The organism is Methylophaga thalassica, assembly GCF_030159795.1.
GTDB lineage: Bacteria > Pseudomonadota > Gammaproteobacteria > Nitrosococcales > Methylophagaceae > Methylophaga > Methylophaga thalassica.
The window spans coordinates 229,443-287,113 of record NZ_BSND01000003.1 but is presented as its reverse complement, the minus strand read 5'-3'; the positions used below and the strand labels follow the sequence as shown (position 1 = coordinate 287,113).

62 protein-coding genes, 2 tRNA genes and 1 other RNA gene (2 of these 65 cut by a window edge) are annotated in these 57,671 nt (G+C 43.1%); 28 read left to right on the top strand and 37 right to left on the bottom strand.

Annotation, left to right across the window (positions count from 1 at the left end):
• The 3 genes from infB to rimP form a co-directional block, all read right to left on the bottom strand.
• A protein-coding gene (gene infB, locus QQL60_RS01515) for a translation initiation factor IF-2 (RefSeq protein WP_273182292.1) crosses the window boundary here: on the bottom strand, positions 1–581 show its 5' end (the start). 2,227 nt of this gene lie to the left of the window's left edge; the window shows 581 of its 2,808 coding nt (coding positions 1–581); the start codon lies at positions 579–581; its stop codon lies beyond the left edge, outside the window.
• A 3-nt stretch (positions 582–584) separates the two neighbouring features.
• Positions 585–2,093 carry a transcription termination factor NusA gene (gene nusA, locus QQL60_RS01510; protein ID WP_007145770.1) on the bottom strand — a complete coding sequence of 503 codons (1,509 nt, stop codon included), beginning with the start codon at positions 2,091–2,093 and terminating at the stop codon, positions 585–587.
• A 75-nt stretch (positions 2,094–2,168) separates the two neighbouring features.
• A complete protein-coding gene (gene rimP, locus QQL60_RS01505; RefSeq protein ID WP_007145771.1) occupies positions 2,169–2,615 on the bottom strand; it encodes a ribosome maturation factor RimP in 447 nt (148 codons plus the stop codon).
• 366 nt (positions 2,616–2,981) lie between these two features.
• On the opposite strand from rimP, the gene QQL60_RS01500 reads away from it, so the two are divergent.
• Positions 2,982–3,368 (top strand): hypothetical protein, encoded by a 387-nt coding sequence (locus tag QQL60_RS01500; protein ID WP_284451765.1) that lies wholly within the window; start codon positions 2,982–2,984, stop codon positions 3,366–3,368.
• Between the two features lie 55 nt (positions 3,369–3,423).
• Here the strand turns inward: QQL60_RS01500 and QQL60_RS01495 are convergent.
• The 24 genes from QQL60_RS01495 to QQL60_RS01380 form a co-directional block, all read right to left on the bottom strand.
• Positions 3,424–3,500, bottom strand: a tRNA-Met gene (locus QQL60_RS01495).
• Positions 3,501–3,553: 53 nt separating this feature from the next.
• The gene (gene ntrC, locus QQL60_RS01490; RefSeq protein WP_007145773.1) at positions 3,554–4,963 is read right to left on the bottom strand and encodes a nitrogen regulation protein NR(I); all 1,410 of its coding nucleotides are present in this window, start codon (positions 4,961–4,963) and stop codon (positions 3,554–3,556) included.
• The gene (glnL, locus tag QQL60_RS01485) at positions 4,953–6,026 is read right to left on the bottom strand and encodes a nitrogen regulation protein NR(II) (RefSeq protein WP_139031856.1); all 1,074 of its coding nucleotides are present in this window, start codon (positions 6,024–6,026) and stop codon (positions 4,953–4,955) included. The genes ntrC and glnL overlap by 11 nt, the downstream gene beginning before the upstream one ends.
• 202 nt (positions 6,027–6,228) lie before the next feature.
• The gene (locus tag QQL60_RS01480; protein ID WP_284722186.1) at positions 6,229–6,741 is read right to left on the bottom strand and encodes a DUF4124 domain-containing protein; all 513 of its coding nucleotides are present in this window, start codon (positions 6,739–6,741) and stop codon (positions 6,229–6,231) included.
• 96 nt (positions 6,742–6,837) lie between these two features.
• On the bottom strand, positions 6,838–8,247 hold the full coding sequence (gene glnA, locus QQL60_RS01475; RefSeq protein WP_007145776.1) for a glutamate--ammonia ligase: 1,410 nt from the start codon (positions 8,245–8,247) through the stop codon (positions 6,838–6,840).
• 178 nt (positions 8,248–8,425) lie between these two features.
• Positions 8,426–8,653 (bottom strand): sulfurtransferase TusA family protein, encoded by a 228-nt coding sequence (locus QQL60_RS01470; protein ID WP_007145777.1) that lies wholly within the window; start codon positions 8,651–8,653, stop codon positions 8,426–8,428.
• Positions 8,650–9,702 carry a tRNA (5-methylaminomethyl-2-thiouridylate)-methyltransferase gene (locus tag QQL60_RS01465; RefSeq protein ID WP_040576499.1) on the bottom strand — a complete coding sequence of 351 codons (1,053 nt, stop codon included), beginning with the start codon at positions 9,700–9,702 and terminating at the stop codon, positions 8,650–8,652. The genes QQL60_RS01470 and QQL60_RS01465 overlap by 4 nt, the downstream gene beginning before the upstream one ends.
• 13 nt (positions 9,703–9,715) lie before the next feature.
• Positions 9,716–11,158, bottom strand: coding sequence for a metalloprotease TldD (tldD, locus tag QQL60_RS01460; protein ID WP_007145779.1), 1,443 nt, complete (start codon positions 11,156–11,158; stop codon positions 9,716–9,718).
• Positions 11,159–11,205: 47 nt separating this feature from the next.
• Complete coding sequence (locus QQL60_RS01455) at positions 11,206–15,018, bottom strand: YhdP family protein (protein ID WP_284722185.1); 3,813 nt, start codon at positions 15,016–15,018, stop codon at positions 11,206–11,208.
• Between the two features lie 7 nt (positions 15,019–15,025).
• Positions 15,026–16,498 (bottom strand): ribonuclease G, encoded by a 1,473-nt coding sequence (gene rng / locus QQL60_RS01450; protein ID WP_007145781.1) that lies wholly within the window; start codon positions 16,496–16,498, stop codon positions 15,026–15,028.
• On the bottom strand, positions 16,495–17,073 hold the full coding sequence (locus tag QQL60_RS01445) for a Maf family protein (protein ID WP_007145782.1): 579 nt from the start codon (positions 17,071–17,073) through the stop codon (positions 16,495–16,497). Before QQL60_RS01445 ends, rng begins: the two co-directional genes overlap by 4 nt.
• Positions 17,070–17,540: a 23S rRNA (pseudouridine(1915)-N(3))-methyltransferase RlmH gene (gene rlmH, locus QQL60_RS01440; protein ID WP_007145783.1), complete on the bottom strand. Its 471-nt coding sequence runs from the start codon at positions 17,538–17,540 to the stop codon at positions 17,070–17,072. Before rlmH ends, QQL60_RS01445 begins: the two co-directional genes overlap by 4 nt.
• Positions 17,537–17,893: a ribosome silencing factor gene (gene rsfS, locus QQL60_RS01435; protein ID WP_007145784.1), complete on the bottom strand. Its 357-nt coding sequence runs from the start codon at positions 17,891–17,893 to the stop codon at positions 17,537–17,539. Before rsfS ends, rlmH begins: the two co-directional genes overlap by 4 nt.
• Positions 17,894–17,968: 75 nt before the next feature.
• Positions 17,969–18,793, bottom strand: a complete 825-nt coding sequence (locus QQL60_RS01430; protein ID WP_007145785.1) for a YdcF family protein — start codon at positions 18,791–18,793, stop codon at positions 17,969–17,971.
• On the bottom strand, positions 18,786–19,460 hold the full coding sequence (gene nadD / locus QQL60_RS01425; protein ID WP_007145786.1) for a nicotinate-nucleotide adenylyltransferase: 675 nt from the start codon (positions 19,458–19,460) through the stop codon (positions 18,786–18,788). The genes QQL60_RS01430 and nadD overlap by 8 nt, the downstream gene beginning before the upstream one ends.
• Positions 19,441–20,697 carry a glutamate-5-semialdehyde dehydrogenase gene (locus QQL60_RS01420; RefSeq protein ID WP_007145787.1) on the bottom strand — a complete coding sequence of 419 codons (1,257 nt, stop codon included), beginning with the start codon at positions 20,695–20,697 and terminating at the stop codon, positions 19,441–19,443. The genes nadD and QQL60_RS01420 overlap by 20 nt, the downstream gene beginning before the upstream one ends.
• Positions 20,698–21,741, bottom strand: coding sequence for a DNA polymerase III subunit delta (gene holA / locus QQL60_RS01415; protein ID WP_007145788.1), 1,044 nt, complete (start codon positions 21,739–21,741; stop codon positions 20,698–20,700).
• 3 nt (positions 21,742–21,744) lie between these two features.
• Entirely contained in the window at positions 21,745–22,242 is a 498-nt protein-coding gene (locus QQL60_RS01410; protein WP_007145789.1) for an LPS-assembly lipoprotein LptE, read from the bottom strand.
• Between the two features lie 16 nt (positions 22,243–22,258).
• The gene (gene leuS, locus QQL60_RS01405; RefSeq protein ID WP_284722184.1) at positions 22,259–24,715 is read right to left on the bottom strand and encodes a leucine--tRNA ligase; all 2,457 of its coding nucleotides are present in this window, start codon (positions 24,713–24,715) and stop codon (positions 22,259–22,261) included.
• Between the two features lie 149 nt (positions 24,716–24,864).
• On the bottom strand, positions 24,865–25,119 hold the full coding sequence (locus QQL60_RS01400; RefSeq protein WP_007145791.1) for a YfhL family 4Fe-4S dicluster ferredoxin: 255 nt from the start codon (positions 25,117–25,119) through the stop codon (positions 24,865–24,867).
• Between the two features lie 39 nt (positions 25,120–25,158).
• Positions 25,159–25,647, bottom strand: coding sequence for a pantetheine-phosphate adenylyltransferase (gene coaD, locus QQL60_RS01395; RefSeq protein WP_007145792.1), 489 nt, complete (start codon positions 25,645–25,647; stop codon positions 25,159–25,161).
• Positions 25,644–26,240 (bottom strand): 16S rRNA (guanine(966)-N(2))-methyltransferase RsmD, encoded by a 597-nt coding sequence (gene rsmD / locus QQL60_RS01390; RefSeq protein WP_284722183.1) that lies wholly within the window; start codon positions 26,238–26,240, stop codon positions 25,644–25,646. The genes coaD and rsmD overlap by 4 nt, the downstream gene beginning before the upstream one ends.
• The gene (locus tag QQL60_RS01385; RefSeq protein ID WP_284722182.1) at positions 26,224–27,528 is read right to left on the bottom strand and encodes a M16 family metallopeptidase; all 1,305 of its coding nucleotides are present in this window, start codon (positions 27,526–27,528) and stop codon (positions 26,224–26,226) included. Before QQL60_RS01385 ends, rsmD begins: the two co-directional genes overlap by 17 nt.
• Positions 27,518–28,885 carry a M16 family metallopeptidase gene (locus QQL60_RS01380; protein WP_284722181.1) on the bottom strand — a complete coding sequence of 456 codons (1,368 nt, stop codon included), beginning with the start codon at positions 28,883–28,885 and terminating at the stop codon, positions 27,518–27,520. Before QQL60_RS01380 ends, QQL60_RS01385 begins: the two co-directional genes overlap by 11 nt.
• Positions 28,886–28,950: 65 nt before the next feature.
• Here QQL60_RS01380 and ftsY point away from each other — a divergent pair, with 65 nt between their 5' ends.
• From ftsY to rpoH, 4 genes are all read left to right on the top strand, one after another.
• Positions 28,951–30,021: a signal recognition particle-docking protein FtsY gene (gene ftsY / locus QQL60_RS01375; RefSeq protein ID WP_007145796.1), complete on the top strand. Its 1,071-nt coding sequence runs from the start codon at positions 28,951–28,953 to the stop codon at positions 30,019–30,021.
• Positions 30,018–30,668: a cell division ATP-binding protein FtsE gene (ftsE, locus tag QQL60_RS01370; RefSeq protein ID WP_007145797.1), complete on the top strand. Its 651-nt coding sequence runs from the start codon at positions 30,018–30,020 to the stop codon at positions 30,666–30,668. Before ftsY ends, ftsE begins: the two co-directional genes overlap by 4 nt.
• Before the next feature lies 1 nt (position 30,669).
• Positions 30,670–31,596, top strand: a complete 927-nt coding sequence (gene ftsX, locus QQL60_RS01365) for a permease-like cell division protein FtsX (RefSeq protein WP_284722180.1) — start codon at positions 30,670–30,672, stop codon at positions 31,594–31,596.
• A 100-nt stretch (positions 31,597–31,696) separates the two neighbouring features.
• Positions 31,697–32,557 carry an RNA polymerase sigma factor RpoH gene (gene rpoH / locus QQL60_RS01360; RefSeq protein ID WP_007145799.1) on the top strand — a complete coding sequence of 287 codons (861 nt, stop codon included), beginning with the start codon at positions 31,697–31,699 and terminating at the stop codon, positions 32,555–32,557.
• 52 nt (positions 32,558–32,609) lie between these two features.
• On the opposite strand, the gene fdxA is transcribed toward rpoH, so the two are convergent.
• On the bottom strand, positions 32,610–32,933 hold the full coding sequence (fdxA, locus tag QQL60_RS01355) for a ferredoxin FdxA (protein ID WP_007145800.1): 324 nt from the start codon (positions 32,931–32,933) through the stop codon (positions 32,610–32,612).
• Between the two features lie 165 nt (positions 32,934–33,098).
• Between fdxA and QQL60_RS01350 the strand changes: the two genes are divergently transcribed.
• From QQL60_RS01350 to QQL60_RS01310, 9 genes are all read left to right on the top strand, one after another.
• Positions 33,099–33,392 (top strand): LapA family protein, encoded by a 294-nt coding sequence (locus QQL60_RS01350; protein ID WP_007145801.1) that lies wholly within the window; start codon positions 33,099–33,101, stop codon positions 33,390–33,392.
• 4 nt (positions 33,393–33,396) lie between these two features.
• On the top strand, positions 33,397–34,578 hold the full coding sequence (lapB, locus tag QQL60_RS01345) for a lipopolysaccharide assembly protein LapB (RefSeq protein ID WP_284722179.1): 1,182 nt from the start codon (positions 33,397–33,399) through the stop codon (positions 34,576–34,578).
• Positions 34,575–34,925 (top strand): arsenate reductase (glutaredoxin), encoded by a 351-nt coding sequence (arsC, locus tag QQL60_RS01340; protein ID WP_284722178.1) that lies wholly within the window; start codon positions 34,575–34,577, stop codon positions 34,923–34,925. Before lapB ends, arsC begins: the two co-directional genes overlap by 4 nt.
• Positions 34,926–34,931: 6 nt before the next feature.
• Positions 34,932–35,528 carry an NAD(P)H:quinone oxidoreductase gene (gene wrbA, locus QQL60_RS01335; RefSeq protein ID WP_284722177.1) on the top strand — a complete coding sequence of 199 codons (597 nt, stop codon included), beginning with the start codon at positions 34,932–34,934 and terminating at the stop codon, positions 35,526–35,528.
• Positions 35,518–35,889 (top strand): DUF2069 domain-containing protein, encoded by a 372-nt coding sequence (locus QQL60_RS01330; RefSeq protein WP_007145805.1) that lies wholly within the window; start codon positions 35,518–35,520, stop codon positions 35,887–35,889. The genes wrbA and QQL60_RS01330 overlap by 11 nt, the downstream gene beginning before the upstream one ends.
• A gap of 44 nt (positions 35,890–35,933) precedes the next feature.
• Positions 35,934–36,161, top strand: coding sequence for a hypothetical protein (locus QQL60_RS01325; RefSeq protein ID WP_007145806.1), 228 nt, complete (start codon positions 35,934–35,936; stop codon positions 36,159–36,161).
• A gap of 141 nt (positions 36,162–36,302) precedes the next feature.
• The gene (locus tag QQL60_RS01320) at positions 36,303–37,055 is read left to right on the top strand and encodes a biotin--[acetyl-CoA-carboxylase] ligase (protein ID WP_050797530.1); all 753 of its coding nucleotides are present in this window, start codon (positions 36,303–36,305) and stop codon (positions 37,053–37,055) included.
• The gene (locus QQL60_RS01315; protein WP_284722176.1) at positions 37,052–38,071 is read left to right on the top strand and encodes a type III pantothenate kinase; all 1,020 of its coding nucleotides are present in this window, start codon (positions 37,052–37,054) and stop codon (positions 38,069–38,071) included. Before QQL60_RS01320 ends, QQL60_RS01315 begins: the two co-directional genes overlap by 4 nt.
• A gap of 21 nt (positions 38,072–38,092) precedes the next feature.
• Positions 38,093–38,183 (top strand) — tRNA-Ser (locus QQL60_RS01310).
• Between the two features lie 23 nt (positions 38,184–38,206).
• On the opposite strand, the gene QQL60_RS01305 is transcribed toward QQL60_RS01310, so the two are convergent.
• Complete coding sequence (locus QQL60_RS01305; RefSeq protein ID WP_284722175.1) at positions 38,207–41,545, bottom strand: EAL domain-containing protein; 3,339 nt, start codon at positions 41,543–41,545, stop codon at positions 38,207–38,209.
• A gap of 277 nt (positions 41,546–41,822) precedes the next feature.
• Here QQL60_RS01305 and ffs point away from each other — a divergent pair.
• The 8 genes from ffs to infA all read left to right on the top strand — a co-directional run bounded on the left by ffs (position 41,823) and on the right by infA (position 47,652).
• Positions 41,823–41,919: signal recognition particle sRNA small type (gene ffs, locus QQL60_RS01300), an RNA gene on the top strand.
• 45 nt (positions 41,920–41,964) lie between these two features.
• Positions 41,965–43,797, top strand: coding sequence for a DNA polymerase III subunit gamma/tau (dnaX, locus tag QQL60_RS01295; protein WP_284722174.1), 1,833 nt, complete (start codon positions 41,965–41,967; stop codon positions 43,795–43,797).
• Between the two features lie 16 nt (positions 43,798–43,813).
• Positions 43,814–44,122 (top strand): YbaB/EbfC family nucleoid-associated protein, encoded by a 309-nt coding sequence (locus QQL60_RS01290; RefSeq protein ID WP_007145811.1) that lies wholly within the window; start codon positions 43,814–43,816, stop codon positions 44,120–44,122.
• A 9-nt stretch (positions 44,123–44,131) separates the two neighbouring features.
• On the top strand, positions 44,132–44,731 hold the full coding sequence (gene recR / locus QQL60_RS01285; RefSeq protein ID WP_007145812.1) for a recombination mediator RecR: 600 nt from the start codon (positions 44,132–44,134) through the stop codon (positions 44,729–44,731).
• A 32-nt stretch (positions 44,732–44,763) separates the two neighbouring features.
• Positions 44,764–45,954 carry an EAL and HDOD domain-containing protein gene (locus tag QQL60_RS01280; protein WP_007145813.1) on the top strand — a complete coding sequence of 397 codons (1,191 nt, stop codon included), beginning with the start codon at positions 44,764–44,766 and terminating at the stop codon, positions 45,952–45,954.
• A 3-nt stretch (positions 45,955–45,957) separates the two neighbouring features.
• The gene (aat, locus tag QQL60_RS01275) at positions 45,958–46,680 is read left to right on the top strand and encodes a leucyl/phenylalanyl-tRNA--protein transferase (protein ID WP_284451784.1); all 723 of its coding nucleotides are present in this window, start codon (positions 45,958–45,960) and stop codon (positions 46,678–46,680) included.
• Positions 46,677–47,378, top strand: a complete 702-nt coding sequence (locus tag QQL60_RS01270; RefSeq protein ID WP_007145815.1) for an arginyltransferase — start codon at positions 46,677–46,679, stop codon at positions 47,376–47,378. The genes aat and QQL60_RS01270 overlap by 4 nt, the downstream gene beginning before the upstream one ends.
• 55 nt (positions 47,379–47,433) lie before the next feature.
• Positions 47,434–47,652, top strand: a complete 219-nt coding sequence (gene infA / locus QQL60_RS01265) for a translation initiation factor IF-1 (RefSeq protein WP_007145816.1) — start codon at positions 47,434–47,436, stop codon at positions 47,650–47,652.
• 84 nt (positions 47,653–47,736) lie between these two features.
• Here the strand turns inward: infA and QQL60_RS01260 are convergent, their stop codons facing one another.
• Positions 47,737–48,240, bottom strand: a complete 504-nt coding sequence (locus QQL60_RS01260; protein ID WP_284722173.1) for a disulfide bond formation protein B — start codon at positions 48,238–48,240, stop codon at positions 47,737–47,739.
• A gap of 71 nt (positions 48,241–48,311) precedes the next feature.
• Between QQL60_RS01260 and QQL60_RS01255 the strand changes: the two genes are divergently transcribed.
• Complete coding sequence (locus QQL60_RS01255; protein WP_284722172.1) at positions 48,312–48,827, top strand: zinc ribbon-containing protein; 516 nt, start codon at positions 48,312–48,314, stop codon at positions 48,825–48,827.
• Here the strand turns inward: QQL60_RS01255 and QQL60_RS01250 are convergent.
• From QQL60_RS01250 to QQL60_RS01235, 4 genes are read right to left on the bottom strand one after another with little or no spacing between them, the layout of a single operon-like run.
• Positions 48,824–49,996 (bottom strand): cupin domain-containing protein, encoded by a 1,173-nt coding sequence (locus QQL60_RS01250; RefSeq protein WP_284722171.1) that lies wholly within the window; start codon positions 49,994–49,996, stop codon positions 48,824–48,826. The genes QQL60_RS01255 and QQL60_RS01250 overlap by 4 nt on opposite strands.
• A complete protein-coding gene (locus tag QQL60_RS01245; RefSeq protein WP_284722170.1) occupies positions 49,993–50,595 on the bottom strand; it encodes a histidine phosphatase family protein in 603 nt (200 codons plus the stop codon). The genes QQL60_RS01250 and QQL60_RS01245 overlap by 4 nt, the downstream gene beginning before the upstream one ends.
• Before the next feature lies 1 nt (position 50,596).
• Complete coding sequence (locus tag QQL60_RS01240) at positions 50,597–51,037, bottom strand: NfeD family protein (protein WP_007145821.1); 441 nt, start codon at positions 51,035–51,037, stop codon at positions 50,597–50,599.
• Between the two features lie 2 nt (positions 51,038–51,039).
• Positions 51,040–51,963 (bottom strand): SPFH domain-containing protein, encoded by a 924-nt coding sequence (locus tag QQL60_RS01235; protein WP_007145822.1) that lies wholly within the window; start codon positions 51,961–51,963, stop codon positions 51,040–51,042.
• Positions 51,964–52,105: 142 nt separating this feature from the next.
• Between QQL60_RS01235 and QQL60_RS01230 the strand changes: the two genes are divergently transcribed.
• Positions 52,106–52,741: a CsiV family protein gene (locus QQL60_RS01230; protein ID WP_284722169.1), complete on the top strand. Its 636-nt coding sequence runs from the start codon at positions 52,106–52,108 to the stop codon at positions 52,739–52,741.
• Here the strand turns inward: QQL60_RS01230 and QQL60_RS01225 are convergent.
• Complete coding sequence (locus tag QQL60_RS01225; protein WP_284722168.1) at positions 52,738–53,484, bottom strand: S-methyl-5'-thioinosine phosphorylase; 747 nt, start codon at positions 53,482–53,484, stop codon at positions 52,738–52,740. The two genes, QQL60_RS01230 and QQL60_RS01225, sit on opposite strands and share 4 nt — an antisense overlap.
• On the bottom strand, positions 53,485–54,024 hold the full coding sequence (locus QQL60_RS01220) for a hypoxanthine-guanine phosphoribosyltransferase (RefSeq protein ID WP_284722167.1): 540 nt from the start codon (positions 54,022–54,024) through the stop codon (positions 53,485–53,487).
• A 59-nt stretch (positions 54,025–54,083) separates the two neighbouring features.
• On the opposite strand from QQL60_RS01220, the gene QQL60_RS01215 reads away from it, so the two are divergent.
• The 4 genes from QQL60_RS01215 to mepK are packed head-to-tail and all read left to right on the top strand — an operon-like array spanning position 54,084 to position 57,308.
• A complete protein-coding gene (locus QQL60_RS01215; protein ID WP_284722166.1) occupies positions 54,084–54,998 on the top strand; it encodes an ABC transporter substrate-binding protein in 915 nt (304 codons plus the stop codon).
• Positions 54,991–55,764 carry an ABC transporter ATP-binding protein gene (locus tag QQL60_RS01210; RefSeq protein WP_284722165.1) on the top strand — a complete coding sequence of 258 codons (774 nt, stop codon included), beginning with the start codon at positions 54,991–54,993 and terminating at the stop codon, positions 55,762–55,764. The genes QQL60_RS01215 and QQL60_RS01210 overlap by 8 nt, the downstream gene beginning before the upstream one ends.
• Entirely contained in the window at positions 55,761–56,720 is a 960-nt protein-coding gene (locus QQL60_RS01205) for a FecCD family ABC transporter permease (protein ID WP_007145828.1), read from the top strand. Before QQL60_RS01210 ends, QQL60_RS01205 begins: the two co-directional genes overlap by 4 nt.
• Positions 56,721–56,765: 45 nt before the next feature.
• On the top strand, positions 56,766–57,308 hold the full coding sequence (mepK, locus tag QQL60_RS01200) for a peptidoglycan L,D-endopeptidase MepK (protein WP_284722164.1): 543 nt from the start codon (positions 56,766–56,768) through the stop codon (positions 57,306–57,308).
• On the opposite strand, the gene QQL60_RS01195 is transcribed toward mepK, so the two are convergent.
• A protein-coding gene (locus tag QQL60_RS01195) for a hypothetical protein (protein ID WP_284451793.1) crosses the window boundary here: on the bottom strand, positions 57,305–57,671 show its 3' portion. The gene runs 41 nt beyond the window's last position; the window shows 367 of its 408 coding nt (coding positions 42–408); its start codon lies beyond the right edge, outside the window; it ends in the stop codon at positions 57,305–57,307. The two genes, mepK and QQL60_RS01195, sit on opposite strands and share 4 nt — an antisense overlap.

The window sequence follows — 57,671 nt, the reverse complement described above, 5'->3', positions numbered from 1 at the left end:
TTAGATTTAGCTTCTTCTTCCAGGGCTTTTCTCTCTTCTTCTGCTGCTAGCTTAGCTTCTTCTGAAGCTCTATTTTCTGCTTCAATAGCAGCAGCCACTGCAGCGGCTTCTTCCTCTGACTCTCGTAAACGCCGCGCTTCGTCTTCTTGCTGACGACGCTTAGCTTCTTCTAAGCGAAGAGCCTCAAGCCTCGCTACCTCTGCAGCTTGTTGTTCAGCCACACTCAATTGAGGTGTTTGTTCAGCGTTATTGGCTGTATCTTCAACTTCATCACGTTTTACGTAGGTTCGCTTTTTGCGAACTTCTACACTGACACTTTTACCGCCACGAGCAGCACCACCTAATTTAATTTCACTGACAGACTTACGTTTCAGTGTAATTTTCTTCGGTGTGGTAGTTTCACCATCGCCAGATTTACCATGACGCTGTTGCAAGAATTGTAATAACGTCTGTTTTTGATCTTCGGTGATGAAATCATCAGGCTTTGAGACGTTAATCCCTGCTTCGTTCAGCTGTTCGACCAAGCGTTCAGCTGTAATTCCGACTGTGCCAGCTAGGTCCTTAACCCTCATGTCACTCATTGGTTACTCCCCTGCATCTGTTTGTTCGTCAGCAAACCACGATTCTCTGGCTTTCATGATAAGTGCAGCAGCTTGCTTTTCATCCATATCACCTATTTCAACTAGCTCATCAACAGCAAGCTCAGCTAAATCATCAAGATCAGTGATACCTTTACTTCCTAAGGTTAACGCGAGATCTCGTGTCATACCTTCCATATCAATCAACTCTTGTGTGGGTTCGGCCGATTCAAGTTGTTCTTCACTAGCAATCGCTCGAGTTAATAGAACATCTCTAGCTCTTGAACGCAGTTCAGCGACGATATCTGCATCAAACTCTTCAATATCTAGCATTTCATGTTCAGGCACATAAGCCACTTCTTCAAGCGAAGAGAAACCTTCCTGAGCCAGGATTAACGCGACATCTTCATCGACATCCAAATCCGCCATAAATGTTTTGATCAGAGCACCGATTTCTGATTCTGCTTTTTTATCAGCATCAGATGCTGACATCACATTGAGTTCCCAACCGGTTAACTGACTAGCTAAACGTACATTTTGACCACCACGGCCAATTGCTTGTGATAATTGTGCATCTTCAACTGCAATATCCATGCTATGTGCATCTTCATCTACAACGATAGATAACACTTCTGCAGGAGCCATTGCATTAATCGCAAAACGAGCAACATCTTGGTCCCAGAGAATAATATCAACACGTTCGCCAGCCAACTCATTGGTCACAGCCTGTACACGTGAGCCACGCATACCAACACAGGCACCAACCGGGTCAATGCGAGACTCTTTCGCTAATACAGCTATTTTAGCTCTCAAACCGGCATCACGAGCAGCACCTTTGATTTCAATCATGCCATCGCTGATTTCAGGGACTTCCAAACGGAAAAGTTCAATTAACAACTCAGGTGCAACACGACTTACAATAAGTTGAGGGCCACGACCTTCTGGTCTGATTTCTTTTAAATAACCACGAATTCGGTCACCGGTCCGGAAACTTTCACGTGGAATCATTTCTTCACGAGGTAAGAATGCTTCAGCATTGCCACCTAGATCCAAGGTGACATTACCGCGTTCTACACGCTTAACTGTGCCGTGGATCATCTGACCGACTTTTTCACGATACTGATCGACCACTTGTGCACGCTCAGCTTCACGTACTTTTTGAACAATAACTTGTTTTGCAGTTTGCGCCGCAATACGACCAAACTCTACAGACTCCATCGGCTCACGAATGTAATCGCCAACAACTGCATCTGCTTTTTTCTCTTGAGCATCTTCTATGGTAATTTCTGTTTCTGGTGATTGGTAGTCTTCATCTTCTACAATCAGCCATTGACGGAAAGTTTCGTAATTACCTGTGACACGATCAATTTGCACATGTGCATCCAATGCCATGTCATAGCGTTTACGCGTAGCCATTGCTAACGCCGCTTCAATTGCCTGAAAAATGACTTCCTTACCCACGCCTTTTTCATTAGACATGGCATCGACAACCAATAAAATTTCTTTGTTATTCATCACGCCCCCAGTGGATTACGTAGCAGACCAATCCAGCTCAGTATTCAATTATTAACCGCTAATAATACGCTTTTTTTAGGCAACAAGTCTTGCTTTTGCTAACTTTGCCAAAGGTAAGGCATACACCTCACCATCCACTTCTATTAAGATGTCACCATCACTAAAGCCTTCTAAAATACCTTTAAAATTGCGTCGGCCATTGACCGGTAATTTCATGGATATTTTCGCTTCAGCACCTTTAAATCTTTCAAAGTCCCGAGCCTTAAATAAAGGTCGATCAAATCCTGGTGAGGATATTTCCAGCAAATAGGCGCTACGGATAGGTTCTTCAACATCAAGAATACCGCTCACTTGATGGCTAACCCTTTCACAGTCCTCTATACCAATCCCCTGTTCAGCATCGATGTAGATACGCAAGATCGGATCAGGGCCGCCTTGAATATATTCAACGCCTACCAATTCGTATCCGAGCGTCTCTATCGACGACTCAACAAGTTGTTCAATCTGATCAGTAATGGCCATAAAGTATGTATTAAGCCTCTCGGCCTAAATCAATTCTCCAGAAAAACAAAAACCCCATACAGGGGCCCGGAATTCAAAATATTGTCATGCGGCTGATGTTCACCGCTCTGCCATAAGTATCTGCGCCGGAATACACATGTCCCCAGTACTGATAACTCTCCAGAAAGCACAGAATATTAACAGATACCTACCCAGCACAGCAACTTAAACTGCTTTCTCTCACTTTTAGCTCAATATCTTGTCATTTTTAGATCATGAAAAAAAGGATTCAATCAATATGAAATATACCTTTTATTTTCAATCACAAAACTATCCATAACCGAGTGAGTCAACTTCCAATTGAAAAAAACAGCAGGAAAACGCTTTATGAAATCATTAACATCAATTTTCATTTTATTTTTCTCATCTATCAATGTCGCCGGTCAAGTCGCTCTAGCCGATGACAACGCTGCTGCTGATTTTATTGTCTTTAAAACGCTTGAAGACAAAGATACCAGTAGTGATTGTACACAACGAGGAGGACTGCGAATTTATGTTGAAAACACCCACCCCGAAAAAACGATTGACCTGAGTTTAGACCGCTACTTCTCCACTGTCCGACAAGCTGGTCGGTCAATGTTTGCTTTGGAAAATGGCCACAGCCAAGCACTCGGCTGCAACATCGTTATGGATAGCGAACAACATTGGGAATTGATTAGTGCTGAATTCATCAGCAAAGAAGATGCTCTGCAACGCTATGGGACGTTGTATTAATGACCCAATAAAAAAGCTCAAAACAATAAATTGTTTTGAGCTTCTATATTCAGTTTGGTAGCGGGGGCTGGATTTGAACCAACGACCTTCGGGTTATGAGCCCGACGAGCTACCAGGCTGCTCCACCCCGCACCTGATTAAGCAATGCATTATACATACCACTTCATAGGCACGCAAGTCTTATTCTAATTTTCTTTTAATTTACGCGTTAAGGTATTTCTACCCCAACCTAATAATTTGGCTGCTTCCTGGCGTTTTCCAGCCGTCTTTTCCAGAGCCACTTCCATCAAAAGTTGCTCTATCAAAGGAACGACATCAGCTAAAGCCCCTTCCTGCCCAGTCAAGGCTTTATTAGCAGCCCATTGTCTGAATAATTGCTGCCAGTCTCCACCTTGTCTGCCACTATGAGCATCTATGGTTTCTGTAGAAAGCTCTACTGGCAGGTCGTCCATCTGAACAACTTGCCCGGGCGACATCACCGTTAACCAGCGGCAAGTATTTTCTAATTGGCGTACATTACCAGGCCAGGGTAATTGGGATAAATACATTTCGACATCCGAGGCTACAGACTTGGTCGACATATTTAATTCTTTTGCTGCTTTATTTAAAAAGTACGCAACCAGGGCAGGAATATCTTCTCGTCTTTCACGAAGTGAAGGAATATGAATACGAATCACATTGAGGCGATGAAATAAGTCCTCACGAAAATCGCCACGTTCAACCAATTTTTCTAAATTCTGGTGTGTTGCCGCAATGATACGTACATCGACTTTGACGGCACTATGCCCACCCACTCGGAAAAATTCACCATCCGATAACACACGTAACAGGCGCGTTTGTAACTCAATGGGCATGTCACCAATTTCATCTAAAAACAACGTACCGCCATTAGCCTGTTCAAAGCGCCCTTTTCGCTGTACATGTGCACCAGTAAAAGCTCCTTTTTCATGACCAAATAATTCTGACTCCAATAATTCTTTGGGAATAGCGGCCATATTTAAAGCGATGAAAGGGCCATGTTTGCGTGGACTATGGCGATGTAAAGCCTGTGCAACTAACTCTTTACCTGTGCCTGACTCGCCATTCACCATGACCGTTATATTCGAGCGGGCAAGACGACCTATGGCTCTGAAGACTTCTTGCATAGCCGGTGCTTCACCGACTATCTCTGTACTGATATTTACATCTTCAACAGGCTTATTATTCTGTTCACGGCTATGACTTATTGCTCTTTGAACCAGTTCAACCGCTTCATCAACATCAAATGGTTTTGGCAGATACTCAAAAGCACCACCTTCATAGACAGAAACAGCACTATCGAGATCGGAATATGCCGTCATGATAATGACCGGTAGTTCAGGATAACGTTCTTTGATCTCGGATAATAATTCCAAGCCATCAATACCAGGCATTCTGATATCACTGATCAAGACATCTGGTCTTTGTTCACGTCCCTGTTTTAGCTCATTTAATGCAATATCACCGGTTTCAAAAGCACGAACAGTAATGTCAACAACTTCCAGGGCCTTTTGTAAGACCCATCGAATTGATCGGTCATCATCTACAATCCAAGCTATCGCTCTACTAGCGTTCACGTGCAAACTCCAAAGGAAATGTTACTGAAAAAATAGTTTGTCCAGGTTTACTGCAACAGCAAACTGTTCCTCCATTGCGTTGGACTAAGTTTTGAACTAGATACAGGCCAAGTCCTGTTCCATCAGCCCTACCCGTGACCAGTGGATAAAACAAACTATCTTGTAATGATTCGGGAATACCTGGGCCGTTATCTTCAATCTCAACTAAAACGCCCAATTTGTAATACTGTTTTTCTATGGTGATATTTCGCTGAATTCTGGTGCGGAGAATAATCAAACCTACACCATGCATGGCTTGAACAGCATTTCTTACAATATTAAGAAAAATCTGAATAAGCTGGTCAAAGTCAGCATACAGTTCAGGAATACTGGGATCATAATCAATTTTAAATCGAAGACGCTCGTCTACTTCAATATCAACTAATTGACGAACATGTTGCAAAATCTCATGAATATTTGTGTGGCGTTTTTCAGGTTGCTGATTTGGTCCCAGCATTCTATTCATCAAGTTCTGTAAGCGGTCTGCCTCGGTAATAATAATTCGTGTGTATTCTTTTAAATCTTCAGAGTCCAGTTGCCTTTCAAGTAATTGTGCGGCACCACGTAATCCCCCCAACGGGTTTTTTATTTCATGAGCCAAGCCCCGAACGACTTGCTGTTGAGTGTGGAGATTTTCATCCCGCGTTATTCTCTGTTGATAATCAAGAAGTGCAAGCTCAAGGATGACGTAAGAATCATCCACATCCAACATTTTCATAGAGCAATCCACCAAGACTTCGCCACTTGCAGGCAAAAACAAATGTACTTCACGTTCAATCAGTGCTTGTCCGCTAGAGACGACACGCTCAAGCGATTTAAATAATTTTCTCTCACCAGGTAACAAGGTTTGTAGTGGAATGTTTTCAGCCTGACGCTGACTGATCTCAAATAAAATTTCTGTGGCTGTATTGATGTAACAAACGCGTAAAGCGGAGTCCAGAATCAGTATAGAAGTAGATAAACTTTCTAATACATCATTGCTGGCGAAAGCATTGTGGCTCATAGTGGTAACACTCATATTCATGCTCAGTTGGTAGCAAAAAACGCTCCACATTTGAGCACTGTCAAAGGGGTTATAGTTAAGCTATTGATTGCTATAACAACACCATTAAATTCTTCTCAGATTTACTCAGTGGTGTAATGAAAAATAATACAGACTAGCACTACCTATGCACCATAACTGTGCATTGGATACTCGTGCTTATTCTCATTAATCGGCGCGTTAGCTAATTTAGCTTAGATGCTCGGTGTAAATGAAATACGATGTTATCAGAGGCTAATTCTTTATCATCGGCACTGATAATTTTTGCCGTGATTTCGTGTGAACCTCGACTAAGGTTAGTAAATTGATAAGAGGTTGATGCCTGGGGCTCACCGACAGCCTGCCCGTCAAGATACACCTGAATCGCATCCCCTCTGTCGGGATTCAGTGCTGGCTCTATACTCAATGTGACTTTCACATCACCATTATTTACCCAAATACTTTCATTTGCTGCTGGAGCGGTAATTGAAATCTGATAATCAGGTACTGGCGAGGAATCTGTTTCTGACTCTGTTTGGCTTGTTTGTTGAACTTCTGGTGGAGAATACGTCGCTGAAGGTGGCAATTCAATCAGTTCAGCACCGGGCCTTTCTTCATCAGAAAATACAACTGTACCGTCTGGTTCTACCCAGCGGTATATAGCTGCCAGAACCTGACTGCTGAATAATAACAAGAAAATCAGATATATAACTCTCATTGGCTAAGCATATTCCACCATGTCTCTAACCGCAACTCACAGCCATAAAAAAAGCGCCCCGAAAGGCGCTTTTTGTTAGCTTCATCACATAAGTGATTACACGCTGTAGTACAAGTCATACTCAACTGGGTGTGTTTCCATACGGATACGAGTGACTTCTTCCATTTTCAATGCAATGTATGCATCGATCATGTCATCAGTAAATACACCACCTTCAGTCAAGAAAGCGCGATCTTCATTCAAACAATCAAGTGCTTGATCTAATGAATGACATACTGTTGGAATTTCTGCTGCTTCTTCAGCTGGTAAGTCATACAGATCCTTATCCATTGCATCACCAGGATGGATTTTGTTTTTAATACCATCTAAACCAGCCATTAACATCGCTGAGAATGCTAAGTATGGATTCGCGGTTGGATCAGGGAAACGTACTTCAATACGGCGACCTTTTGGATTACTAACAAAAGGAATACGGATTGAAGCTGAACGGTTACGTGCTGAGTAAGCCAACATAACAGGCGCTTCAAAACCAGGCACAAGACGCTTGTAGCTGTTTGTTGAAGAGTTAGTAAACGCATTCAGAGCACGCGCATGTTTGATGATACCACCGATGTAGTAAAGCGCAGTTTCAGATAAACCACCGTATTTATTACCAGTGAATTGGTTTTCGCCATCTTTAGAGAAAGATTGGTGAACGTGCATACCACTACCATTATCACCTACGATAGGTTTAGGCATGAATGTCGCTGTTTTGCCATAAGCATGAGCAACATTATGAACAACGTATTTCAGGATTTGTACTTCGTCAGCTTTTTTAACCAGTGTGTTGAATTTAACACCGATTTCGCACTGACCTGCAGTTGCTACTTCATGGTGATGAACTTCAACAGGTAAGCCCATTTCTTCCATGGTTAAGCACATTGCAGCACGGATATCGTTGAGTGAGTCAACAGGAGGAACAGGGAAATATCCTCCTTTCACTTTTGGACGGTGACCTTTGTTACCATCAGCGAATACTTTTTCTGTATTCCATGCTGATTCATCAGAGTCGACTTTAAAGAATGAACCAGACATATCGCTTCCCCAGCGAACATCATCTAAGATGAAAAATTCTGGTTCAGGACCGAAGAAAGCAGTATCACCAAGGCCAGTAGATTGCAGGTAAGCTTCAGCACGCTTAGCAACACTACGTGGGTCACGTTCGTAACCTTGCATAGTTGCAGGTTCGACGATATCGCAACGAATAATTAGTGTGTTGTCGTCCATAAATGGATCCATCACAGCTGTTTCAGGATCTGGCATTAAAATCATGTCTGATTCATTAATACCCTTCCATCCTGCAACAGAAGAGCCATCGAACATTGCGCCTTCTGTGAAGGTATCTTCATCAATTGTGTGTGCAGGGTAAGAAACATGCTGTTCTTTACCACGCGTATCGGTGAAACGGAAGTCAACAAATTTGACATCCTCATCTTTGATCATTTGAAGCACATTTTCGACTGACATTTAACTTCTCCAATTTTTATAAACTGCACTTTCTGTAGTGCAAACTAAACACGCGACACAATACAGCAGAAATCACGCCAACTTTTACTACATAAAAAAATCAACTATTTAGGTGCATTTGCACCAACACTAAGCACCAATAAAGTGCATAAAAACCCATAAACGCACTATATTAGTGCTACGCACCAACTCGAACCGTAATGACAAGTTCATCATCATTTTGTTGCGTGGCTATTACTTCATGGCCATTGATGCGAGCCCATGCAGGAATATCATGTAAAGCACCAGGATCCGTGCATATTACATCCAGCTCATCGCCCTTAGTCATCTGCTTAATTTGATTTTGAGCTTTTATTACTGGTAAAGGGCATAACATCTTTCGAGCATCTAAAGTTTGCTTACTCACACATACCACTCCTGTAAAACTTGCTCCGCAGAAAGTGGGGGAGTTTTTACCTGCAAACTACCTTGTTTTGGTAATGCAATATCCAACTCAACCTCATCCGCCATTCTACCCTGCCCAAAGCGAGCAACAATAGCTGCGGCGAGTTCATATTGTTCCTCATCAAGCTCACCGTCAACCAGCGCCATCGGACCACTGTGACTTAAAGCGTGAATACTAATAAATTCTTTTCGATAGCCTTCTAAAAACTTACTTTCACCGGCATCACGCGCGATGATCAGCTTAAATTCTGCTTTTGGACGAATATGTCTGCCCACTTTCAGCAGCATGATATCGTCCATCTCATACTCTCTGCTATTGCGCGCTTGCCATAAATCGACAAGCTTGTCAGAGTAACTTTTGTCGGTGAGAAAACAACAACCACCCGCTGGAGTCGCAAAATCAGTTAAGCCAAACTGTTTGGCCAAAGCAATTTGTGGTTTACGGTTACGACCATGAAAATCGTACAATTTACTACGATCTACCCAGCCTTCACGCTCTGGTAATGTTTCAGGAAGATTTTTAGCACACAACGGTCTGAGTAATAAATCCTCAGCACCAGACTCTTCAGAGATAATCGGCATGGTCGCTTTACGTTGCGACATTGGGCGTTGGCCAATCACTTCGCCAGTAATAATAAAGTCAAAACCATCGTGATGATTTTCTTTTATCCACTCAACTGCTTTGCTGACCATGAAAATCTTACAATCCAGGCAGGGGTTCATATTCGCCCCGTAACCATGTTTAGGATTCAGTAATACTTCTTTGTATTCTTCAATAACATCAACGATATGTAATTTAATGCCTAGTTGCTCCGCCACCCAGAGTGCATTATTTCGTTTTTGTTTATTCTTATCTTGATTACGAATGGCATGAGTATGCCCTTCAACACAAAAACCGGTATAGAAATTAATCCCTTCTACTTCAATACCTTGTTCTTGCATGACTCGGACGGCCAGCATTGAATCCAGACCGCCTGAAATCAAGGCGACTGCTTTATGTTTTTTTTCCATCATTATTTTAAATCTAAGCTGTTCCACCAACAGTTAGTGCATCAATTTTCAGAGTAGGCTGTCCCACCCCTACAGGTACACTCTGTCCTTCTTTACCACAGTTACCCACACCGGTATCAAGCTCTAAATCGTCAGCAACCATTGATATGCGTTGCATGACTTCTGGTCCGTTACCAATGAGTGTTGCCCCTTTTACAGGTGTGGTGACTTTACCGTTTTCAATGAGATAGGCTTCACTTGTCGAGAAAACAAATTTGCCAGAGGTAATATCGACTTGGCCACCGCCAAAATTAACGGCGTAAATGCCTTTCTCGACAGAAGCAATAATCTCTTCTGCTTTATGCTCACCAGGCAGCATGTAGGTATTCGTCATGCGAGGCATCGGCAAGTGCGCGTATGACTCTCTGCGTCCATTACCCGTACTCGTGCTGCCCATAAGCCGTGAATTATGCTTATCCTGCATGTAACCTGTTAGTTTGCCCTTTTCGATCAAGGTAGTGAATTGGGTTTCCACTCCTTCATCATCCACATTCAATGAACCTCTTCGTGACGGCATGGTGCCATCATCGACAACCGTACATAAAGGTGAGGCCACCTGCTCCCCCATTTTCCCTGAGAACGTGGATGTACCTCGTCGATTAAAGTCACCTTCTAAACCATGACCAACGGCTTCGTGTAATAAAACTCCTGGCCAACCATTACCGAGTACGACGGGCATTGTCCCCGCTGGAGCAGCAACGGCTTCTAAGTTAACTAAAGCCAATCTGACCGCTTCTTTTGCATAATTAACAGCCAGACTATTTTGTTGGAAGTAACGATAATCCATTCGACGTCCACCACCAGCACTGCCACGCTCACGGCGTCCATTTTGCTCAACAATCACACTGACATTCATACGAACAAGAGGTCTGATATCCGTGGCATATGTGCCATCACTTGCGGCGATCAACACTGTATCAATACCACCTGCCAGACTCACACTCACTTGTTTAACACGAGGATCAGCGGCTCTTGCTGCAGCATCTGCTTCTCGTAATAAGTTGAGCTTTTCAGTCACGGTCAACGCGAGGATAGGATCATCCGGGGTATACAGTACGGGAGATTGCTGTTTTGTCCAGACGGCGACAGATTGTTGAGAACCTTGTCTGGAAATTGCCTGAGCCGCCTTAGCTGCCTTTTGTAAAGCAGGCAAAACCAGGTCATCTGAATAAGCAAAACCCGTCTTCTCACCACTACAGGCTCGGACGCCAACACCTTGTTCAAGATGATAACCACCGTCTTTAATAATGCCGTCTTCTAACACCCAGTTTTCTTGTCTGGACTGTTGAAAATACAGATCGGCGTAATCGACACCAGCGGTCATTGTCGTTGCTAATGCATTTTCCAAATCAGTGTCTGTTAAACCAACAGGAACTAAGAGTTGCTGTTGAACTTTTTCGGGAATCGAGGCGCTCATCAATAAAGAATCATCGTTTGTTTAGGATGGGCACATGATATCAGATTCTACTGCTGAGCTGGATTCATAACATTGAGTTTAGGGTCACTCCAAGGTCCAGTCAGCTTGTAACTATAGCTGATTAGGTTAATTACATCCCTATCCAATACACTGCCTGCGATTTTATCAAACAGCAAGATGGCGGTACCTACGCCAAGCCCCACTGGACCACCGGCGACAGCCCCAGCGATAGGCAAGGTCGACGACACTTTAGGTGTGACTTTAACGACTTGATTATAGGTCTGATTAACCATATCAATAGGGCCTTTCATTTCAATCACAGCCGAATCCCCTTGCATGGTCAGATCATTGGTTGAAGCGATACCATTGTCAAACTGAAAATGGCCTTTGATACTGCTGAAATCAAAGCCGCCACCGAACAGGTCACTAAAATCCAGAGATAATCGCCGTGGGATAGCGGCAATGCTAAGTAATCCAAAAATTCTGCCCGCAGCACCAGGTTCGACTTCTAGCAAACTTCCCCGACCTACAGACAAATCCAATTTGCCATTTAGACTCTGACGAGAAAATGACAAGGGATCATGGCTCCAACTCAGGTCAGCATTCACTTTGACCTGCTTCGCTGCAATCACTTTCTGATAATTAAAATGGTCGAGTAATGCTTTTAAGTCATCACTTTCAATACCCAGCACAAAATGACTTTGATCACCAGACTCCGTTTTTTGCCATTCTCCAGTCGCAGATGCCTTCATCGCCGCTGATGATAATGATGCAGTTTTTATTATCCATTGATTTGGTGTTGTCTGTGCTTCCAGGTCTAACTGCCCCAAATCAAGATTGTTAATGGTCAATGAGTTAATTGCCAACTTAATAGGCGGCCATAAATCAGCCGGCTGCTTATTCTTCTCTTGCTCGTTCTCATCCTCGTCATTTACGTTTAGCTTAAGATACTCAAGACTCACATCAAGTGGTGCCGAATTATTGATATCCTCCGGCACACTCACAACGCCTTTTACTTGAGGTGAGCTTAAATCTAGTAACCATTTAGAATCGGTTTGTTTACCTTTAATAAGTAAATTATCAAGCGACTGATCTTGCAGTTGAAGTTTAGCCAGCCGGATGTCAAGACTATCAATTTTATCGAGCAATGATGGTCCAGTTGTTTCAGGTAAGCTGTCTTGCCAGTCTAACCATGGCTGAATATCCAGATTGTTAATTACTCCGGCGACTTGTAAACCGCTAAGCGATTCGTTAGCGGCCTGACCGCCCAGCATAATTTGCCCAGAAATTTCACTATTTTTATCAGCATAAATGGCAGCCTTTAACCAGTCTGCATAATGGATGTTATACATCAGGCCATCACTTTTCTCATGCATCACAGCCTGAAGCCGGACAGGCTCTGAGACCGTTTTTCCCAATGGCTTGGGTGCATCAATCTGAATACCTTGTAAATCACTGGTGACTGTGACATTGAGTTCAAAATTACCCGGTTTCGGTTCACTGATGGCAATTCCTGTTGAATAATCACTTTCTCCACGGACAAATGCAGGCACGGCACCTGGCCATGTGTTATTGAGTGCTGCAACAGCTACTCTGCCATTGATATCAACATAGGTTTTTGCTTGTTCAGTTTTCGCATTAATGACTATGGGCTCATTAAAGGCTGTCGCCGTGATTTTTTCTGCTGATACACCGTCATTACTGAACAGAAGACGACCATTAATATTACCTATTTCCAGCCCTGCTATGGCTTTGGTCGTTAAAGCACTTTGATTAAAACTGACATAACCTTTGGCCTGGGTATTATCAGGGTCCACTAATGGCACGGTTAAATCTAATTGAATATTGCTTTGTCCCTTGGCCTGGAGCCAGTCATCAACACTGCCAAAGCGTGACTTTAATGGACTCTTTTTCAAAAAAGCTAAGGCATTACTGGTCGAACCATTTAGTATGCCACTGACTTTCAGAATCGGATTGCTCCTAACGAGATTACTGATAGTGGTGGTAACTTTATTAAAGTTAAAACCCGCTATCTGTCCGGACTCACTATGAATGAGCAAATTATTACCCTGACCTTCCACTGTGCCATTAACATGCATTAAATCAGGCCAACCAGGGCCATAATGCAACTGAACATCTTCGACGTTCAGTTGCATATCAAACTTACCTTGATCAGGTTCAGTATCAAAAGGAAAGGCTGTCGGGTCACCTTTCATCACAATCGTGCCAGAACGAATGATACCCTGCTGAAAAGCATCAGCTGACCACTTTTCAAAGTCGTCGGGCAAAATTCTTTTAGGCACATACTGTCGCCATTTATTTGCGGCAATATCCTGCAATGTCAAGGTTAAGTCGGTATCGGTAACACCCTTTATCTGTTCAACTTCGCCACTAAGCAGAATATTTAAATCATCGTTCCAGATTTGTAATGCATCTGTATTCACCGCCCACTCATTATCTTGTTTATGCCAACGTATTTTGCCTTTGATCGAATCAAACAAAACAGAATCTGGCAGCCAGGTATCAGCGTAAATGGCGCTTGCTCGGCTATCCAGCTCAAGTGTGCCTTTATTTTTATCCTTATCAATGGAAAAACTTAGGTCATTAGCACCTGGGTAGTCCTGCCAAGGTAAGAAAGAAACACCACTGGCTTTCATGGCAAGCTTATCCAATCCTGACTGCTCAGAATAAGCAAAAGAGACATTTTGCAAATCACCTGCGGGTTTTGTATTCACCAAAACAGCCGGCATATCATTCATCAATAACGCTAGGGAAGTAATGTCACTCAAACGAATAAATGAAGCCTTTCCTGACAATTCACCATTTGTTTCTTGTTTTATATCAAAAAAAGTCGTGGGCCATTCTTCACCCGCCATTTTAATTTGAACTTGTTTACCCTGTAATTGCCACTGCTTATCAGCATAATCAAGTTGAAAATGCCCCATCAGCTGTTCAAGGCTCACCTCTGTGAACTCATCATCAGGTTTGGACGAAGACAAGGTAGCATCAGTCAGCTCCAACTCAAGTCCCGCCAGCAAAGCTTGTTGGCTTGCTTTCTGTACGTTTAATGTGGCGGTTAATAGTCCGTCATCTAATTTAGCCCCTCTGTATGCGCGTTTTTTCAGTAATTTGCCCAGAGAAACCTCATCAAGACGTAACAGCCCCTGCCAGGAAGTAATATTTAGTGCATCATTAATTTGGGCGGTTGCTGATAACTCAAGACTATTCCCCAAAGTCTCAGGGAGTGCTAACGTGGCTTCAGAAATGAATTGTTGGTTATTAAATCGTAGTGATGCCTGTTCGATAATGTACTGACCAGACAGTGCAGGTTCATTATCATCTTTGTATTGGACCTGCACATTCGCTAAACGTGAATGCTTGAGTCTGGTTAACCAGTTAAAAACCGTTTGGATATTATCGTCAGAAAGCGGTTGCTGTGATTGATGCTGATAGCCTTTTACCCGGAATTGACCATCCGTTGTATGTTCTACCTTTAGTTGGGCATTACGAATACTGGCATCCGCTATCATCAACTCGCCACTGCGAACAGATGAAAAGACGTCTACCGCCAGATAAACTTGGCCAGCCTGGAAAATGGGCGTATCCCCTTGTTTCGTCAATACCTTTAGCTGACGAATTTCAAGTTTGGGGATGAGGTCCAGCCAATACAGGCCAGCTTCTTCGATTTCTACAGGGTAACCACTTTGCTGAGACGCCCAGCTGGCAATTTCATCTTTTCGCTCGGCAACCTGATCTGACAGCCAGATAGCGGTTATCAGTAATAAAAGCCCCAACGTGATCGAAATCGCGGTGAGATAAAATAATTGCCGTCCGGCAATATGCAGGCTGCGCTTTAGCATCAAATACCTACATTAAAACCACGTTGAACTGCTCACGGCCATATTGCGGTTCACACTGGAATAATATGGGCTTACCGATATGGTGTTCTAAGTCAGCTACTTTCGTAGAGTCCTCATCATTCAGACGGTCAATCACGTCTTGTGAAGCCAGAATAAGAAACTGTTTGGTCTCATACTGTTTAGACTCACGTACAATCTCACGGAATATTTCATAACATACCGTTTCAACATTTTTGGTGTAGCCTTTACCTTCACAGCAAGGACAGGCTTCGCACAGAATGTGACCTAAACTTTCACGAGTTCTTTTTCGTGTCATCTCCACCAGACCAAGCTCTGATACCGCACTGATGTTATGACGTGCCCGATCTAACTGCATGGCTTTTTCTAAGGCACGTAAGACTTGCTCACGGTGGCCAATTTCATCCATATCAATAAAGTCGATAATGATGATTCCGCCCAGATTGCGTACCCGTAACTGGCGGGCAATGGCATGCGCAGCTTCGAGATTTGTTTTGAAAATGGTTTCTTCCAGATTTTTATGCCCAACAAAACCGCCGGTATTTACATCCACCGTTGTCATGGCTTCCGTTTGATCAAAAATAAGATAGCCGCCAGATTTCAACGGTACCTTACGCTGCAATGCTTTCTGGATTTCATCTTCCACGCTGAACAAATCAAATAGCGGTAAATCGCCTTTGTAATGCTCAAGCCGAGCGGCACACTCAGGCATAAACCCCTCAGCAAAATGCACGGCTTTATGAAATGTTTCTTCAGAATCAATACGAATTCGGTCAATATCTGCAGAAAATAAATCACGTAATGCGCGCATTGCAAGCGATAGATCTTCATGTAGAGGCTCGCCGCACTTGACGAGTTGTTTGCGTTCTTGCAGTTTCGCCCATAATCGGTAAAGAAATTTGAGATCAGCCTTTAATTCAGCTTCTGATACACCTTCTGCTGCAGTCCGCAGAATATATCCACCGGCACCTTCTTCTAGCAGATCAATCAAACAGGTTTTTAGTCGTTCACGTTCCTGCTCTGTTTCAATTTTTAATGAAACGCCAATGCCTTCCGTTTCCGGCATATACACTAAATAACGTGATGAAACCGAGAGTTGCGTGGTAAGACGCGCCCCTTTTGTGCCCATTGGGTCTTTAATGACCTGAACCAGGATCTCCTGACCTTCACGTAACAAACTACTGATAGTCGGCTCAACACTGGGGGCTTCTTTCAGATCACCGGTCTGGCCTTTAGGTATTGAAATGTCTGATACATGTAAAAACGCCGCTCTTGAAAGGCCAATTTCAACAAAAGCCGCTTGCATGCCAGGTAAAACGCGACACACCTTTCCTTTGTAAATATTCCCTACTAAACCACGATATTCATTACGCTCAATAAATACTTCTTGAAGTAGTCCATTCTCAACTACAGCTGCACGGGTTTCACTCGGCGTCACGTTGATCAATATTTCACTACTCATTGGTCATCCATTGTTAATAAAAGTTGTCCCGTTTCCCTGATGGGTAATCCCATAATGCCAGAATAACTGCCTTCTATATGCTCGATAAACAAAGCAGCCAGGCCTTGTACCGCATAACCACCGGCTTTATCGACACCTTCTTTAGTGTTGACGTACCAGAGAATATCCTTTTCTTTCATCTCAGTGAAGCGAACATCATTTACAGAAACTAAGCTTGATATCGAATTTTCTTTTGCTAATGCAATCGCCGTCATTACCTGATGCGTTTTACCCGATAACATTTTTAACATGCTTATCGCCTGCTCATCATTCTCGGGTTTACCCAAAATAGTGTTATCAACGACAACGGCAGTATCAGCAGCCAGCACAGGCTTTTTATCAGCGGCTAATAACAAACCTCGTCCCGTTTGTGCCTTTAACTTAGCAATACGACTCACATAATCAAGCGGGAGTTCGTTGTCAAAGACAGATTCATCGACATCTGGATTGATGACAGAAAAGTCCACGCCCATCTGTAATAACAGCTCACGTCGTCGTGGTGAACGTGAAGCAAGATAAATTGACGGAAAATTCATGATCGATGATAGGGATGATTCTGCAGGATAGTCCAGGCTCGATAGAGTTGTTCAGCTAATACAATACGCACCAGTGGATGAGGCAAAGTCATTGCAGATAAAGACCATTTCTGATTAGCGCGCTGTAAACAACTCTGATCCAGTCCATCTGGCCCACCAATCATTAAAGCAACATCACGTCCATCTGTCAGCCATTGCTGCATTTGTGATGATAAGACTTCGGTACTCCAACTTTGACCGGTCACTTCCAATGCCACCACGTGCTGATTATCTGGAATCGCAGCCAGAATTCGCTGGCCTTCTTCTTTCTTCCACTGTTCTGGCTGCGCATTTTTCGTTCGGCGTGCAGGCGTGATTTCTGTCAGTTGTAACCCACATTCCCGAGGCATTCGTTTGCTGTATTCTTCATAGCCCTCAGTCACCCAGCCTGGCATTTTATTGCCAACAGCGACGAGATTTATTTTCATTCCCGCTCAGCCGATGCCTGTTCACTCTGTGCTGGTACAGTCCATAGTTTTTCGAGGTTGTAGGTCAGACGCGTTTGCGGAGTCATGATATGTGTAATCACATCCCCTAAATCTACCAGCGCCCATTCGCCTACTGTTTCCCCTTCAACCCCTAGAGGTTGTACACCTGCTGCTTTTGCTTGCATGACGACTTCATTTGCTAAGGCTTTCACCTGACGACTTGATTTACCTGTGGCAATAATCATGATGTCTGTCACATCAGTCATTTCTTTTACGTCCAGTACCTGGATATCTTCTGCTTTAATGTCTTCGAGAGCATCGATGACCAGTAATTTTAGTTGTTCTGCCTGCATTGGGCACTCCATTTAATCTATCTGTTTCATAGTGTAACGTAAGGGCTTATTAATATCCCGATTATTACGTATCAATTAGTCTTTTTTATCAACGCTTACAGTTGCTTGCGGAAACCAGCTTTGTGTTTTTCCGGTGGCGTAATAAACCACCAGGCCAAGCCATTCATGGCAGGCTGTTTCCAACACCGCCAGATGTGCTGATAAATCAAAATCCCAATAGCGATTATTGGGTTTGTCACTCCGGTAATCCACTGGGTATGGAATCACATTGATATGCTGTTGCTTAGCGACACCTACCGCTCTGGGCATATGAAAAGCTGATGTGACCAGTATGTATCTGCCAGCGGGTTTCGGAAGTAATGGTTTTATTTTTTGGAAATTCTCATAGGTATTACGCGCCTGCGTTTCAATAATTACTCGTGCTGGCTCCACCCCCGCCTGCGAAAGCAGCTTCTTAGCAACTTGTCCTTCACTATCCAGATCTTGCATCTGTACCAAATTACTACCACCAGTCACAATTATCGGCAATGTTGGATACTGTTGTGCTAACTCAGCGGTTTGTAAAATTCGTTCCGCACCATCGCCAACCTGTGGCGCTTGCCAACTGTCCGATAATTTTAATTGTTCTGCACCCCCCAGCATAATAATGCCTGCTAAGGGTTCAGGCATTTGTTCTGGTACCGAAAAACGGGTTTCCAAAGGGTGTATTAAATAATCACCGACCGGATAGCCCATCACGATAAACGACACAATACTCATCAAGAGTAGTAATTTTTTAGCCTGTCGAACGTAATTGAGCCAGAGTAGCAACGTGACAAAAACAAGCAGCCAGACCATTAAGCTTGTCGGGCTGAGTAATCCCCACACCAGTTTTGATAAAACAAAAAACAGATTATCCATCTGTTGCTGAAGCTGATGATATTTGAGAGTAAAGACCTAATTGCTCAATCAGGCTGATCACGGCATCCGGTAAAAGATAACGTACATCCCGACCTTGTTCTAATGCCTCACGAATCGCGGTTGCTGAAATCGACATTTGTGTCACAGGCACCGACCAAATTTTGCCCGCGTTTAATTCAATATCCGCCGGTTCAGCCTGATGTTTATCATAAAAAGCCTGAAGTTCATCGCTTAATAAGAACGCCTCATCGGCCCGCTGCATCACGACAATATGTGCTAAATCAATGATTTCCTGCCACCGTGACCAACTGGGTAAGCTACAAAACGCATCGGTTCCCATTAATAAAAACAGTGGTGTGTCAGGGAAGTCTTCTCGCAGACTTAACAATGTATCAACCGTATAGGAAGGCCCTTCCCTGCTCAGTTCACGATCATCAACAAGCAGTTTGGGATGGTTCTTGATCGCCAGTTCCAACATCATACGGCGCTGTTTTGCATTGGCAACGGGTTCGATACGATGCGGCGGTATGGCACACGGGATTAGGCGTAGCTGATCCAGGCTTAACTGCTCAACGACATCTAACCCAGTACGTAAATGACCAAAGTGAACAGGATCAAAAGTGCCGCCTAAAATCCCAATTGCTGGTTTATTTTCTGATCTGACCACTACCCAATACTATCCATTTTTGTGACGTCAAACCTTCAAGCCCTACTGGACCGCGAGCATGAATTTTATCTGTGGAAATACCGATTTCAGCACCAAGTCCATACTCAAATCCATCAGCAAATCGTGTCGATGCATTCACCATCACCGAGCTGGAATCCACCTCAGCCAGGAATTGTCTTGAACGCTGATAGTCCTGAGTGATAATGGACTCAGTATGACCCGAACTATGCCTGTTGATATGCGCTATTGCTTCATCAATATCATCGACAATTTTAATTGATAAGATAGGGGCCAAGTACTCAGTATCCCAATCTTCGGCTGTTGCTTTATTGATATCAGTCAAAATCTGTAAAGTGCGCTCACAGCCTCTTAACTCAACACCTTCTTCAGCGTATTTCACGGCTAAACGAGGTAAAATGGCATTCGCTTCATCAGCCGCCACAAGCAATGTTTCCATCGCATTACACACGCCATAACGATGGCATTTTGCGTTAATCGCTATGGTTTCAGCCATATCCAGATCAGCACCTTTGTCGATATAGACATGACAAATACCATCCAGATGTTTAATAACAGGCACCCTGGCATCTTGGCTGATACGTTCGATCAAGCCTTTACCACCTCTTGGTACGATAACGTCCACATATTGTGACATGGTAATCAAGGCGCCTACAGCGTCACGGTCAGTGGTTTCAACGACTTGAATAACGGTCTCAGGTAAACCAACCAGGTTCAAACCTCGTTTAATGCATGCAGCAATCGCTTGATTAGAATGAATCGCTTCACTACCACCTCGTAAAATAGTGGCATTACCTGATTTCAGACATAATGCAGCGGCATCAGCGGTTACATTCGGACGTGACTCATAAATAATGCCAACGACTCCGAGAGGCACACGCATTTTGCCTAATTGAATGCCTGAAGGGCGATACGTCATATCACTCACTTCACCGACAGGATCAGCCAAAGCGGCAATTTGCTCCAAGCCTTCAGCCATGGATTCAATGCGAGCATCCGTTAATGTCAGGCGATCTAATAAAGCAGCATCCAGTCCTTTCTCTTGCCCTGACTTCAAATCACGGGCATTTTCCTGCTTTAATAGTTCGGCATGAGCGCGAATATCTGTCGCTATCGCCAGCAGTGCTCGGTTTTTAATATCTGTACCCGCGCTCGCGAGCTTGCGACTGGCTAGCCGAGCCTGCTGACCTAATGTGTGCATGTACTCAACAACGTTCAATTAAGCACTCCTTTCCAATATATTGGTTTTTATGTCTATGCCAGAAGCACTCAAACAAAGTGTTTCCAAAAGACGCCAAGGACAGTTTTTTGTTATCCCTTTCGCAGCCTGGTCGATATCAGACATTTGCTGTAAGAAGAACTGCCAGCGACTGTGGTTATAGCGTTCGATAGCTTGTCGCATTACCGCTTTGTTTTTATCCCAAACAGGAGGTTTTTGAGAAGCAAAGACACGTTCAATCTGTTCGCCTGCAGCCACTTGAGCAGCCATATCAACCACACGCTGTAATGACCAATTTACCGCAGAAAAAACAGCCAGAATATCAACACCTTCGGCGCGTAAACGGGCTATTATACGTGGGATTCTTGCATACTGTCCTGCAAATACAGCATCCATAAGTCCAAAAGCCTCAAACTTGGCATTGTCAGCGACTGATGCCAACACCAAAGCTTCATCAATTTGACCATCAAGACTCAGCAAGGAAAGCTTTTCAATTTCTTGTGCTGCAGCAAACAAGTTACCTTCCACTCGTTCTGCAATAAGTGTAGCAATTTTAAGATCAGCCTTCAGTCCCTTTGCTTGCATTCGTTGTGCGACCCACTGTGGAAGTTGAGCCAGAGCAACAGGCCATATCGGCAGTGTCACTCCAAGATTATCCAGCTCAGTAAACCATTTTGCTTTTTGTGATCGGGCATCAATTTTGCCACTGATAATTAACAGTGTTGTATCTTGTGGTGGGTTGGCTGCAAACTTGCGTAGAGCCTCACCACCCTCCTTGCCAGGGCTTCCGGAAGGCAGACGGATTTCGATCAAACGCTGACTAGCAAATAAAGATAAGCTTTGTTCCTGCCATTTAATTTGTGCCCAATCAAAGCGACCTTCAACGCTCCATACTTCACGTTCATTGGCCCCAGCCTGACGAATATGTTGACGGATAATATCCGCCGACTCTTCGATCAGAAGCGCTTCTTCCCCGAATAATAAATAAACAGGTTTTAATGAAGCCGATAAATGATTGCTTAACTGTTCCAGTCTTATCCGCATGGTTTACTTCAGTGCTGATAAGCGTCTCAGCACATTCTGAACCATCTGTTTATTCAAATCATCGCGAATAACGGTCTGTTGTTCGTCCATAGCTAATAGTTGATTACGATCAAACTGATAGTCACGTCTGGCCTGAACTGTAATCACATCACTCATCGGTTCACCGCTTGGCGAAGAGACTTTGAAAGAAAAACGGGTTTCCAACTCATACTCTGTGACTTTGGCATCTGAACCAACAGACAGTACGTTCTGATCAAACACATTTTCCACAACGGTCATCACAGCAGCACCTTCTTTATAAGTATCCAGTACCTGGATACCATTGCGCGTCAAGGCACGTTTTAGCTGCAAGCCAAATGAATCTTGTCGTATGTTCAGACCTTGTATGTAGATGGTTTTTAACGATTCGGGCACATTGGCTTCACCTCGTAGATGAAAACCACAGGCTGTCAGTGTCAGCATCAAGATACCGGTCATCAAACTCATCAATACACGATTCATTTTCATATCCTTAAATTTAGCCGGCAACCACAATATTTAATAAACGGCCTGGTACCAGAATCACTTTACGTACTTCTTTGCCATCCGTGAACCGCTGTACATTTTCATCAGCAAAAGCCAGCGCCTCGACATCTTTTTGTTCAGCATCAGCCGCCACAGATATTTTGGCCCGTAATTTACCATTCACCTGAACCATTAGCTCAATTTTGTCTTGCTTTAAAGCTGTCTCATCTATCGTCGGCCACGAGACATTCACAATAGCTTCGTCATGCCCCAAAGTTTGCCATAAATGATGACAAATGTGCGGGGTAATCGGCGATAACATCAGTACCACCAGCTCAAGTGCTTCCTGCATTACGACATGCGCTTTTTCACTATCATCATTTAATTTAGTGAGACTATTCATCAACTCCATCACGGCGGCAATTGCTGTATTGAAAGTATGGCGACGGCCAATATCATCACTCACCTTTGCCAATGTCTGATGTGCCTGACGACGTAAAGCCTGTAATGATTCAGATAAATCGCTTAAATCACCCGCTTTAACCACGCCCTGTTCAGCATGTTCAGTCACCGCACGCCACAGACGTCTGAGGAAACGATTCGCACCATCTACCCCTTGGTCAGACCATTCCAGCGACATTTCAGGTGGTGCTGCAAACATCATAAACAAACGTGATGTATCCGCACCATACTGATCGATTAAGGCTTGCGGATCGACGGTATTGCCTTTCGATTTTGACATTTTGGCACCATCTTTCAGCACCATGCCCTGTGTTAACAGGTTCTTAAATGGCTCATCTCCTGAAATCAGCCCTTCATCTCTCATGAGTTTGTGGAAAAAGCGCGCATACAATAAATGTAAAACCGCATGCTCAATACCACCGATATATTGATCCACAGGTAACCAATAATCTGCCCTTTCATCCAGCATCGCTTCGCTATTGTCAGGACAAGCGAAACGGGCGAAATACCACGAGGATTCAAAGAAGGTATCAAAGGTATCGGTTTCACGCTGAGCAGGCTTGCCACATTTAGGACAGCTGCACTCATAAAACTCAGGCATGGATTTAATTGGTGAACCTGAACCATCCACAATCACATCTTCAGGTAAAACGACCGGTAAATCCTGTTCAGGTACGGCAACAGCTCCACAATCATCACAATTGATAATCGGAATCGGCGTTCCCCAATAACGCTGACGAGACACACCCCAGTCACGAAGTCTGTAATTAACTTGACGCTCACCTTTATTCTGACTCACTAGGAAATCAGCAATCGCATCAAAGGCTTCTTGCTCTTTTAAGCCATCAAATTGTTTAGAGTTGATCAACTCACCTTTGTCAGTGAATGCGGCTTTTGTTAAGTCAATTTCTTGCTGGTTTACTGGCTTAATGACTTGTTTTATCGGCAACTGATATTTTTGTGCGAACTCAAAGTCACGCTGATCATGAGCCGGTACAGACATTACTGCGCCAGTACCATAGCCCATCAAAACAAAATTAGCCGCCCAGACAGGTACTTGTTCTCCCGTTACCGGATGAATAGCCAGTAATCCCGTATCCACGCCTTTTTTCTCAGCGGTTTCCATCGCCGCTTCAGAAGTTTCCATTTTTCGGCATTCATCAATAAATGTTTGCAGAATAGGATTATCATTGGCGGCTCTGAGCGCCAACGGGTGTTCAGCTGCCACCGCAAGATAGCTCACTCCCATCAGGGTATCCGGGCGTGTTGTATAGACCTCAAGTGTTTCCTTGCTGCCGACCATATCAAATTGAATCTGCACACCTTCTGAACGTCCAATCCAATTCGCCTGCATGGTTTTCACCTGCTCTGGCCAACCATCAAGTTGGTCTAAATCAGCAAGTAACTGATCGGCATAGTCGGTAATTTTCATAAACCATTGTGGAATTTCACGACGTTCCACTTTGGTGTCACAGCGCCAACAGCAGCCATCAATCACTTGCTCATTGGCTAATACCGTCTGATCATGTGGGCACCAATTCACTGCTGCCGTTTTTTTGTAAACCAAGCCTTTTTCGAACAAGCGGGTAAACAACCATTGTTCCCAACGGTAATATTGTGGTGTGCAAGTGGCTAACTCACGTTGCCAGTCATAACCAAGTCCTAAACGCTGCAACTGACCACGCATATAGTCAATGTTCTGATATGTCCATGCAGCAGGCGCGACTTTATTTTTTATCGCTGCATTTTCTGCAGGTAGACCGAAAGCATCCCAGCCCATAGGTTGTAATACATTTTTCCCCTGCATACGCTGATAACGTGCAATCACATCACCAATGGTGTAGTTACGCACATGCCCCATGTGTAACTGCCCACTAGGGTATGGAAACATCGACAAACAATAGAATTTTTCTTTGGAAGTATCTTCCACAACATGGAAGCTATTATTTTCCTGCCAATATTGCTGTGCAGCCGATTCTACTTGGTCGGGACGGTATTCGTTTTGCATGGATTCTCTTTAAATCAGGGACTTGAAAAGCGCTAAGCATAACTCAGAGCATCAGTAAGGCTCAAAATAATCTATCGTTTTGTTTAGCTAAAAAATAAAGCAGCTCTTCAGCTGCTCTATTTGATGATGACATTGGGTATCAGCTTCAGCTATTTTCCTGCCGCCATCAATGTTTCATATTTTGCGTAGAGCTGATCATGTGTTTCTTCATTATCCGGGTCTTTTGGTATGCAATCGACCGGACAAACTTCAACACATTGTGGTGTATCGAAGTGGCCTACACACTCAGTACATAAGTCAGGATCTATCTCATAGATTTCAGCACCTTGAGAAATAGCTCCATTAGGACATTCTGGTTCACAGACATCACAGTTGATACATTCATCAGTGATAAACAGCGACATGGTTTACTCCAGTAAAATTCAATAATGATCTTAGCGCGGTTAGTTATGGGCAGGCAATTTGCGTTTCAAGGCTTCTTGTACACATGGGGCAACAAATTCAGAGACATCCCCACCTAATACAGCAATTTCTTTAACCAAAGTAGAAGAAACAAAACTTAAATTTTCCGCAGGCGTTAAGAACAAGGTTTCCACTTTTGACTGCATTCGGCGATTCATGGTGGCCAATTGTAATTCATACTCAAAATCTGAGACGGCTCGTAAGCCACGAATAATGACATTGGCACCCATACTGAGTGCTTCATTGACTAACAGACCTTTAAAACCGCAGACCTCCACGTTCTCGATGCCTTTGGTCGTTTCTCTGACTAATTCGACCCGCTCATCAAGACTAAACATCGGTTTCTTGCCAGGGTTAATCGCCACAGCGACAATGATGCGCTCAAATAAGGGTGAAGCACGCTTGATAAGATCAATATGCCCATAAGTGATAGGGTCAAAGGTACCCGGATATATGGCAACAGTGCTCAAGCGTCTTCTCCAGCATGAAATTCAAATAAGCAGTATTTTACATCACCTGCTTTCTTTTCTTTCAATAAATACCAAGCGGATGGTAAATCAGGCAGGTCATGCTTTGCTGGATACTCGAGATAAATCATGGCTCCATCACTCAAGAGATTATGTGACAACAATGCAAATGCCATTTTTGTCCATAAATCGGCCTGATATGGTGGGTCAATAAACACGATATCAAACGATTTATCGAGCACACCAATAGCCTGCTCAGCAGATGTATTTTCAATATGACAATTGGCTGCCTGGAGGGCTTCAGCATTCTGTTTAAGCTGTAAAAAAGCCTGACGGTCATTTTCAACCAGCACCACCTCAGCAGCCCCTCTTGATGCCGCTTCAAATCCTAATGCGCCACTGCCAGCAAACAAATCAAGACACCGACTGGCGCCAATATGAGGCTGCAACCAGTTAAATACCGTTTCTCTGGTACGGTCACTGGTTGGCCTCAAGCCTTCCACTTCAGGAAAGCCTAATTTTCTACCGCGCCAAATGCCGCCAATAATTCTAAGAGTGCCAGCGCCAGTTCTGGCTTTATTATTTTGTTTCGCCACCTACTAATACCGTTAACATTTTGTCTGCGTGAACACGCCTTTTAAAGGCGTCTTTTATACCAGCCACAGTCACGGCATTCACTTTATCGTTAAAGCTATCCAGATAATCCAGCGGCAATCCGTAAAAGCCTATCATAGAAAGGTAATCAGCGATCTTGCTATTACTATCTACTCTGAGGGCAAACCCACCTGTGATGTTTTGTTTTGCTGCTTTCAACTGTGCTTCAGTCGGTCCGTTTTTAATATAAGCATTTAGCGTATCTTTTAGTAGATGAAGTGCTTCTTCAGCTTGATCATTTCGTGTTTGCAAACCAAACACATACGGTCCTGCTTTTTGCATGGGACTGAAGTAACTATAAACACCGTAAGTCAGTCCACGTTTTTCACGTATTTCATCACTCAGCATCGAGACTAGACCGCTGCCGCCCAAGATGTGATTACCGACATACAAAGGAAAATAATCAGGGTCATCCCGACTCATACCAATTTGTCCCATCATAATCGTGGTTTGAGATGACGGGAACGGTAACACGACTTGTTGCTGTTTAGTCAGAGGTGTGACTGCAGGTAGCTCTGGTGCTGTGTTTCCACTTTTCAGGTTCTTAGTTAAGGTGGTTGCCATTTCATTGGCTTGCTGTTTACTGACATCTCCGACAATAACTACGACTGCATTTTTCGCCACATAATATTGCTGATAAAACGCTTTTAAATCATCCAGATTAATTTTTTCTACACTAACAGTATCTCCCACAGACATTCGGCTATAGGGATGCTGACCATAGAGTTTCTGAAAGAAAGTGCGGGTAGCGATGCTTTGTGGAGACTGTTTTTCAGCCTGTAACGCGGTTAATAACTGCTGTTTTATGCGAAGAAATGACGATTCAGGGAAACTCGGTTTTGCTATTACTTCAGCAAACATATTCAGTGCAGTATCAAACGCTTTTTTCTCCGTCAGCGTTCGCAGACTCAACACGGCCATATCTCGCTCAGAACTAGCACTGTAGTTTGCGCCAACCGATGAGAAAGTATCAGCGATTGCATCCGCATCCAAGTCAGCAGCCCCCTCATCAAGCATAGCGTTAGTTAGCTTTGCCAGTCCCGGATATTCACCATCACGCGCAGCACCGGCATTAAAGACAATATTCACATCAACCATGGGTAACTCGGGCGCATTCACAAAATATACTCTGGCGCCGTTATTCGTTATCCAGTGCTCAATATCAGGACTGGCAAAAAGGCTAGAACTGAACAATAAGCTGATAACGAAAATCCATTTTTTAATGGACATACTGACCTCCAGCAGATGAAACAGGATGACGACCATCAAGAGGTAATGGCACTAACTCGCCAACCGTTAATTGATCGTTTGTAAGATATTTATTTGCTACGGTCTGCACTTGCTCGGCAGTAACCGCTTTGATGTTATCGACATATTGCTCACCCACACGCCAGTCGACACCGATAGTTTCCAGCATGCCAATCTGCATTGCCTGATAGAACACGCTATCTTTTTCATACACTGCATCAGCAACAACTTGTGCTTTCACACGCTCTAACTCCTCTTGACTGACAGGCTGATTTTTAAGTTGAGTAATTTGTTCGATAATGGCTTTTTTCAGATCTTCTACTGATTTACCATTGGCGGGTGTTCCAGCAATCGTAAATAAATCGGATAATCGCGAGAATAAACTGTTACCCGCGCCAACACTCGAAGCGACTTGTTGCTCACGCACCAACTGTTTAGCAAACCTTGCACTGTTACCACCATCAAGAATATTAGCCAAGACTTCTAGCGCATATGGTTCCCATGCATTTTCTTTGGAAACAGTGGTGACCGAAGGTACCTTCCAGCCCATCATTAGATAGGGCAATTCAGCAGGAGCTTTTACTTCAATTTCACGGATGCCTTTTTGATTCACTTCAACCTGCGGTTTTAATGTCGCGACTTTTTCTGGCTTTAATGGCCCAAAATATTTCTTTGCCAAGGCCAGCACCGCTTTTGGTGAAACATCACCAACCACAACAACAGTGGCATTATTCGGTGCATACCACTTTTGATACCACACTCTTAAATCATCGACTTGATAGTGATTGATATCGCTCATCCAACCAATCACGGGGCGATGATAAGGACTACTCACAAATGCAGCGGCATCGAATCGTTCTCTTAGTAAAGCCTGCGGATTATCATCTGTCCGCATCCGACGCTCTTCCGCAACAACTTTCTGTTCTTTTTTCAACTCATCAGGATCAATAACAAGATTGCGCATTCTATCGGCTTCATTCTTAAAACTGACTTCTAATCTATCTTTATGAAGTTTCTGAAAATAAGCCGTGTAGTCTTGTCCGGTAAAAGCGTTTTGCTCTCCCCCATTTTCAGCAATAATATGAGAGAACTCATTCGGTGCCAGGTGCTTTGTTCCTTTAAACATCATGTGTTCCAGCATATGAGAAATCCCTGTTATCCCTTCATGCTCATAGCTCGCCCCTACCTTGTACCAGACTTGAGAGACGACGACAGGTGCCCGATGGTCTTCTTTCACTATAAGCTTCAGGCCGTTGTCTAATTCAAACTCACTCACATTGGCTAAAGCTAGTGTGGGTAAGAAAAAAATAAGCCCAGCTATTTTTTTTATATTCAGCATCTGCATCTCTTTTTTTGTAACGCATGATAAGATTTACCGTCGAAGTTTAACGACAAGCAGAGAATATGTTTAGTTTCCTTAAAAGAAAGTCAAAAACACCCGCGTCAGACGCCTCTATTGCTGAAGATAACACTGTTGATAATTCGCAAGAATTATCCCCTGCTGATGAACCCGCAGAGGAAAAGACAGATAACGCACCGCAACCCGGTTTTTTTAGTCGTCTGAAACAAGGCTTGAGCCGAACCAGTAGTAAACTTACTGAAGGTTTCGCCAGCTTAATTTTAGGTCGTAAAAACATTGATGATGACCTGCTGGAAGAGCTTGAAACTCAACTTCTTACAGCCGATCTTGGTGTTGAAGCAACGACACGAATTATTACTGATCTGACTCAGCGCGTGGCCCGCAAACAATTAAACGACGTAGAAGCCTTATTTGCCGCTATGCGTGAGGATATGATTTCTATCCTTGAACCGAGTAGTCAACCACTGGAAATACCAGAAAAAACTGACGGACCCTATGTGATTCTGATGGTAGGAATAAACGGTGTGGGCAAAACCACTACCATCGGCAAACTCGCTAAGCAATTCCAACAGCAAGGAAAAAAAGTCATGCTGGCAGCTGGTGATACCTTCCGTGCAGCAGCGGTAGAACAGTTACAAGTATGGGGTGAGCGTAACAATATCCCGGTTATCGCACAAAAGACCGGCGCTGACTCGGCTTCTGTCATTTTTGATGGATTACAAGCCGCTAAAGCCAGAAATATGGATATTCTGATTGCTGACACCGCTGGCCGCCTGCATACACAGTCCAACTTAATGGAAGAGTTAAAAAAAGTGAAACGTGTCATGGCTAAAGTAGATGACACAGCACCTCATGAAGTCATGCTCGTGCTGGATGCAGGTACTGGACAAAATGCACTTCAGCAAGCACAGCAATTTCAACAATCTGTTGGTGTTTCAGGCATTACATTGACCAAATTAGATGGCACAGCCAAAGGCGGTATTATTTTCGCTATTGCCAATAAAACAAAATTGCCTATCCGTTATATCGGTGTGGGTGAAAAAATCGATGATCTACGTCCATTTAATGCCACTGAATTTGTAGATGCTTTGTTGGGAAAAGAAGAGATTAAATGATCCGTTTTACTGACGTTTATAAACGTTATACTAATCAATACGAAGCTTTATCTGGCCTGAGTTTTGAACTCGAAAAAGGTGAAATGGCTTTTCTCACTGGTCATTCGGGCGCCGGTAAAAGTACCTTATTAAAACTTATTGCATTGATTGAACGCAGCACGCATGGTCAAGTCTGGGTAAATAACCAAAATCTCACCCGTCTGCCTAAATGGAAAGTCCCTTATTACCGACGCAAAATTGGCTTAGTCTTTCAGGATCATAATCTGCTTCATGACCGAACTGTTTTTGATAATGTCGCACTGCCATTGATTATAGCCGGTGAAAATCATCGGGAGATTGGACGTCGAGTTAGAGCGGCTCTGGATAAAGTCAACTTACTGGGAAAAGAACGTAATCTGCCTATTGCTTTATCTGGTGGTGAACAACAACGTGTCGGTATCGCCCGTGCGGTTGTGAACAGACCTCCAGTGCTACTTGCTGATGAGCCAACTGGTAATTTGGATCCTGAATTATCAAGAGAAATCATGCATCTCTTTGAACAGTTCAATCAGGTTGGCGTCACAGTATTCATTGCTAGCCATGACCACGAACTGATCAGCACGATGCCCTATCGCCAACTCACGCTACACCAAGGACGTCTTGCCTGACATGTTGTCATTCAATTTACCTAATTATTTTCTAAGACACTTACAGGTCATGCTCTATAGTTTAGGGCAACTCTCCAGAACGCCTGTCGCCAGTGTGATGACGGTTTTAGTTATAGGCATAGCGCTAGCACTTCCAGCCGGCTTATATGTGTTACTGAAAAATGTGGAGCAAGTGGCTGGACAATGGGATGATGCCAGTCAAATTTCACTCTTTCTGAAACCAAACACAAACGATGCGCGTGGTAAACAACTTGCTGAACAGTTACTTGCCTGGCCAGACATCAGTGCTGTTGACTATCATTCTGCCAAACAATCTTTGCAGGAGTTCCGGCAATTATCAGGGCTAGATGAGATTCTAGATAGTCTACCTAAAAATCCCTTACCGCCGGTCATTATCATTAAACCCGTTGAAACAGAGCACGAAGAAGCTATTCAGGGTTTACTCGAACGTTTACAAAACATGCAGGAAGTTGACTTAGCCCAGCTTGATATGGCTTGGCTGAAACGTCTAAAAACGATTAATCAAACAGGTGAACGAGGCATTACTATTCTTGCAACTCTATTATCTTTGAGTGTGCTGTTAGTTATTGGCAATACGATTCGTCTAGCCATTCTTAGCAGGCAAACTGAAATACGCGTGATAAAACTGGTTGGTGGTACTAACGCTTTTGTCAGAAGGCCTTTTCTATACACGGGATTTTGGTACGGCCTGTTAGGTGGAGCTATTGCCTGGTTCACTTTACTAATAGCCTTACTCGCTATTAATGGACCTATCACTAGGTTAACAGCCCTCTATGATAGCCAGTTTTCACTCCAGTGGATGCTTGGACAAATGTTTCTGTCTCTACCACTTTTTGGGCTTCTATTGGGGGTGTCGGGCGCATGGCTAGCCGTTGGCCGGCACTTGAATGATATCGAACCCACATAGTGGCAAATACAGGAACTTTTTCTAAAAATAAGCTTCTTATAGTTGATATTAATCCTTTAGTGTTATGATTAAAGGAATGACTCTCAGGAGACAAGAACAGATGACAATGAATGTAGCTCAATATGATATGGCTTTAGCACCTATTGGTAATTTAGATGCTTACACCAGTCTTGTGCATACCATTCCTGTATTAACTGAGGAAGAAGAATACGATCTTGCGAATCGCCTGCAAACTGAAGGTGATCTTAAAGCCGCCCAACGGTTGGTCTTATCTCACTTACGTTTTGTAGTTCGTATTGCCAAAGGATACAGTGGTTACGGATTACCCGTTGCCGACTTAATTCAAGAAGGCAACATCGGCCTGATGAAAGCGGTGAAACGATTTAACCCAGAAAAAGGGGTTCGTCTGGTTTCATTTGCTGTTCACTGGATTCGCGCTGAAATACACGAATATGTGATCCGTAACTGGCGCATTGTAAAAATCGCAACAACCAAAGCACAACGTAAATTATTTTTTAATCTTCGTAGCGCCAAGCAGCGTCTTGGTTGGTTAAATAAAGAAGAAGTTGAAGCCGTTGCAGAAGACCTAGGTGTGACAGCAGATAATGTGATGGAAATGGAGCGTAGATTAGCTCAACCAGACACATCTTTTGATTTACCCAACGATGTTGATGATGATGAAAATAATTACTCGCCTGTCGCCTACTTAGCGGCTAATGATAATTCAGATCCTTCTAATCAATTAGAAGATGATAATTACACAGATTATCAGCAACAAAAATTATCAAACGCATTAGCAACACTAGACGAACGTAGCCGAGATATCATTATGCAGCGTTGGTTAAATGAAGATAATAAAGCGACATTGCACACGCTGGCAGATCAGTATCAAGTTTCGGCTGAACGTATTCGCCAGATTGAAAATAATGCCATGAAAAAACTCAAACATCTTATGGTATAAAAACAAAAAAGCCCGCGAAAGCGGGCTTTTTTTATGTCATTCGATAATGCTTTTATCTTTCCAGTAAAGGTGTTTTATTAGATTTACCATCCCACTCTTCTGCATCTGGAAGTGCATCTTTCTTTTCAGAAATCACAGGCCATACCCGAGATAATTCTTCGTTGATTTGCAAAAACTCCATTTGCTCATCAGGTAAATCATCTTCAGAGAAAATAGCTTCTGCCGGACACTCTGGTTCACAAAGTGTGCAATCGATGCATTCATCAGGATCGATAACCAAGAAATTAGGACCTTCGTGAAAACAATCTACTGGGCAGACATCAACACAATCAGTATATTTACATTTAATACAGTTTTCTGTGACAACAAAGGTCATGGTGAATTCTCCAAAATCACGAGTTGATACAGGACCGACCTGTCAAAATAAAAATGTAATTCTACATGATTTCGCCTTATTCTGGGCAAGGTTCGATTTTAGGGTATGATCCCTGTTGAATAAAATTAACGAGAAAACATCAGTAATTTTAAGGAACACCGCACAATGCGAAAAATAATATTACTCCTGATATTCGGACTTATTTTCTTATTGAGTGCCGCTTTTGCCGCATTTAACATGAGCAGTGTTACGGTGAATTATTATTTCGGTGAATTAACAATTCCTCTATCAGTTCTGGTCGCGCTATCCATGCTCACTGGTGTCATCATAGGTGCTGTTATCTTGTTATTCAGTACCATGAAACTTCGTTACGAAAATCGCAGACTACAATCTAAACTTTCTGTTTCCGAACAGGAAATTAACAGTTTACGAATATTACCGATTAAAGACGCACATTAAATTGATGCTTGGCTGGTTATTTTTCTTATTACCTGTTGCCGCCCTTTCTGGCTGGATAATGGCTCGTCGTCATTACAAACGTCGATATCGTCCGCAAGAATCTTCTTTTAGTCCTGACTATTTCAAAGGCCTGAATTATTTATTAAACGAACAGCCTGATAAAGCGATTGATGTCTTTATCGGTCTATTGGAAGTCAACAGTGAAACCGTTGAAACTCACCTGGCATTAGCGAACCTATTCCGAAGACGCGGTGAAAGTGATCGCGCCATCAGGATTCACCAGAACTTAATCGCCAGACCATCACTTAGCGCGCAACAACGGCGCCAGGCTCTGGTTGAGTTGGGCTTGGATTATATGAGTGCCGGTGTATTGGACAGGGCCGAAGTATTATTTCTGGAATTATTACAACAACCAGGCACTCCACCTGAAGCCCCCAAGCAATTATTACGTATTTATCAGCAAGAAAAAAAATGGCAGCAAGCCATCGATATGGCAAAGCAAATTCCGGCAAATAATAAAACCAATACACGGGCACTCATTGCTCAATTTTATTGTGAACTGGCAGAATCACTGTTAGAAAAAGATCAACATCAGGCTTTGAATTTATTACGCAGCGCGCATCATTATGATGCTGACTGTGTCAGAGCAAGCCTGTTGGAAGGCCGGATACTAATCAAGATCGGACAATATCGAAAAGCGATTCGCGTCCTCCAGCATGTCGAAAAACAAAATCATTATTTTCTGCCCGAAGCCTTACCACTGCTCTATACCTGCTTTGACAATACAAATAACCTGGATGATTTCAAAGACTGGCTAGAATCACTACTAACAAGACATCATCACCTGACTTCCGCAAGGTTAATGCTGACAAGACTCGTTGAACAAAAACAAGGTACAGAAGCTGCTCAACGCTTTTTATATCGACAACTACATCAGCACCCATCCGTTGAAGGCTTACATCAACTTATCATGTTGGGTGAGGACAATCATCAGGCCTTAATACCTCTGATAAAAGAGGTCACCACAACGTTAATACATAAAGGTGATCGTTATACCTGTAAAAACTGTGGTTTTTCAGGTCGAACTATGCACTGGTTATGTCCAGGCTGTTCACAATGGGCCACAATTCGGCCAATCGAAATTCATTTATCCGCATTAGAAAAACTACTGGAACCCTCCCGATGAGCACTATCACAATTTTGCATAACCCGCGTTGCAGCAAATCCAGACAAACACTGAGCTTACTTGAAGAAAACGGCATTAATCCTGACGTTGTAAAATATCTGGATACACCGCCAACGTTTGATGAGTTAAAAGCGATTATTACTAAACTTGGAATCAGTCCGAGAGACTTATTACGAAAAGGGGAAGAAGAATATAAAACGCTTAATTTGAAAAATGATTCCTTAAGTGATGATGAAATCATAAAGACTATGGTTAGTCACCCTAAACTGATAGAAAGACCGATCGTTATCCACGGCAATCAAGCAAAAATTGGTCGTCCACCAGAGTCTGTTTTAGACATCCTCTAAATTATCATGACAAAAATTCTAATTCTTTATTACAGCCGAACAGGACATGTAAAAGCGATGGCCGAGCAGATAGCACGTGGCGTTGAGTCCGTCACTGGCTGTGAAGCCGTTTTTAGAACGGTTCCTCCTGTATCCACTGTCTGTGAAGCCACTCAAGATACCATTCCACACGAAGGCCATCTTTATGTCAGCCATGAAGATTTGAAACAATGTGCAGGACTGGTATTAGGCAGTCCAACGCGATTTGGCAACATGGCCGCGCCTCTTAAGTACTTTATCGACTCAACTAGCGATAGCTGGCTTTCAGGTGTTTTATCAGGAAAACCTGCAGCGGTTTTTACTTCAACAGGCAGCTTGCATGGTGGTCAGGAATCCACTTTATTGTCGATGATGTTACCGTTATTTCATCATGGTATGTTGTTAATGGGGCTTCCCTATAGTGAACCTGAGTTAATGACAACAAAAGGCGGAGGCACGCCTTATGGAGCAAGTCATTTAGCCGAACCTGATAATAAACGAAACCTAGATGACGACGAGATAAAATTGTGTAAAGCAATAGGTCGACGGATCGCAAATACAGCAAAGAAACTACATGAATCTTGAGAAATTATTCAGAGCACTGACGTTAATCAGCTTTTTTGGGTTAATGCTCACGCTACTGGCTTGGATATTCATTGCACCACATGCAGAAAATTATCCTGTCGCAGCAATGCTAATCATCGGTCTGGTCCCACTGTTATTTCCCATGCGTGGGTTGCTTTATGGTCGTCCATATACACATGCCTGGACAAGCTTTCTGATGTTATTCTATTTCAGTCATGCGGTAGGAGAACTCTACAGTGCGCCAGCGGTTTCAATTTATCCATTGCTAGCTTTAATTTGCAGTAGTATTTGTTTTTGTTCTACTATCATTTATGTCAAAGCTAACGCAAAAAACAAAAAAGCGACTTCAGTCACAAACTAGTTAGTTGGAAAATGGTATAAAGTCAACATAACTGGAGAGATTTTATGAGTAGCATTTCTGCTTTTCAATCAGGTGTAGCGGGTATTCAGAGTGGCATGTACGGTGCGGCACAAAGTAGCGCCAAAATTGCTTCTGCGGATCCCGGTTCTAACGAACAGTTAACCAAAGCGATGCTTGAACTGGATGCCAACGCAAGACAAGTTGAAGCTTCTGCAAAAGTAGTCAAAGCAAGCAATGAAATGGTTGGTAGCATCTTAGATATCAAAGTCTAACCATCACCCAATATAAAATTTATGAGGAGACTCCCGTAACTCCTCTTAGCCTGTTAAACTGCTCTTTCGTTTCACAAATCGAACACTCTTTTGAACAATCCAACTTTTTCACCGCTATCGCATGCTGCCATTGTCAGCGCTATGGAACCTCGGAATTTTAATACACTTTCTGAGATTCTTATTCTGCCTGAAGTAACATCCACCAATGACATTCTCTGGCAACGGTTTAGTCAAGGAGAATTAGGACCAGCAGCTTGTATTGCTGAAACTCAAACCGCGGGACGAGGCCGTCGTGGTGATGCCTGGCAATCACCAGCAGTGGGGAATTTATATCTTTCTCTATTTTGGCCTCACTGCGCAGAAGAAGCCCGACATGGACTTAGCATTGCTGTCGGTATCAGTTTAATAAATACCCTCAAGCAGTCTGGAATCAATCAGTTAGCGCTAAAATGGCCTAACGATGTATTACATAAAAGACAAAAGCTTGCTGGAATTCTTGTAGAATCAAGATTCAATACCAGACAATATACCGTTGTGGGCATCGGCCTTAATTTCAAGCTTCCAGAAGCCACAAAAACATTAATTCAACAACCATCTACCAGCCTCGAACAGCTTTGTGACCCGGTCCCCTGTCGTAACTGGCTGGCAGGAAAAATACTTCAGAACATGATAGAAACCATAGAACTGTTTGAACATCGAGGTCTTACTGACTTTGTCCCACTTTGGCCTCAGTATGATGCCTTACATGAGCAAGCGATTACTTTGATCGATGGCGCTCAAAAATCGACAGCAATAGCCTGTGGTATTAATGATCAGGGCGAATTACGTTATTTACAAAACAATGAAATAAAACTGCTGTCTAATAGCCACATCAGCATTAGGTTTGCCTCATGAAATTACTGGTAGATATTGGCAATAGTCGAGTTAAATGGGCCATTATGGATGATAATGGTCTTACTGAAAGCCAAAGTTTTGACCGAAACAAATCCGGTATTAAATCCTCGCTAAATAAGGCATGGAAAACATTAGCAGATATCAAGGCCATCTATGTAGCCAATGTTGCTGGAGAAAAAATAGCTGAACAACTCAGCGACTGGACACAAAAACAATGGAATCTGACACCAAAATTTATTCAAGCTGAGAAAAAACATTTTGGTGTTATCAACGCTTATGATGAGCCGGAAAAGCTCGGTGTAGACCGCTGGTTATCGCTTATTTCCGCCAGACAACATGCCCGTCTTGCTCAATGCATTATCGACTGCGGGACCGCAATCACTGTTGATATCGTAACCAAAGCTGGTCAGCACCAAGGTGGAATGATTATTCCTGGTATCAGCATTATGAAAAGCAGCTTGGTCAACAATACCGATGCACTCACTGCAGATACAGACAACCAAGAGTTCAAAACTTTAGCAACGAATACCTACAGTGCCATTCATACAGGCACACTTTATGCGGTAACCGCTACGATAGAACGTATCATCAGCGACCTAAAAGAAAGCTTTAACAATCGAATTCGTTTTATCATCACAGGTGGTGATGCAGAAGCTTTATTGCCTTTACTATCCGACGATGTGCACCACTATCCAGATATTGTGCTTAGAGGTCTCGCCTTTTACGCCAGACAGGATAAAACAAAAACATCAGTAAGAAAGAAAACAAAACCTGAACAAGATGAAGATACGGCGGCTGTCAAAGAGTCTGATACTGATGCCAAGCTAAAGAGTGAATCTGCGCCACCAGCAAAAGAAAATACACAAAATGACGCTCAACAGGTGACTGACAGTTCAACGAAAGACAAGCCGAAACCCGCACGTAAACCACGTAAAACAAGAGCAACAAAACCAAAAGCGGCCGCAAAAACAGAAACCCAAGCTTCTGATACATCATTGCCAGAAGAAGCAATCTAGGGTAATCTTTCGCTCCCTTAAGGAGAACTGGCCGAGTGGTTGAAGGCGCACGCCTGGAAAGTGTGTATAGGTTAATAGCCTATCGAGGGTTCGAATCCCTCGTTCTCCGCCATTTAAGTGATACCGCCTTACCCGTCACTTATCAATTCCAAACATATAAACTTCAAATTCAGTCACAGGTAAGGGTTTAGAATAGTAAAAACCTTGCAGACTATGGCAGCCTATATTTTTCAAAATATCAGCCTGCGTAGCTGTTTCTACGCCTTCTGCAATGACTTTTATATCTAATCGTTTAGCCATCTCCGTAATCGCTTCAACAATGGCTCTGTCATCTTCACTCTCTTCAATATCATGAATAAACGAGCGATCAATTTTTAAAAAATCAACATCCATTTCTTTCAGATACGATAGCGATGAATACCCCGTCCCAAAATCATCCACAGCGATTTTTATATCAGCATCACGTAAACGATGTAGCAACATTCGACTTTCCGATTGTTTTTGCATTAGCGTACTTTCGGTAATTTCCAGTGTAATAAGTTCACTTGAGAGCGATAGCTCCGCTAAATAAGCAAGCCAATCTAATCGTCCACGCTGTCCACCAAAATTATGTGCTGAACGATTAATAGAAATATGAGGTGTTTTAGTAGCTTTGCTCTGCCATCGTTTGAGATCTCGACAAACTCGCTTGAACACGTAATCGTCAATCTTATCAATCATCCCCATTCGTTCGGCTTGGGGTAGAAAATCTGAGGGCGGGATCATACCTCTTTCCGGATGATTCCACCGCACTAGTGCTTCAGCGTATAAATGCTCATGTTCACTCATTGAAATAATGGGCTGATAATGAACATCAAGTTCCCCATTAAGTAATGCAGACTCTAACTCATTAATGATAAATGTCCTGGCCAACCAGCTTGACTCGAGCTCTGCATTGTAGAACTTGAATGCGCTGCCCCCCATTTCTTTTGCGGCATACATTGCTCTGTCGGCATTTTGAATTAACAAACCAGGTTCTTCAGCATCATCTGGAAAAAACGTCATCCCAATACTAGTTGATACCCGGATAGATTGGCCCTTTATAATTACAGGCTTTTCTATTTCAGTAATCAGGCTTTTTGCTACAGTAATCGCATGCGCTTTGTTATTAAACTCAGATAAAATAATGGTGAATTCGTCACCGCCGAGTCGGGCCACCGTATCCATCTCCCGGATACAGCTTGAAATTCTGGTGGCCATTTCTCGAAGCAGTTCATCGCCAAAGTCGTGCCCCAACGTATCGTTGACATCTTTAAAGCGGTCTAAATCAAGAAACATCAAACAGATTCTTTCTTTTTGTCTTTCACAACGCTTAATCTCCTGATGCAAACGATCAGTAAATAAACGTCGATTCGGCAAATTGGTCAGTGTGTCAAAGTTAGCATGCCTTTCGATCTTGGCATGAGCTTCTTTGACATCAGTCATATCCGTAAAAACAGCCACCATATTAGTTAGTGATTGTTCTGCATCATAAATTGCTGATATGGCTAAATATGAAGGCAGAGAGTCACCCGATTTTGTTATCGTCCTGACCTCTCCTCTCCATGTGCCTTTCTGCTGCATGATATCCCACAGCTCATGTGTCAGTCTGATTGGTTCAGATAGTGAAACTCCCGTCACTAAAAAATCAGGATACTGATACATCACTTCTTCCTGACTGTATCCAGTAATATCAATAAATGCCTGATTGACTGCAATGATGTACTTATTAGCATCGGTGATCATCATAGCTTCACTGGTGGAATTAAACGCCACATCAGAGAGATGTAACTGCTGTTCCGTCAGCTGCATTTTCTTCAGTACATCTCTGATACGCCTTTCTGATTCCTGAGCTCGTGAGGTAGCTTTTGACAACTCACGAGTTCGTAATATGACTTCTGTTGATATCCGATATGTTCTGCCAGTAATACTGAGAAATAACAAAGTAAATAATGTCGTTATCAAAAAGCCACAAACCAATGCCAGAGATGCCAGACTGGTTGAATAGGTATTGATAAAATTTATGGTGGGATAAAATTGTAATTGCATTTTACGACCCGCCAATTCGAAATCAACGTAGTGCTTGATATCTGAGTTGCTTTCAGCGTTTTGTTGATAAAAATACTCACCGCTTTGAAAATCAAGCCAATTTATTTCGAACTCAGGCTTTCTTGCTTGCTTCAAAATATCTTCTACAAACTCTTCGACCCGAATAATCATATTCACTAGACCAATAACTTGGTTTCCCTCTTTCTCAACACTCATCTTCCCTGAGGGGGTCTGATAAATAGGGCGATAAATCACTAAAGAATTGATTTGATCTTGCCTGCGTATCATTTTCAACGGACTTCTGGCCATTGCCTGACCGGTTTCAATAGCTTGATCAATCACTTTCCTTGAAACAACGGATGAGTATGGATCAAATCCTCGTGATAGCGAATTATCAAGTTCAGGTTCAAGATAGGTAATCGGATAATAAACATCGCGTTGCTTTGCTGCTCCGAGTGTTTTTGGTGAAACAATTTCGGTAATAACAAAGTCATCACCAAAATATTTTTTTTGTTCTTCTTCATAGGCTATACGTTGTGAATGCTCTATACGAGGCAACCACTCCACGACCTGGATATGCTGATCATGATAAGTAGTCCAGTTCACAAAATTCTTAAACTCTTCTCGTGTGACTTTTTCGGAAGAAGCAAATAAACGTGATACGCCATCTTGTATCAACTCTTCCATTTTTAACGCGACTTTAAACAGCTCAGATGCTTCCTGAGTTCTTATTTTGAATTGATCAGCAAGGCGATTAACTTCAAACTGACGAATACTCCACACAACAGAACTGATAATAATCACAGAAAGCACAAAAAGCGTGCCTATAAACCAACGCCTTGTTTTCCATACAGATCGAGGTCGTCCTATAAAGCTAAGAGCCAAAGGCAGCATCACGTAGATGCCAATAATGTTGCCTCCCAACCAGGTCAACCAGACTCGGAAAAAATCTATTTCTGCTAAATTGAAAAGATAAATGATCCCGAAGCCGATGCTGGCTGTTGCTATACAAATAAGAGGAACCAGTAGCAGGAATAGAAAAATATCGCGATCACGACTAAGTGTAATTGGATATTTAATAAATCGACGGAAAATGTATTTTCCAATAACGACTTGTAAACAGACTGATAGCGAAATAGTAGATGCAATAACAATGACTTTAGAGAAGGCTAAATTTAGTTCTGGCGATACTGCCACTGCCAATAAAAATGTCCCAAAAAACAGACCGGGTAAGACATAAACAGGGCGGAATGTCAGATATGATGCCAATGCAATTCCAGCAGGAAAAAAAACCAATGCTGAAAAATGCTCAAATGTCGCTAACTGAATACTAAGCCAGCCTGTAACTACATCTGCCAGCGTAATAATAAAGTTAATAAAAGCAGCGGTAAAAAAAGTCTTTTTCATTTATTTTTCATGTTCAGTCACAGTGAAAAATGATCCACGCTGATACCTATAATCACCATTTCAATATCATTATTTATCGACCATTAACCTAGTTTCATAAACTTAAATTTGTAACCACCTTCGGTTAGTATGCGCATATCAACAAGCTTATCAATATGACATTCATGCTTTTTAATACCCTAACTGCTTGTTTGTGGTGATGATGCGGTTGTAAAACTAAAAGGGGATGGAAAAAACGGTAACAAACACATAGAATGTGTCGTTCTATGGTGGCCTGCATTGGTCTCCTCGCGACGATATGTTGGTCACCCCGTCAGGCCCGGAAGGGAGCAGCGGAGCCTTCGGACTCGGGCGCCGAGATTCGGCTGGTGTGGGTCGCCACCCTAAATATATTAAGTTAACCGGGTGTCTAATAACCGATGAGTTATCTGGTTTTAGCCCGTAAGTGGCGACCTAAAACATTTGAACAAGTGGTTGGGCAACAGCATGTATTGCGTGCGTTAATCAACGGTCTTGATCAAAACCGACTGCATCATGCCTTTCTTTTCTCAGGCACACGCGGCGTAGGTAAAACCACTCTGGCAAGAATCTTTGCCAAATCTCTCAATTGTGAACAAGGTGTCAGCTCACAGCCCTGTGGTGAATGCCAAAGTTGTGTAGAAGTAGACAGTGGCCGTTTTGTCGATTTAATCGAAGTCGACGCTGCTTCCAGAACCAAAGTCGATGATACCCGGGAACTCCTGGATAATGTGCAATATGCACCCAGCCGTGGTCGTTACAAGGTTTACCTTATCGACGAAGTGCACATGCTTTCCACTAGCAGTTTTAATGCTCTATTAAAAACGCTGGAAGAGCCACCTCCTCACGTTAAATTTTTATTTGCTACAACTGATCCGCAAAAGTTACCGGTAACGATATTATCGCGTTGCCTGCAATTTAATCTCCGACGTTTAGATGTCACTCAGATCAGTGAACACCTGTCGTTTATTTTGGGTGAAGAACAACTTTCTTTTGAACATGCCGCCCTGATGCAGCTTGCTCGCGCTGCTGATGGAAGCATGCGTGATGCACTTAGCCTGTTAGATCAGGCTATTGCCTTTGGTGCCGGCAATGTGACTGGCGATGTTGTTTTTCAAATGCTCGGAAGTATCGATCAGGATCAAATCGATCAACTGCTGAGCGCCTTGTACCAACAAGATGCAAAGGGGCTGCTGCAACAATCCGCAGAGCTAGCCGCACTTGGTCGTGACTTTGAAGTGATTTTGAATGCCATTCTGGATGGTTTACAAAAAATTGCTACACATCAATTAATCCCAGATTTAGCTTCGGAAGAACATGAGTCACCCAAGCTGAAAGAGTTAGCTAACACATTTGATGCTGAAACGGTACAACTGCTCTATCAAATTGCGCTGCATGGTAAGCGTGACCTGCCCTGGGCAGCTGATCCGAAAAGTGGCTTTGAAATGACATTACTGCGAATGCTAAGTTTTCAGCCGCTTAGTGACGCGCATAATACTACGGAGAGTCTTCCAAGAAAAAAGTCTGACACACTCCATAAACCGGCCGTCAATGTACCGCCGGTGACCGCCGTCAATGACAACACCAGTGGCCACAAAGATGTTGAAACACCAACAATCACTCCTGCCGCTACTTCAGAACAAACATCATTTAATACACATGATACGGTGGCTGAAATTCAGACAGCCTCAGCTGCATTGTCGACTGACTCAGCCAAAAAAGCTGCTGCTGACATCACTCCGGAAACGACTACACCAACGCCACACGTAGAGAAATTCGTGACCACGGAAGTGAACGAAGCCATGCCAGAGGTCAATAAGGATACGTTAATCAGTGTTGATCTTTCACCGGCAAACTGGACGCAAATTATTTCAGAATTGCAGTTATCTGCATTAACACGACAATTAGCTGAAAACAGTGCTTTTATTCGCTGTGAAGAAAGAACGCTACAACTCGCTTTATCATCGGAACTTGCCCACTTAGCAACAAGCAAATCCAAAGAACGACTTGAACAAGCCTTACAAAAGAAACTCGATCAGGATGTCAGTGTCGTATTTAATCATAATGCAGATAGTGCGCAGTCAGGCCCTACCGTAGCTGTAGAAAGAGCCGAGCAATTAGCTTTAAAACAGCAACAGGCCATTGAATCGATTCAAAATGACCCCACTATTGAAGTGATAAAAAATACATTTAATGCTCGTATAATAGAAAGCACAATAAAACCTATCGATTAATCAAAGAGGACATTCCATGAAAGGTGGATTAGGCAATCTGATGAAACAGGCCCAGCAAATGCAGGCCAATATGGAAAAAGCACAAAAAGAATTAGCATCGGTTGAAGTCATCGGACAAGCTGGCGGTGGCATGGTTAAAATCACCATGACCGGTAAACATGATGTCAAGCGTGTTCAGATTGAAGATGCGTTATTTGAAGACGACAAAGAAATGCTGGAAGACTTACTTGCTGCTGCCGTTAATGATGCAAACCGTCAGGTAGAACAAACAACACAAGAACGTATGTCAGGCATGTTGCCAGCTGGCATGAAAATGCCATTTTAGTGCGATAATATGGCAAAGCTTGGTCCCAGTATTGATGAGCTTATCAGCGCTTTACGTTGTTTACCTGGTGTTGGTCCCAAATCAGCGCAGCGCATGACCTTTCATCTGCTTGAACGCAATCGCGATGGTGCCCAGCGTCTGGTTCAAGCCCTCTCTCATGCATTAGACAATGTTAAACATTGCCAACGCTGTAGAATTCTGTCCGAAACAGAACTCTGCTCACGTTGTAATGATGACAGACGACAACAAGATATCTTGTGTATTGTCGAAATGCCGAGTGATGTATTGGCCATTGAACAAGCGACTCAATACCAGGGACAATACTTTGTGTTATCGGGACATTTATCACCGCTGGATGGCATCGGTCCCGATGCTTTAGGTATTCCAAAGCTCATTGAATGGCTGGACAAAAATACAATAGAAGAAGTTATTTTAGCCACCAATCCCACTATTGAAGGTGAAGCAACAGCTCACTTCATCGGTGAACTCGCCAGAACCCGCAATATCAAAGTCAGTCGACTCGCTCATGGAATTCCATTGGGGGGGGAGCTTGAATTTATTGACAGCAGCACCCTTTCTCACGCATTCTCAGGTAGGGAGTCGCTTTGAGGTGATGGCTAGCTTAGAGAGAGCATTTGCTTATGGCGCAGGATGTAGTTGCATTAGAACAATTAAAAACCTTCTCAGGTTTAATTCATCGTCAGCCCTTATTCATCAATGATGAACTGGATGTTGCCGGCTATCACATTAGCTTTTTCGATCAAAATGGCGAAAAGTTAGATGACGATAGTGCAGTTCCTGACTTTGTCCAACATCTGCCTGAAATCATTTTAGATATCAATCACAATCCAAACGCACTTCTCTCCATTCCCCACTCATGGCAGCAGGCATTGCTTGCGCTTCCTAAAATAAGCGCATCGTTAACGCTTGATATTAATATTAATTCACTCCCCTCTTCACAGCATAACGGTGCCATTCGATATGCCAAACGATTAAATACATCGGCAAATGGTCATGACCATCAGACCTTATTGATCGATCTCGCGTTAGATAATCTTCAACAACTCAGCGAGAGTGATATTCGAGCATGGCGACAGCACCATGACATTCTCTGCGCTATCAATGTTAATGATATTGAACAGTATCATTACTGCAAGTCTCACCGGCTGGATCTGTTAGAAGGTATTTTTTATACCAAACCAGACAAACATGCTGGGCAACCATTGCATCCTTCTACTCAGACATTAATGTCTTTATTAGTCAGGCTGCAGGAAGAGGATGTAGAAACTGAAGATTTAACCGACATTATCAATCAGGATATTAGTCTGAGCTATAAACTACTGCGTTTGATCAATTCAGCTTTTTTTGGTTTGCCAAAAAAAGTGGAAAGTACCAAGCAAGCCATTCTCATGCTGGGCTTAAATAAAATCAAAACCTGGGCAAGCTTATTATGTCTGTCAGGTATGGATGATAAACCCAATGAACTACGTAATGTAGCCATGTTTCGTGGCAGAATGTGTGAACTGCTTGCCAAATATTATAAAGGCCATTCCGATATGTTTTTCACCGTTGGTCTTTTGTCAGTACTTGATGCAATGTTGGATAGCTCACTTGCCGATATTATTGAACCCTTACCGCTGACTGCAGAACTCAAAACTGCCCTGATTGATAAACAAGGCCCTGCAGGTAGAGCATTAGCTGATACACTTAGTTACGAACAAGCTGACTGGGAAACAGTATCATCGTCTCCCATTCCCAAAGAAATATTAGTCAGAACCTATTTAGAATCTATTCAGTGGGCAAAACAACTCACCATACAATTACAAGATTAAGTTATGTCTATCACATGGTTGGCCGCCAGCCCTGAAAGTATTTTCCCACCTGTAGAAAAAGCAACAGAACATGGCCTATTGGCTGCGGGGGGAGATCTATCAGCGACACGATTATTAAAGGCTTATCAACACGGTATTTTTCCCTGGTTTAATAAAAATGATCCGATTTTATGGTGGTGTCCGGATCCTCGAATGGTGCTGTTTACCGATAAAGTACATATCAGCAAGAGCTTGAATAAAGTCATACGCAAAGGTGTTTTCAAGGTGACTATCGACCAGGCTTTTGAGCAAGTCATGAAAGCCTGTTCAGCGCCTCGCCAGAATCAGCCAACCGATCCAGATAATCGAACCTGGATACACAGCAATATGATCGACGCTTATACAGATTTACATCACCAGGGTTATGCCCATAGTATTGAGTGTTGGCAAGATGATAGGCTAGTGGGTGGGTTGTATGGTGTATCCATAGGCAAAGCGTTTTTTGGTGAATCTATGTTTAGTTTTGTGCCTGACAGCTCAAAAGTAGCGCTCATCGCATTATGTCAACAATTACAACGTTGGGATATGCCGATGATTGATTGCCAGATTTATTCCGATCATCTATCCCGTATGGGGGCAGAAGAAATTTCCCGAACTCAGTTTATAAAAAAACTTAGCCCCCTCTGCGCTAATGAAACACCACCTAAACAATGGCAGTTAGACACTGATTTACCTTACTCACTATGAGCCTGAATTTTTATCAAGATCAACCACATGCCTGTTCATATTTAAGCGGCAGACAAGCAAGAAACCTGTATCCGGATCCCAATAAACCGGCGAGCAAACATCTATACAGTCACCTTATTCAACATGGATTCAGAAGAAGTGGCGATCACATCTATCGTCCTTTCTGCGCGGAATGTGATTCCTGTGTCCCTGTGCGCATCAATATAAAAGAATTTAAACCTAACAGAAGTCAAAAACGCTGTTTAAAGCGAAATCAAGACGTACAGACTAGAATTCATCCCGCTGAATACAGCTCGGTGCATTTTGAATTATATGAGCGTTATATCGCAGGTCGTCATCTTGGCGGTGGCATGGATAACCCCACCCCATCTAGCTATACGAACTTTCTTACCAGTAGCTGGTGTGACACGGCTTTTCTTGAATTTTGGCTGGAGAATAAACTGATTGGAGTAGCCGTAACTGATTTTGTTGCCGATGGAGCTTCTGCTTTTTATACTTTTTTTGATCCTGAACTTGCCAAACGAAGTTTAGGTACATTTGCCATTCTTAAACAAATTGAATTAGCAAAAAACTATGATCTTTCATGGCTTTACCTTGGTTACTGGATAGCTGAAAGTCCTAAAATGTCATATAAAACAAACTTTTCAGGATTGGAAGGTTATTACACAGATTGGAAGAAGTTAGATAAAAAACTTTGAATAATCAGTGATTTTACGGCAAAATGGTCTTTTTAATTCAAGAACATTAGAGTTTATGGCAAAAGAAGAACATATTGAGTTTGAAGGCACCGTAATCGATACCATGCCTAACACCACTTTCCGTGTCGAACTGGAAAACGGTCATGTGGTAACAGCGCATATTTCAGGGAAAATGCGTAAAAACTATATTCGTATTCTTACTGGTGACAAAGTCACTGTCCAGCTGACACCTTACGACTTAACCAAAGGTCGTATCGTATACCGCGCTCGCTAAAACTACTCCCATAAGCCACGTCACGTGGCACAGCGAAAAAATAAACTCTGAACCCTCCATGATTTTCATCTGAATTAAATTAATTCAGATGAAGTCAGGATGTTTATGATGCCCAAATACCTGTTTTAACCCCACCAGACACATCACAATAAAAGCAATAAATGTCCAAGCTGGAATGCTCAGATTGAGGAATGTCCACAACACGTCAGCACACTCTCCAGACCCTTTCAGCACCATATCAACAGCTTGGCTCAATGGAAAATTTTCCAAAATAAAATTCAAGCCCGGACCACAACTAGGCACTTGGTCTTCGGGGAGATTCTGTATCCATACATGACGTGCAGATATTGCTGCACCGATTCCAGCAGCTAATAAGACCAAAAAGCCGTATACCCGTCGTCCCGTCGTCACGGGATTATGAATGGCGCCAATTAAAAAGAACACACCAGCGGCAAAAACCATGACTCGTTGCAATATACACAAAGGGCAAGGTTCTAAATGCTCGATAAACTGGAAATAACCGGCAATAAGCAACATACTCAAACAGGCCAGAAAACCAATGAGAAAGACGCCACGAAATGAATTCAAAACAGACTCCTTAAGTCAATTAATCTGTGTTAAGTTAACCTAAAAAACGCAAGGATAAAAGGATTACGGAGATGAATGACGAAAATTTTGAAAAAAAACTGACCGCTGCCTACGACAAAATGATGGAACGTCTGAATGACTTTCTGGATGATGCGGAACAACAGGCACTACCGACGCTTCAACGTAATCTTGATAAAGCCAAGCAACAAGCCATCGAATTAAAAGAGTTAACACATGATGAAGCAGAAAAAGTAGCGGCTTATCTGCGTCGTGACTTACATGATGCGGCTGAGTATCTTGAATCATCAGGCAAAACATTTTCAAACTGGCTGACCTTTGACTTACAACTCGTTGAAGAACGTATGCTCGAATTATTTGCTACCGTAGCTGATAAAACTCGCTTGGAATTAGAACAGCTCGCCCAGCAAGCCGAAAAATCACAGCAATATCACACGGGTGAAATTACCGGCATCGGTACGCTCTATTGTGAATCGTGTGGTTGTGAAATGCACTTTAAGAAAACAAGCCGCATCCCACCCTGTCCGAAATGTCATAAAACTATCTTTAACAGGAAAAAACTGGTCTAGTGGTTTACCCAGTACCATGCACCGTGTTCAACAAGAGAACTCAGTACCCGCTCAGCTCCTTCATGCCGCTGAAGTAATTGCCATTGTTCAGAGTTAATTGCAGAGCTGCCGGTGAGTATATCGACAACCGCCTTATACGATGGATCAACAACCAGCCTTTCTCCTGCAACAAACAGGAAAATATTTTGCTCAGCAACTGTCCAGGCTAATCGAATATATGGGTTACGCTGTAACTCTGCTCCCGCTTCAAACTGGGCAGATATTGACAGGGTATTATCATCTGTATGATATTCATCAGCCAACCATTCCAGTGAGGGTTTAGTCTGCGTGACCAAACGGCCTAACGCAGACTGTAAAAGCGCGTCAGAATGATTAATAGTATCAATCAGACTTTGTTTAAAACGTGCGATCGCTGCCCCATCAATTTGCGTCTCACTGACATTAAGACGCAAATCAGGATCACTGTAATGCCTTTCCCCAACAACTGACTCTGCTAGTTCCTGTAGATAAGCATCTAACACTTCTGTTAGTGTTGGCGCCCTGAAACCAATAGAAAACGTCATACAGTCATTCATGGCAACACCATGATGTGCAAAGTGTGGTGGTAAATAAAGCATATCGCCGGGTTCGAGCTCCCAACTTTCATCTGCATTGAACTCAGCCAAAATTTTCAGATCTAAACCATCGATTAAATCAGTATCTAATATGGGCTCAGCACCTATTTGCCAGCGCCTTGTACCTCTGGCCTGCAATAAAAATACATCATAACCATCTGTATGCGGCCCTACGCTTCCACCTACAGGCGCATAACTGATCATCAAGTCATCACGCCGCCATTCGGGAATAAAGCTGAACTGACGTGTTATATCAGCCAAAACAGGTTCATGTTTATCCATATCCTGAACCAGAAGTGTCCAATGTGACTCCGGTAATTCGGAGAAATCATCTTCGCTAAAAGGGCCATGTCGACACTTCCAGGGACCAGAGTTGGTATGTTCTTCAATAAGACGGGACTCGATATCATCCTGACAGGCAAAACCAGCCAGTTCATCAGGTGTAATCGGAGATTCAAAGTCAGGAAAAGCTTGTCTGATCAGTAATGGCTTTTTTTGCCAGTATTGATCTAAAAAAGCCTGTTGAGACAATCCGGTATTAAAAAACTCACTCATAGATGTCCTGCATGAAATAATAATCTTGCAAATTCATTTTTGCCATCAAGATAGACTTCGATTCGACTTAGACAGGCATAGGGCACATCAAGGTGAAATACGGCTTCAAGCGGCATTGATAAAATATGTGCCAACAATAAACGAATAACCCCTGCATGTGTCACAAGCAAGATATGACGTTGCTGATATTGTTGCAGCATGTCCTGCCAGGCAGTTATACACCGCTGTTGAAACACCATTAACGACTCGGCTTGTGGTGGTGTATTACGTATAGGATCCTCATAGAAAGCAAAGAACCGTTGCTGATCTGTTTTCTGTATTTCCTCAGCAGTTTTACCTTCCCATTCACCAAACCCCATTTCGATAAACCCGGGAACATACGTCAGAGAAAGTCCGGTATCACGACTCAGCTCTTCAGCAAAGCTGGCACAACGATTTAAAGGTGAAGTAATAATCTGCTGCCATGGCAAGTCATTTTTCAGATGCGCTCGCATCTGTTCAAGCCCCATGCGAGTCAGCGAATAATCCAGCTGACCACGATAAACACCCTCACCTTCCGTCTCACCATGTCGTAATAAATCAATCGTGGTCACAGACATTTCAGTCGATAGACTCCACGGTAAATACCACATTGTTTAAAGCCACAATCCTGACTTTTTTACCTACGGGACTATCAACGCCTTGTATCTTCCATGTGGAATCATCCAATTTTATTTTACCGACGCCATCAACAATAGGGGTTTGTAAAGTAATGATACGACCAATATATTGCTCGCCACGCTTGTTTAAATTAGGTTGATCACTTAACAGAGGATGATCGCGATAATACTGTCGCCAGACAAGAATGCTCACTATCGATAAGAGTGCAAATATTAATAACTGATATTGCCACGATAAGTCTGGAAAAAGTAAGAGGAATAGCCCCGTTATAAACGCAGCAATTCCCATCCATAAAGCAAAAAATGTTGGCAACAGTATTTCGATAATAATCAGGCCAACACCTAATATCCACCAATGCCAGAAATCAACAATAAAGGGCATGATTACGCTCCTTTTTTATTGAACGCTTCTTTTGCCAGTTCCGCGATACCGGCAACGGATCCAATCACATTGCTGGCTTCAAGTGGCATCATAATGATTTTATGATTATCGGCTGAAGCCATATCTTTTAAGGCTTCCACGTATTTTTGTGCGACGAAGTAGTTGATGGCTTGAACATCACCTTTCGCAATGGCTTCTGACACCATCATGGTGGCTTTTGCTTCCGCTTCGGCAAGACGTTCACGCGCTTCAGCGTCACGCATAGCGGCTTCAAGACGACCTTCCGCTTCTAATACTGCGGCCTGTTTTTCACCTTCTGCACGTAAAATTTCAGATTGACGATGCCCTTCTGCTTCCAGAATAGATGCACGTTTTGTTCTATCTGCTTTTAACTGACGGCTCATCGCCTCAACCAGTCCCTGATCCGGTTCCAGATCTTTAATTTCAATCCGCGTGACTTTGACTCCCCAAGGTGTGGTGGCGTCATCCACAACGTTGAGTAACCGCGCATTGATATCATCACGTTTTGATAACAATTCATCCAGATCCATAGAGCCCATCACGGTACGAATATTGGTCATGGTGAGATTTAAGATAGCGTTATCCAGTCCGCTGACTTCGTATGCTGCTTTAGCCGCTTCAATCACCTGAAAGAAGACCACACCATCTACGCGCACGGTGGCATTATCTTTAGTGATAATTTCCTGAGAAGGCACATCCAGCACCTGCTCCATCATATTTATCTTGGCACCGATTCGATCAATGACAGGTACAATCAAATGCAAGCCAGGCGATAATGTTCTAGTGTAACGGCCAAAACGTTCAACGGTATATTCTCGTCCCTGTTGAACTGCCTTGACGCCCATCATGATGACGACCACCATCAGCACAACAATAATTAACACAAAACTAGAAAATCCATCCATTATTACACCCTCTCGTTCATCGACATTGATCAAACATATTGTTGAAATAATAGCAGCATTGCTACTTCAGATTGTTTATCACTTGAATAATAGGTTTTATTCAGTGGACAATACATAGAAATACTTCCCGAATAGAGTCTTTATGAAAACACAAGCACAGTTTTTTTCACTGTTTATCTTATTCCTGCTTTCAATGGTAAGCACCTCTGCAGCAGCTCAACAGTGGTATAAAGCAGAATTAGTGGTTTTCGAAAGATATAGTGGTGCAAATGCTGAACACTGGCCTGAAATGCGCTCCATTAACAATGGCAGCTTAAGTCCGAGTGCTAACAACAATCTCATCAAACCGGCTGGTACCGGTTTATTATCTGGTGTTGTATCACGACTCAATAATGCGTCCAATTATCGCGTGCTCTACCACCAAGCCTGGCAACAACCGATTATGAGTAAAGGCAGTGCAAGAAGTATTCAAATTAATTCAAGTAATGGCCTGGTGGAAGGCCAAATCAAACTGTACCGGGTTAATTATCTGCATGCTGATATTGATGTCTGGTTTAAAGAAAACGGTAATCTACCCGTCAGCAGCGCAGGCACAGCGACTGAATCACAAACCTACCCCAATAACCCTCATCTGAGCCAAATTCGTCGTATTCGTAGTAAAAACTTAATTTACTTCGATCACCCTCGTCTGGCAGCCATTCTGGAGATTGTCCCGGTAGCGACACCGGCTTCAGCCGTATCAAAAACCCCGGAAACCTATTCTTTACCTGAAAACTAGCCTGATAGCTGTTTAATTACATTGGCGATGATGGTTTTCACATCATCAATGCCACCGGCAAGGGTTTGTTGAATTTCATCCATTGTCAGCACATTATTTGTAATGCCCGCTGCCCAATTAGCCACGACAGCCAGTGTTGCATAAGAAAGTTCAGCTTCTCTGGCCAGACACGCTTCCGGCATGCCTGTCATCCCGACCAAATCACAACCATCTCTCGCTAAACGACGAATTTCCGCTGCGGTTTCTAGTCTCGGGCCCTGAACCACGGCATATGTTGCACCGTCTAAAGCTGTCAGGCCGGCATCAGCCGCAGCTTTTAATAATATTTCACGCAGTTCTTGATCATAAGGCCAGGTAAAATCAATATGATTATCAGCGCGGAATTGTTCACTAAAAAAGCTTTGTTCCCGACCATGGGTGTAATCAATAATTTGATCCGGCACCGCCAATACACCCGGTGCAAACTTATCTGTAATACCGCCCACCGCGGCAACAGCCAAAATATCGGTGACACCGATGGTTTTCAATGCATGAATGTTCGCCCGGTAATTAATGCGATGCGGCGGAATATTATGCCGATCGCCATGACGTGGTAAAAAAGCCACTTGTTTACCGTTCAACGTGCCTATTTTTATCGCTGCTGAGGGATCACCATAAGGTGTTTCGACGTGTTTTTGTTCCGTTATTTCCAAACCTGGGTACTGCGTCAGACCACTTCCGCCAATGATGCCTAATAAACGCATTTACGACTCCTTCAGAGCATATACAGCGGGCAGATTACGCCAGAAACCAGCCATATCCATACCAAATCCAAATACATAGCGGTTGGGTACCGTTAAACCAATATATTCAGGACGAATGCCAACTTTATTGTTGTGGTCTTTATCAAATAAACACACACATTTCACTGAAGCAGCCCCTTCACCGACACAATATTCTCTTAGTGCAGCCAAGGTCACACCTTCATCAAAAATATCTTCAATCAGTACCACATGCCGTCCTTGTAGTTGGGTGACGGGTTTCACTTGCCAACGAATATCACCACCCACGGTTTTATCACCATAACGCGTAGCATGGATATAATCCTGTTCCAACTTGAAGTTCAGGCGAGGTAATAAATGACCCGCAGTGATAACCGAACCATTCATCACACACAGCATGACCGGTAGCTTATCGGCGTAATCCTGCTGTAACTGCTTTGCCAGACTCTCCAGTGCCGCGCTTATTTGGTCCATATCAAAAAGCAAATCCGACTTGGATAGCAGTTCGTCATACTCTGTCATTGCATACTCTCTATTGTAATTCAGGCCTTATAATGACCGATTTGTGCTTAGGATAATTTATGCGCCGTTTCTGGCCTTTAGTCATGTTTATAATGATTTTTTGCATCGTCTGGCTACTGGCAGATAATGCACAGAAGCCTTTATCTACAGTAAAAAACTATCAGCGGATCATTACCTTATCCCCTAGCCTGACAGAAACCGTGTTTGCATTAGGCCTGGGAGATCATGTTGTCGCGGTCACCGATTATTGCGATTATCCAGCACAAGCTCAAGCTTTACCAAGCGTCGGAAGTTACACCAATACCAGCCTTGAAGCCATTACCCGTCTGCAACCCGACTTGGTCATTATGTTAAACGGTCAGCAGCAGCGACAACAACAGTTGGAACAATTAGGAATAAAAACCTTAGTACTTGATAACTCGACGATTGCTGATATTAAAGAAACCATTCAAAAAATAGCGGATCTGACTGACAGGCAAAACGAAGCAGATAAATTACTTACCAGCATTCAGGCTCAGATTGACTACGTACACAACAAAGTCCGTGGCCTTGTCCCGGTCAGAACCTTGGTGGGTATCGCTCACTATGTAAATAGCGATCAACTTGATACAGTTTATATTGCCGGACAACATGACTTTTATAATGAATTACTTAAACTTGCCGGCGGTGTTAACGTATACACCGATACCACAGTTAAAGTCCCTTCCGTATCAGCAGAAGGGATTATTCGGATGAATCCGGATGCCATTATTGACGTTTTTCCGGAACAAAAAGATCATCAATCCGATATGAAACAGGTCATCAAGCAATGGCAATCCCTGCGCAATGTCAATGCAGTAAAACAGCAGCGGATTTATATCATTGAACATGATTATGCGAGCATTCCCGGCCCCCGGATTTTTAAATTATTACCTGAGATGGCGCAGTTATTACATCCAGAACTGGACTGGCAGGATCATCAGCTCAATGATTAAGGTCAAAAACCTCTCAGTACACATCCAGGACAAAATATTGCTGGAGAATATTCAACTTGATATCTCTGATGGCGATTACTGGGTCATTGTCGGTCCCAATGGCTCAGGCAAAAGTACCTTACTGAAAACCCTAATGGGTATTCAAGCTCCTCACTCCGGTCAAATTACCCTGAATCAACGTCATATCAAGCAATACAAACAACGTGAGCGGGCACAATTGATGAGTTATGTGCCGCAAAACAGTGGTCGGGAATTACCTTTCACCGTTGAAGAGTTTGTGAAGATGTCACGTTATAGCTATCACTCCCCATTATCAGAATGGTCCAAGCAAGATCAACTGGCTATTGAAGAAGCCTTGGTGATTACTGACACCCAGTCATTTCGCACACGCCTGATGAAAACCCTTAGCGGCGGTGAATGTCAGCGCGTGATGATTGCGGCCGCCTTAAGCCAACAAACACCGCTCATATTGTTGGATGAACCCACCAGCTATCTTGATCCTCACCATCAGGTAGAAATCCATCAGCTGATTAATCAGCTCAACAAAACACATCAGATGACCGTTATTGAAGTGAGTCATGATATTAATCATGCCGCACATCCTGATAAACAGGTATTAGCGTTACGCGAAGGGAAAGTCTTGTGGCAAGGCAGCGGCCCGGAATTACTCGATAAACAGCGACTGAAGCAACTCTACCAGCAAGATTTTACCTTTGTTGTACATCCGACTAATCAGCGCTTATTTGCACTGGCTGAAACATCATGACGTCATTGCATAAACTGATATTTATTACCCTGAGCAGTTTTGTCGTTGCTTTTGCTGCACCCTGGATAGGCCTCGGTGATATTAAAAATGAGATTGTTCAACAACAAATTCTGCTGGATATTCGCCTGCCACGGGTGTTGTTTGCCTTTGTTGCCGGTGCAGGCTTATCCCTCTGTGGCATGGTGTTTCAGGCCATGTTTCATAATCCTTTAGCCACGCCTTTTACACTCGGCGTCGCCAGTGGCGCTTCTTTTGGCGCAGCTTGTACAGTATTTTTGGGATTAAATGTCACATTACTTGGATTTGACGTTATTACCATAGGTGCTTTTATTGGCGCGCTGGTCGCCATTACCTTTGTCTTTTTTATCAGCCAATTACAACGTGGTTTTTCCAGTGAAACCTTACTACTCACCGGTGTAGCGACCAGTTTCTTTTTCTCCAGTCTGATTTTGTTTATTCAATACCTCAGTGATATGACCGATTCTTTTATGATCATGCGGTGGCTGATGGGAGGATTGAGTTCAGCCAGTTATCACTCGCTGTTACAGCTTATTCCGATAGTGACGATCAGTACGGCTATCATTTTATGGCTGAGCCGTGAATTAAATTTGTTAATGGCCGGTGACGATATCGCTTTAAGTCGTGGTGTTTCAGTGAAGCAGGTACGTTACCTGTTATTTTTCTCCACCTCTTTATGCGTAGGTGGCATTGTCGCCTTGTGTGGCCCAATTGGTTTTATAGGCATGATGGTACCTCATATTTGTCGATTGTTAATCGGTACCGATCATCGCTGGTTGACACCAGCAACCCTTATGTTTGGCGGTGGCTTTTTAATTTTGTGCGATGGTATTGCCAGACTGCTTATTGCTCCCGCAGAAATCCCTGTCGGCGTTATTACTACCCTGCTCGGTGGCCCTTTTTTTCTGTGGCTATTAATTAAACGTCGACAACGCTAATTCAGGATCTGCTACTCTCTGCCAAGATCTCAGAGGACAACGCTGATGCAGACATCAAGACGACAGTTTCTACAATGGGGGCTAACCTCAACATTGCTTTTACAAGCGCCTTTATCACTGGCGGAAAAGCTAAAACAGCCGCCCAGACATATTGCTTTTGATAATCTGCATACCGGTGAAAAACTTGAGCTGACTTACTGGGAAAATGGTTTTTATCAGACTGATGCATTAAAGCAGCTTAATTATATTCTGCGTGATCATCGAACCGACGAACAAATGCCTATTGATCGACATCTGATTGATTTACTTAATGTGTTACATACCAAAGTGGCTAGCAATAGTCCTTTTCAAATCATCTCTGGTTACCGCTCCAGTCAGACAAACTCGATGCTTAGAAAAACCAGTGATGGTGTGGCCAAAAAGAGTCTGCATATGGTCGGTAAAGCGATTGATGTGCGCTTAGCTGATGTGGATCTGGCTCAACTTCGTCAGGCAGCACTGGAGTTGAATGTAGGCGGTGTTGGTTATTATCCAAAATCGAATTTTATCCATCTGGATACTGGTCGTCCGCGGCACTGGCAAGGTTAATCTAACTCTTTCAGCAATCGCTCTGCCAGCTCTCTGACACGCTGCATTTGTTTCTGATAATTTCGGGAAAAGCGCTCATGCTCTTTTTTCATTTCCTCGTGCCTTAACTGCATTTTTTGATGCATTTTCTGATGTTTTTCCAGATTGATATGACTCGGGCAAGTCGTTAAACAATGTTCATCAAGGCCACACTCATAATGGACAAGTTCCGCATTATGTTCATCAATGCGTTTTTTATGTTTCTCAATACTCGATGAATGCTCTGGTAAGGATTTTTCCAGAAGGTAAATGAGCGCCACCATACGTTGTGTTGAGTGCTGCCAGTGTTCAATTTCCTGCTGCCAGCGCTGATCATCCTCCTGC

Excerpts from the sequence above, each read along its gene's own strand:
- QQL60_RS01445 (WP_007145782.1), bottom strand. The coding sequence starts at position 17,073 with ATGAATTTTCCGTCAATTTATCTTGCTTCACGTTCACCACGACGACGT.
- QQL60_RS01330 (WP_007145805.1), top strand. The coding sequence starts at position 35,518 with ATGAATCTTGAGAAATTATTCAGAGCACTGACGTTAATCAGCTTTTTT.
- QQL60_RS01305 (WP_284722175.1), bottom strand. The coding sequence starts at position 41,545 with ATGAAAAAGACTTTTTTTACCGCTGCTTTTATTAACTTTATTATTACG.
- mepK (WP_284722164.1), top strand. The coding sequence starts at position 56,766 with ATGCAGACATCAAGACGACAGTTTCTACAATGGGGGCTAACCTCAACA.
- wrbA (WP_284722177.1), top strand. The coding sequence starts at position 34,932 with ATGACAAAAATTCTAATTCTTTATTACAGCCGAACAGGACATGTAAAA.
- QQL60_RS01500 (WP_284451765.1), top strand. The coding sequence starts at position 2,982 with ATGAAATCATTAACATCAATTTTCATTTTATTTTTCTCATCTATCAAT.
- QQL60_RS01430 (WP_007145785.1), bottom strand. The coding sequence starts at position 18,793 with ATGGATAATCTGTTTTTTGTTTTATCAAAACTGGTGTGGGGATTACTC.
- ftsE (WP_007145797.1), top strand. The coding sequence starts at position 30,018 with ATGATCCGTTTTACTGACGTTTATAAACGTTATACTAATCAATACGAA.
- QQL60_RS01230 (WP_284722169.1), top strand. The coding sequence starts at position 52,106 with ATGAAAACACAAGCACAGTTTTTTTCACTGTTTATCTTATTCCTGCTT.
- QQL60_RS01210 (WP_284722165.1), top strand. The coding sequence starts at position 54,991 with ATGATTAAGGTCAAAAACCTCTCAGTACACATCCAGGACAAAATATTG.
- rng (WP_007145781.1), bottom strand. The coding sequence starts at position 16,498 with ATGAGTAGTGAAATATTGATCAACGTGACGCCGAGTGAAACCCGTGCA.
- QQL60_RS01480 (WP_284722186.1), bottom strand. The coding sequence starts at position 6,741 with ATGAGAGTTATATATCTGATTTTCTTGTTATTATTCAGCAGTCAGGTT.
- QQL60_RS01250 (WP_284722171.1), bottom strand. The coding sequence starts at position 49,996 with ATGAGTGAGTTTTTTAATACCGGATTGTCTCAACAGGCTTTTTTAGAT.
- ftsX (WP_284722180.1), top strand. The coding sequence starts at position 30,670 with ATGTTGTCATTCAATTTACCTAATTATTTTCTAAGACACTTACAGGTC.
- QQL60_RS01280 (WP_007145813.1), top strand. The coding sequence starts at position 44,764 with ATGGCGCAGGATGTAGTTGCATTAGAACAATTAAAAACCTTCTCAGGT.
- QQL60_RS01235 (WP_007145822.1), bottom strand. The coding sequence starts at position 51,963 with ATGGATGGATTTTCTAGTTTTGTGTTAATTATTGTTGTGCTGATGGTG.
- rsfS (WP_007145784.1), bottom strand. The coding sequence starts at position 17,893 with ATGCAGGCAGAACAACTAAAATTACTGGTCATCGATGCTCTCGAAGAC.
- rpoH (WP_007145799.1), top strand. The coding sequence starts at position 31,697 with ATGACAATGAATGTAGCTCAATATGATATGGCTTTAGCACCTATTGGT.
- leuS (WP_284722184.1), bottom strand. The coding sequence starts at position 24,715 with ATGCAAAACGAATACCGTCCCGACCAAGTAGAATCGGCTGCACAGCAA.
- lapB (WP_284722179.1), top strand. The coding sequence starts at position 33,397 with ATGCTTGGCTGGTTATTTTTCTTATTACCTGTTGCCGCCCTTTCTGGC.
- QQL60_RS01400 (WP_007145791.1), bottom strand. The coding sequence starts at position 25,119 with ATGTCGCTGTTTATCACTGATGAATGTATCAACTGTGATGTCTGTGAA.
- ftsY (WP_007145796.1), top strand. The coding sequence starts at position 28,951 with ATGTTTAGTTTCCTTAAAAGAAAGTCAAAAACACCCGCGTCAGACGCC.
- QQL60_RS01380 (WP_284722181.1), bottom strand. The coding sequence starts at position 28,885 with ATGCTGAATATAAAAAAAATAGCTGGGCTTATTTTTTTCTTACCCACA.
- rimP (WP_007145771.1), bottom strand. The coding sequence starts at position 2,615 with ATGGCCATTACTGATCAGATTGAACAACTTGTTGAGTCGTCGATAGAG.
- QQL60_RS01255 (WP_284722172.1), top strand. The coding sequence starts at position 48,312 with ATGAATGACGAAAATTTTGAAAAAAAACTGACCGCTGCCTACGACAAA.
- aat (WP_284451784.1), top strand. The coding sequence starts at position 45,958 with ATGTCTATCACATGGTTGGCCGCCAGCCCTGAAAGTATTTTCCCACCT.
- QQL60_RS01455 (WP_284722185.1), bottom strand. The coding sequence starts at position 15,018 with ATGCTAAAGCGCAGCCTGCATATTGCCGGACGGCAATTATTTTATCTC.
- QQL60_RS01240 (WP_007145821.1), bottom strand. The coding sequence starts at position 51,037 with ATGCCCTTTATTGTTGATTTCTGGCATTGGTGGATATTAGGTGTTGGC.
- holA (WP_007145788.1), bottom strand. The coding sequence starts at position 21,741 with ATGCGGATAAGACTGGAACAGTTAAGCAATCATTTATCGGCTTCATTA.
- fdxA (WP_007145800.1), bottom strand. The coding sequence starts at position 32,933 with ATGACCTTTGTTGTCACAGAAAACTGTATTAAATGTAAATATACTGAT.
- glnA (WP_007145776.1), bottom strand. The coding sequence starts at position 8,247 with ATGTCAGTCGAAAATGTGCTTCAAATGATCAAAGATGAGGATGTCAAA.
- QQL60_RS01225 (WP_284722168.1), bottom strand. The coding sequence starts at position 53,484 with ATGCGTTTATTAGGCATCATTGGCGGAAGTGGTCTGACGCAGTACCCA.
- QQL60_RS01325 (WP_007145806.1), top strand. The coding sequence starts at position 35,934 with ATGAGTAGCATTTCTGCTTTTCAATCAGGTGTAGCGGGTATTCAGAGT.
- QQL60_RS01205 (WP_007145828.1), top strand. The coding sequence starts at position 55,761 with ATGACGTCATTGCATAAACTGATATTTATTACCCTGAGCAGTTTTGTC.
- nusA (WP_007145770.1), bottom strand. The coding sequence starts at position 2,093 with ATGAATAACAAAGAAATTTTATTGGTTGTCGATGCCATGTCTAATGAA.
- recR (WP_007145812.1), top strand. The coding sequence starts at position 44,132 with ATGGCAAAGCTTGGTCCCAGTATTGATGAGCTTATCAGCGCTTTACGT.
- QQL60_RS01410 (WP_007145789.1), bottom strand. The coding sequence starts at position 22,242 with ATGAATCGTGTATTGATGAGTTTGATGACCGGTATCTTGATGCTGACA.
- QQL60_RS01320 (WP_050797530.1), top strand. The coding sequence starts at position 36,303 with ATGGAACCTCGGAATTTTAATACACTTTCTGAGATTCTTATTCTGCCT.
- QQL60_RS01215 (WP_284722166.1), top strand. The coding sequence starts at position 54,084 with ATGCGCCGTTTCTGGCCTTTAGTCATGTTTATAATGATTTTTTGCATC.
- QQL60_RS01385 (WP_284722182.1), bottom strand. The coding sequence starts at position 27,528 with ATGTCCATTAAAAAATGGATTTTCGTTATCAGCTTATTGTTCAGTTCT.
- QQL60_RS01245 (WP_284722170.1), bottom strand. The coding sequence starts at position 50,595 with ATGTCTGTGACCACGATTGATTTATTACGACATGGTGAGACGGAAGGT.
- QQL60_RS01315 (WP_284722176.1), top strand. The coding sequence starts at position 37,052 with ATGAAATTACTGGTAGATATTGGCAATAGTCGAGTTAAATGGGCCATT.
- rlmH (WP_007145783.1), bottom strand. The coding sequence starts at position 17,540 with ATGAAAATAAATCTCGTCGCTGTTGGCAATAAAATGCCAGGCTGGGTG.
- QQL60_RS01290 (WP_007145811.1), top strand. The coding sequence starts at position 43,814 with ATGAAAGGTGGATTAGGCAATCTGATGAAACAGGCCCAGCAAATGCAG.
- QQL60_RS01270 (WP_007145815.1), top strand. The coding sequence starts at position 46,677 with ATGAGCCTGAATTTTTATCAAGATCAACCACATGCCTGTTCATATTTA.
- dnaX (WP_284722174.1), top strand. The coding sequence starts at position 41,965 with ATGAGTTATCTGGTTTTAGCCCGTAAGTGGCGACCTAAAACATTTGAA.
- arsC (WP_284722178.1), top strand. The coding sequence starts at position 34,575 with ATGAGCACTATCACAATTTTGCATAACCCGCGTTGCAGCAAATCCAGA.
- glnL (WP_139031856.1), bottom strand. The coding sequence starts at position 6,026 with ATGAATATGAGTGTTACCACTATGAGCCACAATGCTTTCGCCAGCAAT.
- QQL60_RS01350 (WP_007145801.1), top strand. The coding sequence starts at position 33,099 with ATGCGAAAAATAATATTACTCCTGATATTCGGACTTATTTTCTTATTG.
- infA (WP_007145816.1), top strand. The coding sequence starts at position 47,434 with ATGGCAAAAGAAGAACATATTGAGTTTGAAGGCACCGTAATCGATACC.
- QQL60_RS01465 (WP_040576499.1), bottom strand. The coding sequence starts at position 9,702 with ATGGAAAAAAAACATAAAGCAGTCGCCTTGATTTCAGGCGGTCTGGAT.
- QQL60_RS01220 (WP_284722167.1), bottom strand. The coding sequence starts at position 54,024 with ATGACAGAGTATGACGAACTGCTATCCAAGTCGGATTTGCTTTTTGAT.
- tldD (WP_007145779.1), bottom strand. The coding sequence starts at position 11,158 with ATGAGCGCCTCGATTCCCGAAAAAGTTCAACAGCAACTCTTAGTTCCT.